This is a genomic window from Ureaplasma diversum (assembly GCF_000941095.1).
Lineage (GTDB): Bacteria > Bacillota_I > Bacilli_A > Mycoplasmatales > Mycoplasmoidaceae > Ureaplasma > Ureaplasma diversum.
The window spans coordinates 273833-331503 of sequence record NZ_CP009770.1; the positions used below are offsets into that span (position 1 = coordinate 273833).

Annotated in this window: 39 protein-coding genes (2 of these 39 running past the window's edge); 8 read left to right on the forward strand and 31 right to left on the reverse strand. The window is 28.3% G+C overall.

Annotated features, from left to right (window positions below; all coding sequences use genetic code 4):
* Positions 1 to 1326: the 3' portion of a type I restriction endonuclease subunit R gene (locus tag JM47_RS01150; RefSeq protein ID WP_208895162.1), read on the forward strand. The gene continues 1710 nt to the left of window position 1, outside the view; only the last 1326 of its 3036 coding nucleotides appear in the window; its start codon lies beyond the left edge, outside the window; it ends in the stop codon at positions 1324 to 1326.
* 81 nt (positions 1327 to 1407) lie between these two features.
* Here the strand turns inward: JM47_RS01150 and JM47_RS01155 are convergent, their stop codons facing one another.
* The 3 genes from JM47_RS01155 to JM47_RS01165 all read right to left on the reverse strand — a co-directional run bounded on the left by JM47_RS01155 (position 1408) and on the right by JM47_RS01165 (position 4643).
* On the reverse strand, positions 1408 to 2826 hold the full coding sequence (locus JM47_RS01155; RefSeq protein WP_318023472.1) for an IS3 family transposase: 1419 nt from the start codon (positions 2824 to 2826) through the stop codon (positions 1408 to 1410).
* Between the two features lie 81 nt (positions 2827 to 2907).
* The gene (locus tag JM47_RS01160) at positions 2908 to 3567 is read right to left on the reverse strand and encodes a LemA family protein (protein ID WP_038101587.1); all 660 of its coding nucleotides are present in this window, start codon (positions 3565 to 3567) and stop codon (positions 2908 to 2910) included.
* Between the two features lie 158 nt (positions 3568 to 3725).
* Positions 3726 to 4643, reverse strand: coding sequence for a hypothetical protein (locus tag JM47_RS01165; RefSeq protein ID WP_208895163.1), 918 nt, complete (start codon positions 4641 to 4643; stop codon positions 3726 to 3728).
* 55 nt (positions 4644 to 4698) lie between these two features.
* Between JM47_RS01165 and JM47_RS01170 the strand changes: the two genes are divergently transcribed.
* A complete protein-coding gene (locus JM47_RS01170) occupies positions 4699 to 4959 on the forward strand; it encodes a hypothetical protein (RefSeq protein ID WP_208895164.1) in 261 nt (86 codons plus the stop codon).
* A gap of 543 nt (positions 4960 to 5502) precedes the next feature.
* Here the strand turns inward: JM47_RS01170 and JM47_RS01175 are convergent.
* The 9 genes from JM47_RS01175 to JM47_RS01215 form a co-directional block, all read right to left on the reverse strand.
* Positions 5503 to 7047 carry a hypothetical protein gene (locus JM47_RS01175; RefSeq protein ID WP_208895165.1) on the reverse strand — a complete coding sequence of 515 codons (1545 nt, stop codon included), beginning with the start codon at positions 7045 to 7047 and terminating at the stop codon, positions 5503 to 5505.
* Positions 7048 to 7211: 164 nt separating this feature from the next.
* On the reverse strand, positions 7212 to 8072 hold the full coding sequence (locus JM47_RS01180; RefSeq protein ID WP_208895166.1) for an urease accessory protein UreD: 861 nt from the start codon (positions 8070 to 8072) through the stop codon (positions 7212 to 7214).
* Between the two features lie 6 nt (positions 8073 to 8078).
* Positions 8079 to 8699, reverse strand: coding sequence for an urease accessory protein UreG (ureG, locus tag JM47_RS01185; protein WP_038103382.1), 621 nt, complete (start codon positions 8697 to 8699; stop codon positions 8079 to 8081).
* Between the two features lie 59 nt (positions 8700 to 8758).
* Positions 8759 to 9523 carry an urease accessory protein UreF gene (locus JM47_RS01190; RefSeq protein ID WP_051749527.1) on the reverse strand — a complete coding sequence of 255 codons (765 nt, stop codon included), beginning with the start codon at positions 9521 to 9523 and terminating at the stop codon, positions 8759 to 8761.
* Positions 9465 to 9914, reverse strand: coding sequence for an urease accessory protein UreE (gene ureE / locus JM47_RS01195; protein ID WP_038103384.1), 450 nt, complete (start codon positions 9912 to 9914; stop codon positions 9465 to 9467). Before ureE ends, JM47_RS01190 begins: the two co-directional genes overlap by 59 nt.
* Positions 9915 to 10000: 86 nt before the next feature.
* Positions 10001 to 11797, reverse strand: coding sequence for an urease subunit alpha (gene ureC, locus JM47_RS01200; RefSeq protein ID WP_208895167.1), 1797 nt, complete (start codon positions 11795 to 11797; stop codon positions 10001 to 10003).
* Between the two features lie 47 nt (positions 11798 to 11844).
* Positions 11845 to 12216 carry an urease subunit beta gene (ureB, locus tag JM47_RS01205; protein ID WP_038103387.1) on the reverse strand — a complete coding sequence of 124 codons (372 nt, stop codon included), beginning with the start codon at positions 12214 to 12216 and terminating at the stop codon, positions 11845 to 11847.
* 90 nt (positions 12217 to 12306) lie between these two features.
* Positions 12307 to 12612 carry an urease subunit gamma gene (locus JM47_RS01210; protein WP_038103389.1) on the reverse strand — a complete coding sequence of 102 codons (306 nt, stop codon included), beginning with the start codon at positions 12610 to 12612 and terminating at the stop codon, positions 12307 to 12309.
* Between the two features lie 811 nt (positions 12613 to 13423).
* Positions 13424 to 22780, reverse strand: coding sequence for an SGNH/GDSL hydrolase family protein (locus JM47_RS01215; RefSeq protein WP_208895168.1), 9357 nt, complete (start codon positions 22778 to 22780; stop codon positions 13424 to 13426).
* Between the two features lie 364 nt (positions 22781 to 23144).
* Between JM47_RS01215 and JM47_RS01220 the strand changes: the two genes are divergently transcribed.
* From JM47_RS01220 to JM47_RS01230, 3 genes are all read left to right on the forward strand, one after another.
* Positions 23145 to 23618, forward strand: coding sequence for a glutathione peroxidase (locus JM47_RS01220; protein ID WP_231428087.1), 474 nt, complete (start codon positions 23145 to 23147; stop codon positions 23616 to 23618).
* Between the two features lie 89 nt (positions 23619 to 23707).
* Entirely contained in the window at positions 23708 to 25126 is a 1419-nt protein-coding gene (locus JM47_RS01225) for an IS3 family transposase (RefSeq protein ID WP_318023472.1), read from the forward strand.
* A 370-nt stretch (positions 25127 to 25496) separates the two neighbouring features.
* The gene (locus tag JM47_RS01230) at positions 25497 to 26627 is read left to right on the forward strand and encodes a GA module-containing protein (protein ID WP_208895169.1); all 1131 of its coding nucleotides are present in this window, start codon (positions 25497 to 25499) and stop codon (positions 26625 to 26627) included.
* Positions 26628 to 26738: 111 nt separating this feature from the next.
* Here JM47_RS01230 and JM47_RS01235 read toward each other — a convergent pair whose 3' ends face one another.
* From JM47_RS01235 to rpmF, 15 genes are all read right to left on the reverse strand, one after another.
* Positions 26739 to 27857, reverse strand: coding sequence for a hypothetical protein (locus JM47_RS01235; RefSeq protein WP_208895170.1), 1119 nt, complete (start codon positions 27855 to 27857; stop codon positions 26739 to 26741).
* 218 nt (positions 27858 to 28075) lie between these two features.
* Complete coding sequence (locus JM47_RS01240) at positions 28076 to 29107, reverse strand: Vmc-like lipoprotein signal peptide domain-containing protein (protein WP_208895171.1); 1032 nt, start codon at positions 29105 to 29107, stop codon at positions 28076 to 28078.
* A 149-nt stretch (positions 29108 to 29256) separates the two neighbouring features.
* Positions 29257 to 32550, reverse strand: coding sequence for an MIP family Ig-specific serine endopeptidase (locus tag JM47_RS01245; RefSeq protein ID WP_208895172.1), 3294 nt, complete (start codon positions 32548 to 32550; stop codon positions 29257 to 29259).
* Between the two features lie 216 nt (positions 32551 to 32766).
* Complete coding sequence (locus JM47_RS01250; RefSeq protein WP_244870387.1) at positions 32767 to 33204, reverse strand: hypothetical protein; 438 nt, start codon at positions 33202 to 33204, stop codon at positions 32767 to 32769.
* A complete protein-coding gene (rbfA, locus tag JM47_RS01255) occupies positions 33182 to 33541 on the reverse strand; it encodes a 30S ribosome-binding factor RbfA (protein WP_208895173.1) in 360 nt (119 codons plus the stop codon). Before rbfA ends, JM47_RS01250 begins: the two co-directional genes overlap by 23 nt.
* Positions 33542 to 33546: 5 nt before the next feature.
* Entirely contained in the window at positions 33547 to 35406 is a 1860-nt protein-coding gene (infB, locus tag JM47_RS01260) for a translation initiation factor IF-2 (protein WP_208895174.1), read from the reverse strand.
* Between the two features lie 28 nt (positions 35407 to 35434).
* Positions 35435 to 35683 carry a DUF448 domain-containing protein gene (locus JM47_RS01265; RefSeq protein ID WP_208895175.1) on the reverse strand — a complete coding sequence of 83 codons (249 nt, stop codon included), beginning with the start codon at positions 35681 to 35683 and terminating at the stop codon, positions 35435 to 35437.
* 3 nt (positions 35684 to 35686) lie between these two features.
* A complete protein-coding gene (nusA, locus tag JM47_RS01270) occupies positions 35687 to 37129 on the reverse strand; it encodes a transcription termination factor NusA (RefSeq protein ID WP_208895176.1) in 1443 nt (480 codons plus the stop codon).
* A gap of 115 nt (positions 37130 to 37244) precedes the next feature.
* Positions 37245 to 38138, reverse strand: coding sequence for a tRNA 2-thiocytidine biosynthesis TtcA family protein (locus tag JM47_RS01275; protein WP_208895177.1), 894 nt, complete (start codon positions 38136 to 38138; stop codon positions 37245 to 37247).
* Between the two features lie 2 nt (positions 38139 to 38140).
* Positions 38141 to 42946, reverse strand: coding sequence for an ABC transporter permease (locus tag JM47_RS01280; protein ID WP_208895178.1), 4806 nt, complete (start codon positions 42944 to 42946; stop codon positions 38141 to 38143).
* A gap of 99 nt (positions 42947 to 43045) precedes the next feature.
* Positions 43046 to 43864: a bifunctional 5,10-methylenetetrahydrofolate dehydrogenase/5,10-methenyltetrahydrofolate cyclohydrolase gene (locus JM47_RS01285; protein WP_208895179.1), complete on the reverse strand. Its 819-nt coding sequence runs from the start codon at positions 43862 to 43864 to the stop codon at positions 43046 to 43048.
* A 67-nt stretch (positions 43865 to 43931) separates the two neighbouring features.
* Positions 43932 to 45272 (reverse strand): hypothetical protein, encoded by a 1341-nt coding sequence (locus JM47_RS01290; RefSeq protein ID WP_208895180.1) that lies wholly within the window; start codon positions 45270 to 45272, stop codon positions 43932 to 43934.
* A gap of 30 nt (positions 45273 to 45302) precedes the next feature.
* Complete coding sequence (locus tag JM47_RS01295) at positions 45303 to 47945, reverse strand: hypothetical protein (protein ID WP_208895181.1); 2643 nt, start codon at positions 47943 to 47945, stop codon at positions 45303 to 45305.
* Positions 47946 to 48185: 240 nt separating this feature from the next.
* A complete protein-coding gene (locus JM47_RS01300; protein WP_323754873.1) occupies positions 48186 to 48386 on the reverse strand; it encodes a hypothetical protein in 201 nt (66 codons plus the stop codon).
* An 83-nt stretch (positions 48387 to 48469) separates the two neighbouring features.
* Positions 48470 to 48640 (reverse strand): 50S ribosomal protein L32, encoded by a 171-nt coding sequence (gene rpmF / locus JM47_RS01305; protein WP_081847796.1) that lies wholly within the window; start codon positions 48638 to 48640, stop codon positions 48470 to 48472.
* Positions 48641 to 48802: 162 nt separating this feature from the next.
* Between rpmF and udk the strand changes: the two genes are divergently transcribed.
* From udk to JM47_RS01320, 3 genes are read left to right on the forward strand one after another with little or no spacing between them, the layout of a single operon-like run.
* Positions 48803 to 49423, forward strand: a complete 621-nt coding sequence (gene udk / locus JM47_RS01310; RefSeq protein WP_208895182.1) for a uridine kinase — start codon at positions 48803 to 48805, stop codon at positions 49421 to 49423.
* Positions 49424 to 49426: 3 nt separating this feature from the next.
* Positions 49427 to 49714, forward strand: a complete 288-nt coding sequence (locus tag JM47_RS01315; protein WP_208895183.1) for a hypothetical protein — start codon at positions 49427 to 49429, stop codon at positions 49712 to 49714.
* Entirely contained in the window at positions 49695 to 49997 is a 303-nt protein-coding gene (locus JM47_RS01320) for a NifU family protein (protein ID WP_208895184.1), read from the forward strand. The genes JM47_RS01315 and JM47_RS01320 overlap by 20 nt, the downstream gene beginning before the upstream one ends.
* 1 nt (position 49998) lies before the next feature.
* Here JM47_RS01320 and JM47_RS01325 read toward each other — a convergent pair whose 3' ends face one another.
* From JM47_RS01325 to JM47_RS01340, 4 genes are all read right to left on the reverse strand, one after another.
* The gene (locus JM47_RS01325) at positions 49999 to 50493 is read right to left on the reverse strand and encodes a GNAT family N-acetyltransferase (RefSeq protein ID WP_208895185.1); all 495 of its coding nucleotides are present in this window, start codon (positions 50491 to 50493) and stop codon (positions 49999 to 50001) included.
* A gap of 207 nt (positions 50494 to 50700) precedes the next feature.
* Positions 50701 to 53184 carry a lipoprotein 17-related variable surface protein gene (locus JM47_RS01330; protein ID WP_222702334.1) on the reverse strand — a complete coding sequence of 828 codons (2484 nt, stop codon included), beginning with the start codon at positions 53182 to 53184 and terminating at the stop codon, positions 50701 to 50703.
* A 179-nt stretch (positions 53185 to 53363) separates the two neighbouring features.
* Complete coding sequence (locus JM47_RS01335; RefSeq protein WP_208895187.1) at positions 53364 to 55004, reverse strand: hypothetical protein; 1641 nt, start codon at positions 55002 to 55004, stop codon at positions 53364 to 53366.
* Between the two features lie 3 nt (positions 55005 to 55007).
* A protein-coding gene (locus JM47_RS01340) for an ABC transporter substrate-binding protein (protein ID WP_208895188.1) crosses the window boundary here: on the reverse strand, positions 55008 to 57671 show its 3' portion. 300 nt of this gene lie beyond the right edge of the window; 2664 of the gene's 2964 nt are visible here — the last part of the coding sequence; its start codon lies beyond the right edge, outside the window — the gene reads right to left on this strand; the stop codon is at positions 55008 to 55010.

The window sequence follows — 57671 nt, forward strand, 5'->3', positions numbered from 1 at the left end:
AATGGATTTAATGCTATTTTTGCAGTTAGTTCAACAGAAGCTGCAATGTTGTATTATGATGAATTTAAAGCTCAAATGCAAAACTTAAATGATGAAGATAAATTAAAAATAGCTACTATCTTTAGTTATGAAGAAAATGAAAGTGTAGAAAACAATCCATTAAGTGTTGATTCTGAACCAAATGAAACGCAAAAAGAGTTTTTAGCACGAGCAATAGCTGATTATAATGAGATGTTTAAAACTAACTTCAATATCCAAGATGCAACTAGTAATTATTATCGAAATGTATCTGAGAAACTAAAGAATAAAGAAATTGATTTATTAATTGTTGTTAAGATGTTCTTAACAGGGTTTGATTCACCAACACTAAACACATTATATGTTGATCAGAACTTACAATATCACGGACTAATCCAAGCGTTCTCAAGAACAAACCGGATTTTAAATGCAGTTAAACAATGTGGTAATATTGTTTGTTTTAGAGATTTATCTGAAAATGTAAAAAATGCAATTATATTATTTGGTAAAAAACATAATGAACAAATCTCAATCGTTGAGCGTACTTATAATGAAATTAAACCTGAATATGATGAAATAGTTAATATTATCCAAAACCAATATTGTACTGGTAGACCAGTTGATGTTAGTGAACTTAGTGATGAAGAGAAAAAAGAGTTTATTAATCATTTCAATAAATTCTTAAGAGTAAGAAACTTATTAATCAACTATAGCGAATTTAAAGAAGAAGATGATATTAAAAATACGCGTCGATTCCAAGACTTACAAAGTATTTATAACAAAATATCAAAAGAGATCAGAGCTAAAGACACAAAACCAATTATCTGAGATGATATTAAGTTTGAAACTGAAATCATTAAATCAGAAGATATTAACTTACATTATATTTATCAAAAAATTATTGAATACTACCGAAAATATGATCGAGTTCAGTTTGTTGAAGAATTAGAAAGTTTAATAAGTTCAAGTTTAAACTTAAGCCCTAAAAAAGATTTATTACTTAGATTCTTAGAAACTGATTACTTTAAAGAAGGTATTGAATCTGAAAACATTGCTGAAGCATTTAATAAGTTTGCTAAATTAGAACAAGAAAAAGAAATAACTTCATTAATTAGTGATAATAACCTAAAAGAAAAAGAAGCTAGAAAATTTATTTTACAATGCATTAAAAATGGATATGTAAAAGAATCAGGGACAGAATTAAGTAGTTGTATAGTTGCTTCACGAATGAACAACCAAAGACAAGCTATTAAAGAAGAAATAACTAAAGCATTGATTACTTTAGTTAATATCTACAAAGAAATCTAATTCAATAAACAAAAAAGAACTTAGGGATTTGGTCCTTTGTAGTGAACCCGATTTTTTGGACAAATTAATTCTTGTCTATTGTTATAAGGATTGATGCCTGTATTGTACAGGAGTCAATCCTTTTAATTTTACTTGTATTCTTTCGTTATTATAGTAATGAATGTAGTTTGTTATAGCTTGGATTAATTCTTCAACCGTTTTAAATTCAGATTCATGACCATAAAACATTTCGTTTTTTAGTTTACCGAAGAAATTTTCCATAGGCGAATTATCAAGACAATTACCTTTTCGCGACATTGATTGAATAATATTTTTCTCAGCTAGCATTTGGCGGTATTGGCGCATTTGATATTGTCAGCCTTGATCTGAATGCAATATTAACCCACTTAAGTCTTCAAACTTTTGAAAAGCTTCACCAATCATCTTAACTGTCTGTTGAAAGTTAGGGCTTGTTGAAATATTAAAAGCAATAATTTCTCTATTGTGCATATCCATAATTGGTGATAAGTATACTTTGCTATTAGTGATGCGAAATTCAGTAACATCAGTTGTTCATTTTTGATTACAAGAAGTGGTTGAAAAATCTCGTTGATAATAAGTTTTATGAGCAACTTGATCTTGAATCTTGATTAATAGATGACTCTTCACTACCCCATTTAAATCGCCTTTGTATGATCGATATTTAGCTTTAGGAGTTAGAGCAAATAATCCCATTAGTTTCATTAAACGTTTCACTTTTTTATGATTAATTAAAATCCCTCTATTTGCTAATTCTAGTGTGATTCTACGGTATCCATAGCGTTTTTTGTGGTGGTAATAAATTTCAGTGATAAGGCTCATTATTTCCTTGTTTTTCAGATCCTTACTTACCTTTTTAAGGTGGTAATAATAATCACTTCTTGAAATGCCTGGACAATTTGGATTGCTATTAATTACTTCTAAAATGAATCTCAAACTACATAACAATTCTTGCCTTAGTTCTGTGATAGCTTGAGCTATTTCTTCTTTTGTTGGTTTTCTCTTTTCTGAACTAAGGCATCTAATTTTTTTAAGTATTCGTTCTCTATGGTAAGGCGTAAATTCTGCTTTCGTAAAAGTTCATTTTCTTGCTTCAATGAGATGTTCGTCTTGTTTTCTTGCTTTTTGTTCATATGGTTTACGGCCCCTCTTTTTCTCTACAACATTATACCCGTTTTCAAGAAAAGATTTAATTCATGAGTGTAATAAACCAACATTAGATAATCCTAATTCTATCGATACCCTTACATAAGTTTCACCGTTAAGCAAAACACGATCAATTGCTGCTTTTTTGAATTCTTTAGAATATTTTTTATTCCTAGAACGATAAACAATCTTAGTTCCATGCCTTTCTATTAACCGAATAATGTATCAAACAACGGTTCTGTTTAAATTGTATTTCTTTGCAATTTTATTAAATGAAAAATCTTTTTCTTTGTACAAAGAGTAGATCTCTAACTTATCTTTGTATGTTAATTTCATGAAAAATGAATCCTTTCGTTGGTTGTCCAACTTTTAGGGTTCATTTCACTTAAGTTCTTTTAATCTTTATAATGGTTATATTTATCAGTTGCTAAGTGAAGACATATCAACATCTTGACGACGTTCTTTACTTGCTGCAAAAATAGGCATTGGCATTGCATTAACTTTTTCAGCAACACAAACTACAGGGAAATTAAAGATTGCTGCGTTGTAGTTAGATGCACGGTTGTTGTATGTTCTTCTTGCTGCTGCAATTTCAGATTCTAAGTAAGTTGATTGGCTCATTAATTCCATTACATGGTTACCAGATTTTAATTCTGGGTAACGTTCAAATTGAACATTAATTAATTGTTGTAAACCATCAAGTGCTTGTTGTTTTTCATTAATGTCGCTTGCTTGAGCAGCTACATTACGGTTTTTAGTAATTTGATCTAATACAGATTGTTCAAATTTGTAGTGGCTTTTTACTTGTTCAACTAATTGTGTTAGAGTACCGAAACGTTTGTCTTGGCTAACTTGAATAGATGATGATGCTTCATTAATTTCATTCTTTTCATTAATGATGTAGTTTTTAGTTCTAAAGTAGTAAACAATCATTGGAATGCATAATAAGAATGCACTCATAATTCAAAAAATGATATATAAAGCTTTTTCTCCACCAGTTGCCTTTGGCAACTTGTTAGGATTATTGCTTACATTAGGACTTAACTCTTGTTCACCTTGGTCTTTTCAAAGATCCATATTGTTCCTCATTTCTTATTAAATATCAATTTATATAATATTATACATTAATTTAATAATTGATTAAATCGCTAAATATAAAACTGATCTCACAACTAAATAAATCATTATTTAGCAAGTTAAGATCAGTTTATATTTTTAGTTGTTAATTAGTGGGGTTAAGCAACAGTTTCTTGGCTCTTGACTTCATATTCTGAAGCTAAAATATTTGTTTGTGGATCATCTTTTACTGAGACTTTAGTAACTATAAAATTAGCTCCTTTTCCTCATGGATAAGCTGGGTAGAATTCGAATAGTACATTATCTCCCTCTTCGCTAAGTTTATAAGGTTTTATTCCTGAACCATCAGTTTCATCTGACTGAACTTTTCCATCACTCTTTCTAAGTTGTAAATCAAAGTGTTTGTCTTTAATTTTATCAAAGAATTCTTTTGAAGTCTTTGCTCTAAAGATGATATATGTGTATTTTGTAGGTTCATTATATTCATATCTAACACTTTGAATAGTTATTTTGTTTGTTTCTGCTTTATTAGCTTCAACTTCGCTTTTTTCAATTGGTTTAACTACATCATTAGTTTTTAATTCTTTAGAAGATAAATCTTTACTTACTTCAACACTAGTAGATGTAGTTGATTTATCTGTATCATAAAGCTTAAGTGAAGATACTTTATATTTAGTTCCTTCTTTTAGACTTTCAAAAGTAACAGTTACTTTATCTGCATGAACTTTTGCTTTTGATGTTACTTTAGAACCATCTTGTCCATCAGCTAGAATTTCAGTTAGTTCAACTTCTAAATATTTTTCATTAGCGTTTGTAACATTTAAAACTAATTCGTATTTATCCTCTTTTTTAGTTAAATTAGCATCAGTATCTAAACTAACTGAAACTGGTTTAGCTGCATCGTCTTTTGAACCAGCATCAGGTGCAGGTTGTGTTTCGCCTGAGTTATCGCTTTGTGTTCCACCACTTTCTTTGCCACTTTCAGTTTTTTGATCTTTTTTATCTTCATTAGCACCAGGAGTATCTTGTTTACCTGCTTCTGCACCATTTCCTGCACCTGGCTCATCGCCTGGCATAACTTCTTTATCTTTTTTAGAAGATGATCCACCATTAGAATCTTGTTTGCCTTTATTGTCAGGATTTTCAGGTGTAGTACTTTCAGTTGAACTTCCTTTATCTTTATCAGCTCCTGTGCCAGGATTAGTTACTTGAGGATTATTCGGAGTTGATGGTTGTGTTGTACCTTTGGTAGTATTATTTGAACCATTTGATGAATCTGTTGTTCCACCAGTTTCTGAACCTTGCCCAGTTGGAGTTGTAGCACTTCCGCTTCCTGGGTTCGAAGATTCATTACCACCTGTTTGTGGTTGTTCTACTTTCTTTTATTTATAAATCCTTTGATAGTAAATTATGTCTAAAATTCCTTTTATCAAAGCTTGGATTTATTTGAAATATGAAGTGATTTTAGAAACTTTTTCTTCTTTTGCAAAAAAAAAAAAAAAAAAGGACTTTTGAGTTGGATGTTCCGGTTAAGTATATTTTGTTTTGTTTTAGTCATCGTATTCGGTTGTATTAATTAAAACATTTAACACAAGCGTTTGGGGGTGCTATAAAAAAACCAAATTATTTTATAAAAACACCTGCAATGAAGATTTGTTCATATAAACAAAAGAGGATTAGTTGTTTTTATGTATCTTAAGGAATCAATTAATTTATAACTAATTTGAAAATATTAAATATATTAATTCTTTGTTTTGGTTGATGATAAAGTTTTAAATCAAAAACCTAAACAAATTACATATATTAGATTAATATAATGGAACTTAATTAATATAATGGTTGAAAAGTATTGATATTATAGAGAGTGTAAGAAAAAAAGAATGCAAAATTTGCATTCTCTGTGAGTAAGCTAAAACTAGTTTATTATTTTAGTTGTTATTTAGTGGGGTTAATTTTATACTCATTTGCAAGAAGATTTTCATTTGGTTTGTCTTTTAAAGTTATTCGAGTAACAGTGAAATCAGCGTTTTTACCTCAAGGGTGTTTAGGGTAAATTTTAAACACAACTTGATCACCTTCGTCTTTTGATATTGTTGGGAACAATCCTGAATCTTCTGTTGTATCAGTTTGATATTTATTTTCACTATTTCTAAATTCAAAATTTAAAAATTTAGTTTTAATCGATTCAAATAAAGTCTTTGGTCCTTTTACTACAAATACAAGATATGTATAACCTAGGGGGTTATTAGAATCATATTCTACACTTTGAATTGTTATTTTCTTTTCATCTTTCTTTTCATCTTTAGAACCTGTTTGTGCATCAGCATTAGGTTTTGCTTGTGTTCCGTCTTGGCTACTTGTTGAACCGCTGCTCATTGATGATTTGATTGCTAACTCTATTTTTGTTAAATCTTCATTTAATTCAACAGTTTGTCCATTTTCAGCATCATCATTTTCTTTGCTGTACAGTTCAGCACCTAATATTTTATACTTTGCACTGTCTTCTAGATTTTCAAAAATAACAACTACCTTACCATTTTCTACTTTTACTTTTTTTGATATTTCAGATTTTCCTGGTTTATCTTCTTCTGACGCTTTTTTTAATTCAACTTCTAAGTATTTATTATCTGCATTTGTTACATTTAATGAAAGTTGATATTTACCATCTTTTTTCATTAACATTGCATTATTTTCTAAAGTAACTGATACAGTTTGTTCTGGTGTAGGAGTAGGTGCTTCAACTTTTGGAGTTTGTGCCGCTTCTGTTTCAAATTCTTTTCCACTTAAAGTTGAACTTAATTCTAAACTAACTCCTTCTTTAGCAGTTTCACTATCATAAAGTTTAAGTGTTGATACTTTATATTTAGTTCCCGCTTTTAAACCATCAAAACTAACTTTTACACTATTAGATTCAACTTTAGCTTTTGCATTGACTTTAGTTGCATTTTCTTGGTTAGTTGAAACTTCAGTTAATTCAACTTCTAAATATTTATTATCAGCATTTGTAACAGATAATGTTAATGAATATTTCGCTTCTTCTTTAATTAATTTAGCATCATCAGCTACACTAATTACAGGTTTAGTTGTTTCTGATGTACTTCCACCATTTTCCTTACCATTAGTTCCAGGATTTTCATTTTTTCCTGTTTCACCACCACTTTGTCCTGTGCCTGGTTGATTTTCTTTCATCTTTTCATCTTCTTGTTTATCTGATGAACCAGGGTTAGATGGATTAGGATTTTCTGGAGTTGATGGTTGTGTTGTACCTTTGGTAGTATTATTTGAACCACCTGATGGATTTGTAGTTCCACCAGTTTCTGAACCTTGTTTAGTACCAGTTGTAGTACTTCCACTTCCTTGTTTTGAAGATTCAGTTCCACTAGTTTGTGGTTGTTCTACTTTCTTTTCAGTGGGTTTGGCTGGTTTCGCCTTTGTTGGTGCACAAGCTGCAACTACTCCAATAACACTAACCCCTGCCATAATAGCACCAACAGATAATGCTAGTGCTTATTTTTAATTTAGTAGAAAAAAGATCAACTGCCATCATTAAATTTTACTTTAATAATGTTGCAGTTGATCTTGCAATCGAGCAACTATTGGGTTTTAAATCCAATAGTTTTTTATTTGCTTTTATTTGATTTTAATTATAGTTTTCGTAATGATAACGGTTTTTTGTTTCATAATTTTTGACGAACATATTTATGAGCAATCGCAGTAACCTTATCAACATTATAAAAAGTATCAGCTAAAACACGAATACCAATTCCTGGAACTTCCATTAATGAAACTCCAAAGCTCATTTTAATATCGTTTAGTGAATGTTTAATTTCATCACGAATTGCTATTACATCTTGTTCAGTAAGTAATGGATTAAGCATTACCATTGTTCCACAGTAGTGGAATCCATCCATAATCCCAAATGCTGATTCATCATGTGTTGATGGTGTGAATTTTAAGTTATCAAATAATACAAGTTTATTATCATAATAAATCTTTGTATTTAGATACATTAAATCATACATATAAGCAGCACCAAGTGGACTTCATCCTGGTCCAAAACACTCAGAATAAATTAGTGTTGAACTGTTTTCTACATGGAATTCGTTATATTGAGCAAAACGCCCGTTTTCATAAACGATCAGGTTATCACTTACATATTCTAAGATGGCATTTTTACCAACTTTAATATTAGTATGTTGAACAGATGTTTTGTTATCAATAGCTTTATATGTTTTTGAGCTTGACTGAGTTGTTAGTATACAACGAGCATTATCACCAACTTCAAAATCTTGGCGATAAACCTCACCTGATACAAATCCCCCACCCATTGTAATTAATTGAAAACAAGGGTTAACTAAATCTTGTTCATCTAAATATAATGGTTTTGATGAACGGTAGAAATTTGTATAGTACACTTCGTGTGCCATTTCGTCGCGGTTTTTATCTTTTGTAACCTTTAAATATAAATATGCCGCATATTCATTTATTTTAGCTTTGCTTATCATTTAGGATTAATCCTCAAGCATAGCAAGTTGTAAACGTTTTTCAATTCAATCAGCAACTTGTTTTAATCCTTCATCAGTCTTTAAATTTGTTGCAAAGAAATCTTTGTCCCCACGTGATTTTAAAGTATCAGCTTTCATCACTTCTACATTAGCACCTACATAAGGAGCTAGGTCAACTTTGTTGATGATGAATAAGTCTGATTTAATCATCCCTTGTCCACCTTTACGTGGAATCTTTTCACCTTGGGCAACGTCGATAATATAAATTGAAAAATCTACTAAATCAGGGCTAAAAGTTGCAGATAAATTATCTCCCCCTGATTCTAAGAATAATAGTTGTAAATCTGGGTGTTTATCACACATTTCTTCGATTGCAGCAAAGTTCATTGAAGCATCTTCACGAATCGCTGTATGTGGACATCCACCAGTTTCAACACCAACAATACGATCAGCATCTAACACTGATGTATTTAATAAAATACGAGCATCTTCTTTTGTATAAATATCATTAGTAATAGCAGCCATGCTGTATCCTTTTGTTGATAAGTAACGTGTTAAACGTTCAATCAACATTGTTTTACCAGCACCAACAGGACCACCAACACCGATAACTAAAGGTTTTTTCATAAGTATTGACTTTCTTTTTGGACTTTTTGTTTTTGAATTTTAACTATTGATAAAAATTACTATGACATGAATAAACGCACTGAAATATCTTCATGTTCCATTTGTGCAATTTCAAGCCCAGGGTTATTCTTGCAAAAATCAGTTTTAAAATCAAGTTTAAAGGCTTTGTTAATAATATCTTCAAAGTACTTGTGTCTTAGTTCATAGATGATCTGTTGTCCAAGTACTTGACCCAACGGAATCGCACGTACACAGTTTTGTGTTAATGCAGCAACTGTTGAGTATAAATGTGTATATAATGAGATTTGTAAATCTAATTCTAAATGAATTGCTAAAATCCCAAAAGCAACAGCAGGATTACCGAAGCATTTCTTTTCTTTAATTAGTTGGGCATATTGAACCATTAGTTCACAATCAAAAATTTCATTATAAATTTTTACCATTTGTTGCCCAACACGACGTTGACCATCTCTAGTTTCTTTTGATAAACCTTGAGTTCCTAGCATATGATCAATCGCTCATATTTTTTTGTGTTTGACTGAATCTGCATTTTTTGATCTAAAGATTTTGTAGATCTCACGAATTGCTAATAAATCACCGAATAACAATTGCTCATTCATGTATAGCAATAACGCTTTCACAAGACTATTCCCATCGTGAACTATATCTTTTCGAATATAAGTTTCAATACCAAACGAATGGCTAAATGATCCGATTGGGAAGTTAGCATTTGTGATTTGCATTAAATCTAATAATTGTAAATAATTATCTTGCTGCTTCGCAGTGTCTAAACGCCTCTTTGAGTTTGATTTTTTTACGTTCATATTGTGCCTTAATTTCTTGAAGGTATTCTTCAACTAAATAGTCATAAGGTACAATCATTTCTTGCTCACTAAATTGTGCTGGCATATGACGATTACCTAAATTATGAGCAATCATTGCCATATTACCAATTGAATGCGAAGTAATGATTAAAACATCCGCTAATTCTAAACGTACTACTAATAACTTGTTATCTTCATTCGCTAAAACATCTCCATCAACAAGACGCTTACCTTCTTCAAGTTTAATAGCATACTCATTGTTTAAGTCTGATTTAGCAATAATCAAACGTTTTAGTACTTCTTCATTAGTTAAGTGAATACTTTCAATTTCGTATTTTTCTACATTAGCCATATCAGCAATATTGGCTAAAATTTCTTTAAAAACAACCAAGCTTCATCCCTCACTTTTGTTCTTATATAAAATATTAATGCTATTTACATAGCATTAATATTATTTTATCCTAAAAATGGGGCGATCTAGTATAAGAAGTATCTTTGAGCTAATGGAGCTTCTGTTAATGGATCACATTCAATAATGTATTTACCATTTGCAGTTTTCTTGAACTTCTTAGCTAATTCAGCAGCAGATGTTTCTACTCAGTTTTCAAGGTCTGCTAAATCTACAGCAGCACTGAATGTTTGAGAGTCAACTTCTACATTTGGAGTAGCATCGTTGTATTTAAGATCTTTTTTACTAATACTACGGCAGTTTTTAACTGGTAATAAATCTTTCTTAAGACCGTATTCTTCTTTAATATTCTTTTCAATAGAAAGTTTTGAAACGAATAATACAGAAGTATCAGCAATTGCACCACCATATGCAGCGAATTGGTCACGCATAATAACTGGTTCACATGTTGGAATAGATGCGTTTGGGTCACCTGCGATACAACGTGCAATAACACCTTTTTTACATACATAGTAAGGTTTTGCACCAAAGAATTTAGGTTCTCAAGCAACTAAGTCAGCAAGTTTACCAACTTCGATTGATCCTACATATGAATCAATACCGTGTGCAATAGCAGGGTTAATTGTGTATTTAGAAACATAACGTTTAATACGGTTGTTGTCGTTAAATTCACTATCACCTTTAAGTGGTCCAAATTGGTTTTTCATCTTGTGAGCTGTTTGTCATGTACGAGTTACAACTTCACCGATACGTCCCATCGCAAGAGTATCTGATGACATAACTGAGATTGCTCCCATGTCATGAAGAATATCTTCTGCAGCAATAGTTTGTGCACGAATACGTGAGTCAGCGAACGCAACGTCTTCAGGAACTTTAGGGTTTAAGTGGTGACATACCATTAACATATCTAAGTGTTCAGCAATTGTGTTAATAGTATATGGCATAGTTGGGTTTGTTGAAGCAGGAAGAATGTGGTTGTATTTAACAGCTTCTAGAATGTCAGGAGCGTGTCCGCCACCAGCACCTTCTGTATGGTAAGCGTGGATTACACGACCCTTCATAGCAGCGATTGTGTGTTCTACGAAACCACTTTCGTTAAGTGTATCTGTATGGATTGCAACAGCAACATCTGTTTGGTCAGCAACTGTTAATGACACATCAATAGCGTGTCCTGTTGCCCCTCAGTCTTCGTGGATCTTAAGACCACAAGCACCAGCTGCAATTTCTTCAAGAATTGGGTCAGCAGTACCTTGTCCTTTTCCTAAGAAACCAACGTTAACTGTCATACCATCAGCAGCTTGTAAACCGTGTCGAATTCAGAATTTACCAGGTGTTACAGTAGTTGCTTTTGTACCATCGTTCATACCAGTACCACCACAGATAAGAGTAGTAATACCACCATCTAAAGCAACAGGTACAATTTCAGGTTCTAATCAGTGAACGTGAGTATCTAAACCACCAGCTGTATAAATTTTACCTTCACCAGCTGAAACTTCAGTTGCAATACCAATAATCATATCTACATTATCAGTTAAGTGAGGGTTACCTGACTTACCAATTGCAGCAATTTTTCCATCACGTACCCCGATGTCAGCTTTATAAACACCAGTGTAGTCTAGAATTAAAGCATTAGTAATAACTAAGTCCATTACTTCTGCGTTTTTGTATTTTTCATCACGTTTGTAAGTTGAGTTCATACCCATACCTTCACGTAATGTTTTACCACCACCGAATACAGATTCTTCACCGTATTGAGTGTAGTCTTTTTCTACTTTAGCTCAAACATCAGTATCACCTAAACGTACACTATCACCTGTAGTAATACCATAAAGCTCTGAGTAGTTTTTTCTTGAAATTTTGAACATATTAATTCTCCTTGGTTACTGTATTAATAAAAAATTAACATAGCTAACTATTTTAATTTTCCATTAATCTTACCGTTTACCCCTCATACTTCACGAGTTCCAGCAAGATCAATTAAAGGCACTTCTTTCATATCACCTGGTTCGAAACGAACAGCAGTTCCTGATGGAATGTCGAAACGACGACCATAAGCTACTTTACGTTCTTTGTCTTCGTTACCTTTTTCATCATAGAAAATTAACGCAGTGTTTGTTTCGTATAAGTGGAAGTGAGAACCAACTTGGATTGGACGGTCTCCTGTGTTCTTAACGTTCACACGAACTTCTTTACGTCCTTCGTTCATTGCGATTTCACCATCGGCTAATTTTAATGCACCTGGTACAAGTTTACCTGGTGTATAAAGGTTTGATCCTCCAGCCATATTTTATCTCCTTAATTTTTCATATTTCTAAATATAGTTATATATAAGTATATTTAGTTATGTTGTTTTTGATTTGATATAAGATGTAAATTATTTGTAGATAGGTTCGTGAATTGACACTAACTTAGTACCATCTGGGAAAGTTACTTCGACTTGGATAATACCAACCATTGAGTCAACACCTTCCATAACTTGGTCTACACGTAATACTTCGCGTGCTGATTGCATAAGGTCTGCAACTAATTTACCATCACGTGCTCCTTCAACAACGTGATCAGTGATTAAAGCAACAGCTTCAGAGTAGTTAAGCTTTAACCCTCTTGCTAGACGTCTACGAGCAAGGTCGGCTGCAACAGTAATCATTAATTTTTGAATTTCTCTAAGTGAAAGATTCATTTTCTACCTCGAATTATTTATTTGAGTTAATAATGCAATTTAATTATATTATTTTTTAAGCTCTTGCAACAAAAAATAAGAAAAAATTATGCTTTTTTGGGTATGTGTTTGATATTTTTTTATATTTTTATGTTAAATAGCTAAAAAGTAGATACTAAAAGTACAAAAAGGGAAAGTGTTTTTTGATCTTTTTATTAAAATAGAAAAAAATAATATTTAGTATGTACAGATTTTAAAAAAATATGCTATACTTTATCTCGTCGTTTCACAAGAAAACGACCATTGATTAATAACCTAATTATTAATTAATGTAAATGTATTTTAAAATCGCTACCAGTCCGCTTATTTTTTTCTTGAATTTTGAAGCGGGTAGCTAATAGGGATTTTAAAGTTAAAAATTTTGAGTTAATGTTAAAAAGTCCTTTATTTTGCCTAGACAACAAAAAAAGGATAAACAAAAAATTTTTCATATAGATATTGATATAAGACATAAGCTTGTACTCTACATATATAGCGAGTACATATCAACAACCACTAGTTTGCTAGACACAAACTAGTGGTTTTATATTGTTTAACTATCTATCTTAAAATAACTATATTATTTTTTTTTATTAAATAAAAGGTTAAAAATATTTTATAATATATTCATGATATATATTGCACCCATCCGCTTTAAATCCAATTGATCATAAAATGAATGGGTTATATCTAAAACAAGGGTCTCCTTGTTTTTCTTTTCCTTTTTTTAACATATAAAATATTAATGAATCAAAAAAGCAAGGAGGTTTCCTTGCTTTTTGTTTGTCTTTTATTATCGCTTCTTAGCTCATTTTCAATTCATTTTTGAAGTTAATACAGGTTTTGCTGGATGACCTTTTTTAAGTGCTAAGAAAATATCATCAACATATTTATTACCAGGAATGTGTTTAGAATCTTGGTTATTATGTCAATTACTTACCATATACAAGAAATCATGTTGAGCATAATTTCAGTGGTGTGGTGGTGGATTGAAGATATCGTTTTGACGTGCACCAAAGATTGAAAGATTTAAGACAGCTTCAGATTGATCGCCCTTACCTGCGTGAATTAATTTATAAAGTTCACGTTCACCAGTTACAACAAATCAACTTGCTCATCAAGTAACAGGAGATGAACCTTTGAAGTATGTTTCGTGAACATATCAAAGCATAGCAATACCAATTCTTACAATCGCACTTGTGAATGGGTTTTCATGAATATAAGTTGTTGGGTGTTTAATTTCATATTCTTTTTGAGCATCTCAAAGCTTAGCTACAATTTTACCAACAACAGCTTTTGGATCTGGAGCACCTTTAATTCCTTTTTGAAGTGAAGTCACTTTTTTAAGGTATGGGTTGTTTGGTTGGCTTACCCCTTTATGTCCACCAATTGATCCAAACACATCACTTCAAATGTTTCTTTGTTCAATCTTAGTTAAACCAAAGAATAATGGATTCTTTTCAGCTGATAGCTGACTATATTTAGTAAATGGAGATTTTTCAAATACTAAATTAATAAACTTAACAAAGTGAAGCGGTTTAATGTCGTGTTCTTTATTACCAATTAATGGTTCAATCTTTAAGAATTGAAGTCGATCTTTAAGCATGAATGCATTCATGAATTCATACACAACTTTAAATCCTTCTTTAGTAAATACACCAGTTTGCATTTCTTTAAAGATCACAAATAATTGGTGAACAAAGACATTAATGAAATCGATTCGATAAAGATTATGTGATAAATCAACTAATAAGTTATGAACAGTTTTGTAGTCTTCTTCAGTAATATTTTCAAGCTTTAAGTTTTTAAACATTAATGCAGCGATGAAACGAGTTGTTGATTCACTACGTAAGAAACTAGCAACTAATTCTTTAAATGTAGTAACTAAATAAGCTGGGTTTAAATCTAGAACTCGTTCTAATAATTGATCAAATGTTTTGTATTGATCTTTACTGTAGAATGTATGGTTGTTAATTAATTCAGCAATTAAGTATTTAACCATCTTTCAAATATTAGGATCTTTTCTTAAGAATCCTCAAGTTCCTACTAAGAAGTCCTTAGCAACTTTTTCTTCAACACCAACTGCTTTAGCAAGTACAGGAGCTAGTTTTGTTTCAAATACAGAATCTAAGTATTCTATAATTCCTGGAGCATTTAATAAGTTAGTGTAAACTTCTTCAACTGTTTTAATTAGTTTAGATCTGATCTTAACATCTTGGAAGCCTTTGTGATCAATGATTGCTTTAATTAAAGTAGTAATCTTATTACCATTTGGAACTAAACCATTGTTTGATTCATTAGTATTTTTAGCATTTGCAAGAGTAGTTGCTTTTGGTTTTGGATTTAAGAAATTATCAAACATTGGATCTAATAATTGCTTAAATGTACTTGCAGGTGCTTTAGATAAAATAACAGATACAAAATCACTAATTTGGTTTGTATACTCTGGTTTATCAAAAATACTTAATAAACTTACAATCATCTTTGGTTCTACAATTTGATTTGGAATAAAGTCTGATTGTAATTTAGCTACAAATTGTTGTGGATTTAACAATAATGCTTCAGTGTTTTCTTCCATAAAGTCTAGTAATTTCCCTGGAATTTCTTTAAAGAAATCAAGTGACGGAAGAAGCGGAGCTACTTCTTTAACTAGAGCTTTAATCTTAGTTTTATCAGTTTCAGTTAAATTACTTAAGTTAAAGTAGTTAATAACTGTTTGTTCAGCTATATTAGCTAATTCATTAACAAATGAACCATCTTTTTTAAGTGCACTAGTTAAGAATTGATTAATTTCACTCTTAACAGTTTGTTTATTATTACTTAAATAAACTTTTAATAAATCAGCGAAGTTATTAATATCTTTATAACTATTAGCATCCTTAACAACACTACTAATTGTTTTATTTAATAAGTTTTTAGCAAAATTAAATAATGATGGATCAGTAAATAATTTTCTAAAGCTTTCTTGATATTGTGATTTTAATACTCTTAGCTCAGGAACATTATTAGCAATTGTCACTGCTAAATGATCAGCTAAGTTATTCATCACATTTTGTGCAAATCCTTCAGTTTTATTAGTATCAAATATTTCGTTAAATAATCTTGTACCAATACTTACTATACGATCATTAACAACTGTTTCTTTTGGAGTAGTAATGAATGCTTTAGCAACTTCAAATCCAAAATTAAGTTTAACATTGTTTGAGTTATCAGCTTGTTCACTAACTGATCTATATGTTGGTGTATCTTTTGATTTAGCTTTTAGATTAATGAATTTGTTGAAGTCAAGTTCATTAACAATAGCTAAAATACCATTTACATAATCATCATTTGTAATTTTTTCATTCTTTAAGATATCAACAATTGAAACAAGTTTCTTTGGATCATTGAAATCAAATAAGTTGTTAATTGCAGCTGTTCTGTTTTCAGTATCTTGTTTAGATTTTTGATCACCTAATAATGAACCAACAAAATCTGAAGATCCTAATTTGTCAACAAGTTGTTCGATAACTTCTTTTACAACTGGTAATTCTTTAGCATTACCTAATATCTTACTTACTAAATTCTTAACAGCAGACTTAGATTTTTCTTCAATTTCATTTGGTGCTTTAGATGAAATTAAATCAAATAAAGAATCTGTAATTACATTTTGTGTTTTTTCACTTGTTGCTATATTTTGAACTAAATTAACAAGTTGAGGTTTTAGTTCATCTTTTACTAAGTTAAATAATGTAGATACAAATTCAAAGAATGATTTGTTTTCTTTAAACTTATCAGCTTCTAAAATGACTTTCTTAGCTAAAGTTTTAATGATTGTTTTAAAATCTGTTGATTCGTATAAGATTGCAACTAAGTTATTGATTACATTTTGATTAGTTGAACTTAATTTACTTAAATCAATGTTGCTAGATAAAGATAATAAGTTCTTAGTAATAAATGTTTTAAGATCATTACTTGCAAATACTTGATCAATTAAGTGTTCAACTAAACCATAAAGTTTAGATGCAACATCATAACCTTTTGCTAAGAACTCAGAAGTTTGTAAAGCATGAATGTAATTGAATACAGTTTCTAAAGTGTTATTCTTAACTGTTGTTTTTTGACTATTTTGTGCTGAAGATACTTCACTTGTTGAATCTTGTAATTTCGCATTATCTTGTGCTTTTGTAGCAATTTTTGGTAAGTATTTAATAACAATGTCAATAAATACTTTTAGTTCATCTGCAGTTATATCGTTGAAGTTAAATAACTCAAGTAATGATGCAACTGAGCTAGGGTTAAATAGTTGATCAATCAACTTAGATCCATCAACTGAACCATTAATCGCATTAGTTGTAAATTTAATTAACTCATCAAGAGAGTATTTTGTAAACTCAAGATTTGGTAAATGTTGAATTAATTTAACTAATAATTTAGAAACAGCTTCTTTTTCACTTGATTGTAAATTAACAGCAATGTAGTTTTCAAGTGTACTTACAACCGCTTTAGTAAAGTTAGATTGAACATTAGGATCATTTACAAGAGCAGTTAATACTTTAATAAAGCTATCTTTTAGAGTTGATAAATTTGATTTAGTAAATTCATTGATAATAGCTTGATTATCAGCTAAATTACGATATTTATCTTTAGCATTACTAATATCTTTAATTAATAAGCCAACTCAATTTTTAACTTCAGATGCAAAAGTTTTATTAGTTGTAATACTTCTAAATAAACTTACATAATCTTCTTTTGTTGTTGGTAAATTATTTGCTTTACTAATCATTGCAGCTAATACATTAGCAAATTCATCTTGAAGTTTTGATGAAGTAAATACTTTGTTTAATAAATGATTAACTATTGTATCAATCTTAGTTTTAACTTCACTATTTGCCACTAAATCATTGTTAATGAAACCAACAATAATTTGTTTGAAGAAATCAAGTGGGTTTGATGTAGTTGTAGATTTAGTAGATGAAACAACTGTAGTTGATCCATTTTGTTTCTGATCATCAGTTTTTATTAATGAACTAAAGTCAAGACTATTAACTGCTGGATCAAATAAAATATCAATTACATCAGTGAAATCTTTAGTTGAAAGTTCACTAATTTTAAAGATTTCAATTACATTAATTAATTGTTCAGGTTTTGATAAGAAGTGATCTTTTAGTTTAGTTAAGAATGAATCTGCTTGAACATTGTTTTGTTCAAATAATGATTTAGCATTTGATTTGATGAAGTCAAATGTACTATCAACAAGTTTTTTGTATACTTCTAAACCTGTAATCTTTTGTAATAAAGTTGATACAAATGATTGAACTTTTTGTTTTTGTTCATCATTTAGAGTAGTTTTGAATTGTTGTTCAAATCAAGTAACTAAACCTTTACCAACTACATCAGTAATTTGTTTATCTTTAAAGATAACATCAAATAATGCAAGTAATTTAGCTTTAATCTTATCAGCATTACGTTTAGCATATGTTTCAAATAAAGCTGCAAAACTATCAGCTTTAGCATATTCTTCTGTATGATCTAAAACATCGCTAATTAAAACTTTAACTAATTCAACTGCAGCATTTTTAACATTTTCATTACTTAATATTTGTTGAATTAAAGTTTTTGTAGTTTGAATTAAATTAATTTGGTTATTAAATGTACTTAATTGAGCTTTTAATAAATTACTAATCCATTTTGTTAATGTGTTACCATGTTCTTTGTTTGTAAACACTTCACTAACAAAAGTTTCAACAACTTCTTTTAATTTATTTTTTGATTTAGAATCAGCTAAACCTGTTTTAAGTAATGATTGAACAATCTTAAAGACAGTATCTGATGGGTTTGAGTTTGTTGCTTTTGGTGTAGGATTTTGTGCTGATACAGCATCAGGTTTTGCTTTTGAATAACTAACTGGTTTAGTTTCGTTCATTAACACTTCAAAGACAAAGATTTGTAAAACATCAACATAATCTCTAACTTTGAATTGATCTTCTACTAAGAAGTTGAATAATTCTTTAACAACTTCTCCATCACTAGTTAAAACATTAAAGGCTTTAACATAATCTTTTGTGTTTAAAATATTTTCAATAATGTTTGGTTGGTTAATTAAACCATTAAAGTTTCTCTTAAATGATTGTATAAATCTTGAATTTGATAATTTATCAAAAATTGCATTAGCAAATGTTGATATTTTCTCTTTAGATTCTTCTTTAAGATCAACTCAATCCATATTAGGATTAATTGCTTTAACTAATAAACCTAATAATACTTGACGAACATTTTTATCTTTTAGAACAAAATCAGTTAAATCATTAATTAATGGAATAATTTGATCTTTGTTTTTTTCAAACACAAAAGCAAGAACTGCTCCCATGCTTTCTTTTTTGTTTAATTCTTTTGCATTACTAATTAAAGTAGATGTAAATGATTGAATTAGTTTTCTAACTTTTTCATTCTTTTCAGGTAATAAGAATTCATTGAAGACAGCATCAACTAATTCAACTTGTTGTTTGTTAGAAAGACCTAATTTATTAATTAATAATGAATTTGATAAAGCACCATTAACTGTATTTTTAATCCCGAATAATAAATCAGAATTTGTAAATATTTTTTCTACTAAATTGTTTAAAACCTTATTTGCAGCACTTTGGTTTGCTTTAGCTTTATCTTGATCTTCACGATTGAAAGCATCTAATTTAATTAAGTTCTTAAATAATCTAAATAAAAGGTTTGGTGTAGTTTGATCTGATGCTTTAGCTGATTCATATTGTGTATTTACAGCTTTTTTAAGCTCTTCACTTTGATTGTTATTTTGAACTAAAGCTGTTGCTTCAGGTTTAAGTTGATCAGTTTTGAAGATCTTTTTAAAGTCTAAATTATCTAAGAATAAGTTAGTAATTGAAATTAATTCAAATTCTTTGATATTTGGATCTTCAACTAATTCAAGTAAAGTCAATAAACTTGCAGTTGCAGAGTTAACTAGATCAGTTTTAAATTTATTAGTGAATGCATTTGGATCATTACTAAATAATAATGGAATATGATTTTGAAGAGATGTTAATAAATCTGCTTGTAAGTTTTTGTATAAAGTTAAATTACTAATCTTTGGAATTAGTTTATTAACAAATGAATCGAATTGTTTCTTTTGTTCTTCAGTAGCTGGTTTTTTAAATGGTAAAGAACTCAATACATATTGAGTTGCTAATTCACTAAGAAGTTTGTTTAATTTTTCATCCTTAGTTAATGTTTCAACGAATGTATCAATTAGTTTTTTAACTTCTGCATTTTTATTAGTTAATAAAACTTGTAATAATTCACCAGGATTAGTTACATTAGCATACTTATCTGGATTATCAACAAAATCAACTAATGCTAATTCTAAGATGCTTTGTAATTTATCAGGTCGAATAAGACGAGCAGCTAAATCACTAATTACATCTCAAACTTGTTTCCCGTTGTTTTTTACAAACGGAAGTTTAGCATCAATTAATAAATCTCCTAATTTGTTTTTTGCATAATCTTCAAGTGTACTAAACACTTTATTAGCAAAAGAACTATTAGCAACTTTACCAATTACTTTTTTAAGAACATCTTTAATTTGTGTTTTTTGACTATCATCTAACTTATTTTCATCTAAAGCAGATAACATCCCCTTAACTGCATCAAAATAGTTAAATTGATTAGCTTTAGTAAATGTTTCAACAACACCAAAAGAACCAACAGCTTCTAATTTAATATCAAAAGCATTTTGTAAACTTACTTCTGTTAATTTTTCTAATTCGGCTGATTCAATATCCTTATTTAAGAACATCTTAATCATACTATCAAAGAATGATTTAGTAGCTGGTTTGAAAACATCAGCTAACTGTTTACTTAAATGTGATTGGTTTAAATCTAATAGACCAAAATAAGTAGCGGGAAGCTTAAGTTGCTTCATAATATCGTTTTTATAGTTCTTTAATAAAGGAAGTGTTGTTCCTTTCATTAAAAGTTTCTTAACGATTGTTTTAACTTCTTCGTTATTAAACACATTATTGTTTGAACTACTTGTTGATGATAAGAATAGTTTATAAACTACATCTAAATTAGATTCATCTTTTGTAATTGTATTAATAAGAGAGTCAATTTCTTGTTCTATTTGAGTTGCTTTTGAGCTAACAACTGATGAAATTAATGCAGAAATTGTTTTGTATTTAAAATGATTATCTTTATTAGTAAAGATTTCATCAACAACTAAATTAATAATCTTATCTAATGCTTTAGTATTAGTTAGAATTTCAATTAATTTTGTTTTAAGTGAATTTAACTCTTCAGATTCAAGACTATTTCTTGAACTTGAAACTAGTCCTTCGATAATTAATGATGGATTAATAAAACTACTAATAAATTTAGCTAAAGTCTTTTTATTAGTTTCTAAATCATTTTCATTACTATGATATACAACATCAGAAATTAAGTTGAAAAGACTTTGATCGTTTAATAAATGTTTATTAAAGACTGTTCTAAAATCTTGTTTATTTATTGTTTGTGTACCAGGCTTATCATTCTTATCATAGTCATTAGAGTCAAAATCATTTTGAATACTTAAAACTGCATCATCTAAGTATCTTGTTTTATTTGTTGATAGAACTAAATTAAACAATGCTTCAAACATTGCTCTTTTATATGCTTTATCAGTTTCAGTTTTACTAGTTAAATTAACTATTAGATCAACTAATAAACCAATTTGTTTACTATCTTTTCTTAATCAAGTATATAAAGCTTTTGCTTTATTAGCATTATTTAATAATCCTTTATTTTCTACATCTTTTTCAAGAAGAGATTGTGTAAATAATAAAGCAGCATTTTCAGTTCCAACTACTTTAATAATTAATTCTGGATTAGTTATGTTTTTAAATGCAATTTGTTGGTTAAAACTATCTTTGTCTTGGTTAAAGTAATTAGCATCTCAACTTGATACTAATTCTTGAGCAAGTTCAGAAGTTTTGTTTTGTGCATATTGTTCACCTAAAGCTAACTTTAAGAAAACATCTTGAGCCATCTTTTTATAACCCAAGTGTGTTGGGTGTAAATTAAAGATATCTTTAGCAAAAACATCGTTGTTTTTTAATCAATCATCTGTATCATTTGTAGCAACAAAATTAACATTAACACTCTTAGCTGTTTCTTTTAAAACACTATTAAGCCCATTTGTAATTAGTTCAAAAACGTTTTTTTCACCTTGTTTAGTTGAGTCATTAATAACACTATTTAAACGTAAAAATGGAAGCGGATAACCAATTACATTAATACTTAAATCAGGATTGATTTCTTTTAGTTTTTTTAATAATTTTTTAAGGTTATTAGCAACAAATCGTTTTGCTTGATCAATATTCTTTTCAAATTGAATCAATAATTGTGAATCAACATTTGGTTGTGAATTAATGATTTGTGATAAAAGCTGTTGGTCAATAACAGCTAAAAAATCATTTAAACCAATTGTAATTGTTAATAGGTTGGCTTGTGTTAATTGGTGAATAAAATTAGTAAATTGACTTTGGTCAACTTCTTTATTATTCTTTAATTTTTGTTTTGTATTTGAGTATCCAAAATTACCAAAATAAGAACTTAATCAATTTTGATATGGATTAGCTATCTCTTGATCATTTTGTTTAACTTTTTCAAAGAATAAATAATCTTTATTTTTGAAGTAAGTTTCATCAGCTTCATTTAATAAATAAAGTCAATCAGAAATGCTAGAGTTTGAAATCCCTAAGTTAGTAAAGCTGCTAACTCGTGCTGGTTGTACAGTATTAATATAATTAGCTAAAAAGGCAGGGAATGAAACTCCTTGCACTTGGTTATTATCTAATTTTCCACGTAAGTCAAATTGAGCTTGGTCTAAATGCCCAGCTGTTAGTTGATCACCAATTGCTACATATTTAACTGGTTGGTGACTTTTAATACTTACGTTGTGTTTTGTTAATACTAAATTATTTGACTGTTCTTTATTATCAGCTAACTTAGAGGTTTCATTATCCTTAACATTAATAATTCGTTCATCATTATGTTGTATAGGATTAGTCTCTTTCTCATTAGCATTCTGACCAAAATAAATGGCAGGAGCTGCAATTGCTGCAGCTGCTATTAAAGTTGCGACACTAATCCCAACAATTTTTTTCTTGCTATTTTTCATAGACTGAACTCCTTAATTTTGATTAGCCCTTTTTATAAAAAAGCTAGAATCCTAGTCATTAAACTATTTATAGTTTAGTGACAAATTGAGTATTGTTAAATTCCTTATAAAAATCTAAATGAAAGTTTTATGAAATATACCGTATAATCTAACCAATGGTAATTGCTACTTAAAAGATTGCATACTTATCGATTATCTCTTTATTATACCTTATTCTATTTAAATATTCAATCTTTATATAGATAAACCCTAAATTAAAGCCATTTATTAATGTAATTACATTATAAAATGATAAAATTAAGCAGTTTAGTTTACGAGCTTAAAACTAATAACAATATTAGAATAAGGATGATTTAAAAATTAAATGATTAATTTAAAAGATTATACTGTATATGATGTGCATGGTAATTTATATGATTGATCTAAAACAGATAACAAGTTGGTTTTAATTGTTAACACTGCTAGTAAGTGTGGTTTTTCTTATCAACTAGATCGTTTTGAATGACTTCATAACAAATACAAAGACCAAGGTCTTGTTATTTTAGCTTTTCCATCACGTCAATTCTTATACCAGGAATTTGCTACTAATCAAGAAGTTGCTCACTTTTGTCGAAGTAAACAATTTAGTTTTGATGTAATGCAAATCACTAATATCTTAGGAAGAGACATCAACCCTTTATTTGAAAAACTAATCAACGAACACCCTTGATCACATCGTGCTAAAGCAATCAAGTGAAACTATGAAAAATTCTTTGTTAAAAATAATGAAGTAATTGCTCGTTTTAAATCTGATGTCTGTGCTTGTGCTTTAGAAGAATTTATCATTAAAAACTTATAATAAATTAATTATTAATAAATAAAACAAACAACCAAACATACTGAAATGAACCCTAAAAGTTGGACAACCAACGAAAGGATTCATTTTTCATGAAATTAACATACAAAGATAAGTTAGAGATCTACTCTTTGTACAAAGAAAAAGATTTTTCATTTAATAAAATTGCAAAGAAATACAATTTAAACAGAACCGTTGTTTGATACATTATTCGGTTAATAGAAAGGCATGGAACTAAGATTGTTTATCGTTCTAGGAATAAAAAATATTCTAAAGAATTCAAAAAAGCAGCAATTGATCGTGTTTTGCTTAACGGTGAAACTTATGTAAGGGTATCGATAGAATTAGGATTATCTAATGTTGGTTTATTACACTCATGAATTAAATCTTTTCTTGAAAACGGGTATAATGTTGTAGAGAAAAAGAGGGGCCGTAAACCATATGAACAAAAAGCAAGAAAACAAGACGAACATCTCATTGAAGCAAGAAAATGAACTTTTACGAAAGCAGAATTTACGCCTTACCATAGAGAACGAATACTTAAAAAAATTAGATGCCTTAGTTCAGAAAAGAGAAAACCAACAAAAGAAGAAATAGCTCAAGCTATCACAGAACTAAGGCAAGAATTGTTATGTAGTTTGAGATTCATTTTAGAAGTAATTAATAGCAATCCAAATTGTCCAGGCATTTCAAGAAGTGATTATTATTACCACCTTAAAAAGGTAAGTAAGGATCTGAAAAACAAGGAAATAATGAGCCTTATCACTGAAATTTATTACCACCACAAAAAACGCTATGGATACCGTAGAATCACACTAGAATTAGCAAATAGAGGGATTTTAATTAATCATAAAAAAGTGAAACGTTTAATGAAACTAATGGGATTATTTGCTCTAACTCCTAAAGCTAAATATCGATCATACAAAGGCGATTTAAATGGGGTAGTGAAGAGTCATCTATTAATCAAGATTCAAGATCAAGTTGCTCATAAAACTTATTATCAACGAGATTTTTCAACCACTTCTTGTAATCAAAAATGAACAACTGATGTTACTGAATTTCGCATCACTAATAGCAAAGTATACTTATCACCAATTATGGATATGCACAATAGAGAAATTATTGCTTTTAATATTTCAACAAGCCCTAACTTTCAACAGACAGTTAAGATGATTGGTGAAGCTTTTCAAAAGTTTGAAGACTTAAGTGGGTTAATATTGCATTCAGATCAAGGCTGACAATATCAAATGCGCCAATACCGCCAAATGCTAGCTGAGAAAAATATTATTCAATCAATGTCGCGAAAAGGTAATTGTCTTGATAATTCGCCTATGGAAAATTTCTTCGGTAAACTAAAAAACGAAATGTTTTATGGTCATGAATCTGAATTTAAAACGGTTGAAGAATTAATCCAAGCTATAACAAACTACATTCATTACTATAATAACGAAAGAATACAAGTAAAATTAAAAGGATTGACTCCTGTACAATACAGGCATCAATCCTTATAACAATAGACAAGAATTAATTTGTCCAAAAAATCGGGTTCACTACAAAATGTTCCGGTTAAAAGTGTTTTAAGAGATATAAAAAATCCTCCTTATTTCTTTGTATTCGCGCTTATAAATCACTTCAATTTCTTACCTTTTAATTTCTTCTCCTACTAATCTATTACCTAACTACCCCTACCAAAAACACTCTTCCAACTAACCCTTTATTAGCTAAAACAGCCTAAGCAACTTATCTAAACAACATTACAAATTAATTTAAACCTATCAATTAATTTAGTTTTAGTTAGCTAATTTGTATTATAATTTTTAGATATTTAAATGGAATCATAGTATTAAAAACTTATTATCGAATTAGAATAAGGATTTAGATATGAGTAAATTAAAAACTAAGAAAGCAGTCATTTGAACTGTTGTTGGTTTATTAGTAGCTTCATCAATTATTGGTTTAACTACTGGTCTTGTAATTAGCAAGCAAAACAATAAAAATAACAAAGACAAAGAACTACAAACTAAACAAACCAACTCAAAAATAGCTATTAATGAATTATCTAGTTTAAGTAAAGAAGAAAAAGCTAATTTCATTGAACAACTTGATAAAACAAAAACTATCAATGAAATAGATACTATTTTAACTATAGCTAAAAAATTAGATCAAGACAAAAAAACTGCTAATAATCAAAAACTAACAGAAATACAAACTAAGAAACAATCTATTTTAGATGCAATTAGTCTATTAAAAAACTTAGAACAAGATCAAATCAAAGAGTATCAAAACCAAGCAATAAACACTGATTCTCTTATAGAATTAGATTCTATTTTACAAACAGCTACAAACAAAGATCAAGAAATTAAATTACAAGCATTTAATGACTTTATCAAAGTTAAAATAGATGCCAATCAATATATTTTAAACAACCTTAATAAACCAATTTATATTGATGCTAAAAATGAACTTGAATCAAAAATCAAAGATTTTGATCAACGTTTTGAAGATGAAAGCAACAAAGTTGCAAATAAATATAACGAAGCTAAATCTATTTTAGAAAATGCTATCTTTCATGCTAGTAGAGATGTTAAAAAAGTTGATACAGCTCAACTTGATGAAAACAAACTAGAAGTTAAAGAATTAAAGTTCCAATATCATAAAGATGATAAGCAAATAGTTAAGAACTTAATTGTAACTATTACTGGTAAAAACCTTGATAAACGATTCAATAATGATCCTAAAGCTGTTTTATTAATTCAAAACTCTAAACAAAATATTAATTATTTCAAAGTTGATTTTCCAATCAATATAGAACGTAAGGTGCTTAATAACACCAATGAACAAATTAACTTTGGTGCTAATCTAGATGATAGAAAAAACACTAAAGGAGATGTTGAAATCGATAAGTTAGTTTTAATTTCAGATAATGAATACCATATGATTGATCTTAAAAACAAATCTTTAAAGTTTAATACAGATACTACAGATAAAGATGTAAGTATCTTTGATAGTTAGATTATTGTTATTTAGTGTCTTTTAAATTAATAATACATAAGAAAAACTAATCCTAATAGTTGGTGCAAAGTCCAATTATAGGATTAGTTTTAATTATTATTTAAACATTAATTAAGATTGAGCTCTTTTAATTCTGTTTTGAAGTAAATCTAAAACTTTCTTACCTTGTTTAGCTATAATCTTTTTAGCAAACTTTTCAACAAATTTTACTCTTAATAAAGGTATTTTAGATTTGATGAAGTTGTATGACTGGTTAGCAATTACTTTAGATAGTTTAGCAGCAACTTGGTTATTATCATCTAATAATAAAATTAAATAAAAAGTTTTAGCAATGTTTTCGATGAATGTGTTGTCTAATCTATCAAGAATTTTTTGAACCATTCTCTTAGCAAATGAAGCTTCTTGGTTTTTAGCATCAATTTCTTGTTCTGATCATTTTTCATCTGGCTTTTTTAAGTCTAATTTAATATTACCGGTAGATGAACCAGTCTTGGTGTTTCTTAGAGTAATATTTAATGATCAACCTTTATTAAGGTCTTGGTTAATCTTTGTAAATTCTAAATCTTCATTAAATGAAACTAAGTATCTAGCTAAGAAATCTTTAATCATTTTAACAACAGCATTATATTCGTTTAATTTATTTGCTTTAGTTGCTTTTTCTTTAGTGATACTTAAACCTAAACTTCTATCAACCTTTTGAATAGCAGCTTTTAAATCTTCATTAAATCATTTAATAGGAACATAGAAATTGTTAAATTCATCTTGTAAAACTTTTTCAACTTCTTTAGCTTCTGTCGATGTTTCAAAAGCAACATTAATATCATCTTTTTCTGGTTTAGTTATTAAATCTTTTTTGAAATCGAAGTTTTGGAATTTCTTTAATTCATTATTAAGGAATTGTTCTCTTTCAAATTGTTTATTGATTTTAACACCTTTAACATTAACATCAAATTTGATGTAGTCATCCTTCTTGTTAGCAAATTCATTTACTTGATCTACAAATGTTTTTGATGATTGAACAAAAGATTGGTCATCATTTAAACCATATGTAACACTATATGTTGTTTTAACAGGAGCTACTTGTTTTTGATGATTTTGTTGTGTATTATTTTTCGAACCTTTTTCCGGTTTACTTTCTGGTTGTGATTTTTTACATGCAACAGCAACTGCTGCTATTGGTACTGCACAGAAAGCAATCAAAGATAAGATTTTGATAGTTTTTGCTTTCATATTTTATTCCTCTAATCTCGAATAGCAAAATTCTAAAAAAAAAGTCAAGTAATATAAACAAAGTTTATAAAGTTTTAGGAATAATTTCTGTAGTTAGTTGAGTTGTCTATTAATATTGGTAAATATTTTAGTAATAAGTGGTTTGATTTTTGGTTGTTGAGAATAAAAAAGCAAACCTATTAGGTTTGCTAAATGGTTTTGCGTAGCCGGGGAATGGTTTATGCAATATTATTCTCTTTTAAGAAATTTGGAATAGTTTTTGTTAGAATAGTATCCGCAATTGCGTTTGAATCTTCTTGAAATACTTCTCTAATAAGTGGTGTTCAATAAGATTTTCATATTGATTTTGTTACTTTTTTAACATTTAATAAATTTCTTGAGTTTTTATAATCGGAAGTAAAGAAACTAGTCATTAATTTATCTGGTTCAGTGGTATTAAATAGTTTTCCAAAATCAACATCATATACATCTTCATCTTTAACAGAACCAGGCTTTCGATAAAACCCTAGTTGTTTTTGTTCTTCTGTAATTAGTTTTTTCTTTTCGTTTTCTAACATTCAATCAAGAATTTTCTTAGTTCCTATAAGTAATTCATCACGTGTAAGTTTTCTTTCTTCTGGAACTTTTTGTTCTTGATCAGCCTGATCACCTTGCATTTTTTCTTCTGGCATCGGATTTGAATTTTCGCCGTTTTGTTGAGTGTTAGATTGCCCCCCCAAACCCATAGAATCTTTTTCGTTCTTTTCTTGCATTCCTTCTTGTTTTACTTCTGGTTTACCATTTTGCTCAGAAGTATTAGGTTCTGGGGTTTTTACTTCTGGAGCTGGTTCTTCTTTTTTAGTCTCAGGATCTTTTGGATTTCCTTGTTCTTTTTGATTTAAGCCAGTTTCAGGTTGTTGATCTTGTTGATCTTGTTGATCTTTTTTATCATCTGGTTTTAGATTAATTTGTGGTTTGATCGGCTCTTCTGAAGAATCCTTCTCAACCTTAGGAGTTGTTTGTTGATTATTCTTTTCTAAGTTTTGGTTATTATCTTGTTTAGGCTGATTAGTTTGATTTTTAGATACATCACTATTTGTTTTCTTATTTGCTTCAACAGTGACATTCTTATTTTTGTTTTCAACCTTTTTAACAGGTGTATTTTTGTTATCATTACAACTAGCTAAAATAGCAGTTGCCCCAATTACAGCAACCATACCTAATGATAATAAAACAACTAGTTTTTTATTTTTAAATTTATGTTTAATCATTTTTATACCTCTTTGTTTATTAACAAGGTAATTCCATATTTATTTAAAACTAATGAGTGTAATTACTCTAAATAATAATGCAATATTATAACAAGAATTTGATTTTAATGTATTTTTGATCAATACAAATTTATAAATCACATTATTTATTAGTAGTTTAAAGATGAACTTTTATTATTAAAGAATGGAAATAAATCATCTAATCCAAATCTATTAAATCTATTAATTCCATTAAATCTATTAATTCTATTAAATGTATTTGGTCTTGGTTTTAATTCAGGAGCTTTATCAAATAACCAAGTCTTTTCATTAGAGAAGTGTTTTCTTAATGCTTGTTTATATGAAGTCAATTGATATGGCATTCCACCATTGATTAAATCAAACGCTGGTAGAATTTGTTCATCATTAATTCTAAGCCCTTCAAAAATTAATGGTTCTGTTAGTCCAGTATCTGTTTCATTAACAATTGCAAAATGGATACCAACAATTTCTTTATTAGCATTTAATACAGCTGATCCTGATGATCCAGGTTTAAGTGAACTATCTGCAATTGAATACATTAAATTAAAGTATTCATTATATCCTTCATATCCAGTAGCATTTTTAAAGTTTAAACTATAGTTAGTTATTGTACCATTGTTAACACCAGGAATGATTTGGTCATATTTATTAAGAAATAAATTGTTATTAATATGATTAGTTTCTAATTTTGCTCCAGTAGTAAAATCAGTGTCTTTAGTTGATTTATTAATTGTTGGTGCTTGAGCAAAAACATCACCTAGTTCTCTTTGTCCTTGATACCCAAAAATATAAAAGTCTTTTCTATTTAATGAAGTATCAATATCATTTGTTAATAAACTACCTTTAGCAAACTTGTGTGGATTATTTTTGTATTTATTATAGAAGTCACGAGTAATAAGTTTGGCTTGTCATTCGTTTTCGAATGTAATTTTAAGAACTGCAAAATCTTTAGCATGATCAGGTAACATTTTTATTGATGGATCTGAACCAGCGTGACGTTTGTACGCAGTCATATAACTTTTATCTAAGAAATTAGTTGCCGTATATAACAAAGCAAAGTCTTTAATTTTATATTCTGTAAGATTTCTACTTAGATTTTCATTTCGACCATATCTTCTTAAACTATTGCCTAAATGCTCACTAAAAGCAACAGATAAACCATCCCTTTGATGTCTGCTTGTTATAATTTGAGCTTTTGGAACTGTAGCAGTGTCATATACTTCATTTTTTAAATAAAAGAATCGCCCTGCAACATGGATATTTGTAGCAATAAAGAAAGTAGTTGGATATTGTTCATCATTTTTAGGGTGAACATAATCTAAAATTCAACCTGTTCCTAATACTTTTTGAGTTTTATAGTTTCCTCTTTGAAGTTGCGTTGTCTTTGTATATCTAAGAGCAAACGTCATATCATAAGCATACTTATAAACATCATTTTCAGGTATGAAATAATTTCAATATTTATTGTATTGACTTGGATCTTTTATCTGAGTATTAAATTTATTATACTTAATTATTTCATCAGTAGATAAAGCCTTAGTTTCATAAGCTTTATTGTATTCAAGTTGTTTGTTATCTTCTAGATCTAATGTTTTGAATTGATGAACAAATCATTTATCTTCATTAACATGATCTTTTGAATAAATTGAATAAGGAACACTACTTTGGATTCTATTTACAAGCACACTCTTTAGTTTATATGAAGTGTTTTTATTTAATCCGGTTAGCTTTGCTCTAATCCATTTTTGGTTTTTATCTAAAGTTATTGAATTATCACTAAACTCTTTTATATTATTATTTTCATCTTCTAAAGTAATAGTTACTTTATCATTTACATTTAATAAATTCTCATTATCAAATACTAATGCTTTAAAATCAACACTATTGTTTTGTGGTTCTATAAATTCAATTTGATTATAAGCTAATAATACATTAAGTGGTTTTTCAATTACTTTAAATTCTGTATTAGCTAAACTATTAACTGCATTAACAAAGAATGATGTTTTATTTTGATTTTGATCAATAATCCAAGCATTCTTAAAAGTGTATTTTAAGTTTTGGATTGGTTCTGATCCAATCTTAAGATTAAATTGTTTAACTACTGTTTTATTTAATTCAGTAGCTTCTATTTGAACTGGTTCACTATAAACAGGATTATTATTTTGATCAACAAATTCTAATATAACATTAACTGGTTGATTTTTATTATTAAAGTTTGATAAAGTAGTATCAAACACTAGTTGATGATCTTTAGTGTAATATGGTCTAAGTTCAATGCTTTGAATATAACTTAAAGGTTGATAGTTATTAAATTCAATTTTAAAATCAGCTTTAGCTACATCATAAATACTATTATTTAAATCATCATTAACATTTTTAATTAAATTAGCTGGTTTGTTTTTAAAACTAATAGCTTTAGTAATATATTTCTTATTTTTAGTTAAATTAGCTAAATCAAAAATAACAGAAGCAGCTGAATTAGAATGTTGACCAATTTTTGATTCAATTGTTTGATCATTATCTAATGTTAATAAAACAATTTGATCATTAGTAAATAATTGATCTTTAGTTTCTACATCAACTTTTAGTTGATGTTTATTACCATCATATTCATATTTAGATACAAATGTTTTAGATGGTTCTAAAGTAATTGGTTTTAGTTTAAATTTAGTTAAATCAAAGGTTTTGGTTTGATTAATATCATCTTTATTTTTAATTAATACTTTATTAAGTGATCAGTTTCGATTAAAAACTAGATCATTAAATGATACATTAACTTTAACTTCTTGTTTATTATCATTAACTTTAATTAATTGATTAGTTTTAATAGATAAATGATCGTTTGAAACATATTCTAGTTCAACTAATTGGTTATTAAGTTGATGATTTAAATCATCAAAAACAAGTTCAGTATTAATAGCATTATTTAAATATTGATGTTTAACTTCTTTTAAACTAATTGTTTGTTCTAAAGTTTTAAAATCTAATGATTGTTTAAAAACTAGATCATTAAGTTTGAAATTAGTTAATTGATAAGTAGTGTTTTGTTGTAATGAAGTTAATAAGAGCTTAAAGCTATTGTTTGTTGGTTTTAATGTTAGTTTTTTAGTTTGTTTAGTTTTAAGATTAATTAAATCAACAAATAAGTTAGCTTTTGGATCCAAGGTATTATTATTATTATTATTATTATTATTATTATTAAGATTAATTAATAGTTGAGCTGAATTAGTAGTTATATCTTTAATTGTTGCTTGTAATGAATAATTAGTTTTAGGTTTAGTTGTTTGATCTTGTTTATTTAACTTAGATGGATCAGATGTTTGATCTTGGTTAACACAAGCAACTGCTACTAAACTAGTTGCAGCTAATAATCCAGCTGTTGGAATTATTAGCTTTTTAAATTTATTTCAAAACGCTTTCATACATCAATCTTTTAATAACCTTTAATAACACTAATTTCTAAAACAAAATAATATAACAATGTTCTTATTCTAGTAGTAAACTACTAAATATATTAACAAAACATATTATTTGTTAATTTAATTATAAAACCTTTAGCACATTTAAACAAACTAAAACAATAACAATCCCCTTTGTAGAAGCTACAAAGGGGGTATTTTATTTACTTACTTATTTATTTAGTAATAAATATGAACACTAATATTCAAACATAAACATATGATGAATAATAAAAAAGCTAATGAATAGAAAAACCAGACAAATGCATGAAATAAAACAGAAGCATGCAAACCATTAATTCCTGTAATCCAACATCCTAACAAAAACAATAAAGGAACAAAAAGAAGAGCAAAACCAGTATAAACCATTATTTTAATTGGTTTAACTAAATCATCATTTTGAGCAATAATAAATTGTTCTTGTAAATTTAAATGTATTGGATTTAAAAAGTGTAAACATAAACCAAAACCAATACTTAATAATAAAAGAACTACAAAAATAGTGCTTCAAGATCAAACTAAGCCCTTTTTAGTTCTTAAGTGTTTATCAAGTACATAAACATTTTGTTTTGGTTTATGTTTTTTAGTAACTTGATTATTTATTTTGCTCTTCATCATCTTTTATCTTTTTAAATAAAGCATCAATTTTTTGAGCATAATCAATTGTTTCATCTGAAACAAATCTTAGTTCAGGAAGTTTGTGAGCAGATCAAACTTGTGAAAGTTTTGATCTTAAAAGTCCACTTACCTTATTAATAGCAACTAATACATCTGGCATTGTTGATCTAATTCTAGTATCAAAAAAGATTTTAGCAACTGATAAATCATTACTTAATCGTACTGCAGTTACCCTAGCATTTTTAGCAATTGGATCACGCACTTCTTTAAGAATAGTTTCATTTAAAGTTTGTAAAATTAATGATTCCAACCGACCTATTTTTACTTCACTAGCCATAGTTTTTAATTTACCTCATCATGTTTCTTTTCTATTTTAGCATAACATTCGATGATGTCATTTTCTTTGATATCATTGAAGTTTTCGATTGTTAAACCACAATCTCTTCCCTTAGTTACTTCAGATGCTTGGTCTTTGTTTTGTTGTAAACTTGCAATCTTTGAAGAATAAATAACAACACCATCACGAATTACTCTAGCTAAAGCATTTCGTTTAATTTTACCATTTAAAACATTACATCCACAAATTGTTCCAACTTGTGAGTGATGTCAAATTTTAAGAACAACTGCTTCACCTAATACTTCTTCAACAATAATTGGGTCAAGACTACCCTTAAGTCATGATTCAAGGTCTTCTTTGAACTTGTAGATAACTTCATAAGAAACAATCTTAATACCAACACTATCAGCTAATTCCTTTATTAACCGACTTGGTCGAATATTAAAACCAACAATAACAGCATTTGATGTTTGAGCTAAACGGATATCTGATTCACTAATTTGTCCAATTGCTGAACGAATTAATGAACTTGTTGCTCCGTTGATTTCAATACCACTTACTATCCCTTTAAGTGCTTCTAAACTTCCTTGTACATCAGCTTTAATAATTAAGTTGATGTTTTTAAGTTCACCATCTGCAATCTTTTGTTTAAGTTCAAGGTTATTAACCATTGCACGTTCAATTCGAATATTTTTTTGACGAACATCATTAGCAATTTGTCTTGCTTGTTTTTCATCATCTAAAGCTAAGAATTTATCACCTGCAGTTGGTACACTATCAAATCCAGTTACTTTAACAGGTTTAGAAGGTAAAGCAGCAGTTAGTTCATTGTTGTTTTCATCAAACATATTACGGATTTTACCATATGTTGCTCCAACAACTAAATAATCCCCTTTTTTAAGTGTTCCATTTTGTACTAATAAAGTAGCAATTGGACCATGACCTTTATCTAAGTTAGCTTCAATTGTAGTTCCATAAGCTAAACGGTTAGGGTTTGCTTTATATTCATTAAGTTCAGCTACTAATAAAATTGAATCTAATAGTTCAGCAATTCCTTCATTCTTAAGAGCAGAACCTTTAATAAAAACAGTATCTCCACCTAATTCTTCAGCTACTAATTCTTTACCAGCTAACTGTTGAATAACTTTATTTGGATCAGCTTCATATTTATCCATTTTATTAACAAAAACAATGATTGGAACATTAGCAGCTTTAGCATGGTCAATTGCTTCTTCAGTTTGCATTTTAATTCCATCATCCGCAGCTACAACTAAAATAACAATATCAGTTAAATTAGCTCCCCGAGCACGCATTTCAGTAAAAGCTTCATGTCCTGGAGTATCAATAAATGTAATTGGTTGATTATTTTTAACTACTTGATAAGCACCAATGTGTTGCGTAATCCCACCAGCTTCATTACTTGTGACTGATGTTTTACGGATTGTATCTAATAATGTTGTTTTACCATGGTCAACATGCCCCATGATTGTAACAATTGGCGCTCTTGTTTTAAGATCTTTAGGATCATCATCAAAGGAAATATTATCTAATAGGTTTTCAGTGTTAATATTTTTTTCAATCTTAAAGTCTAAATCATACTCTAAACAAAGTTCACCAATTTGTTCTTCATTTAAAATTGTGTTTAGATTGTATGCGATTCCTTTTTTGAAATAACGCATAATGATTTCATTAACACTTTTGTTTAATTTAGGTGCAAGTTCAGCAATTGTAAGAGGTGATGTAAATACAAATGTACCATTAACAACTCCAACATCTACTTGCCTCATTTGCTTTTTAATATCCAACCCTATCCGGTTATCCTTTGGTTTGGAATTAACTTGTTTTTTAATATTCTTCTTTGCCATATTTCCTCCTGATAATTATTAACTCAACTTAATTAACTTTTATTAATTGTTCTAATACTGCTAATGTTGATTCAAAACTTTTAAGATGAAAGTAATTAGTAATCTTTTTAGCAACATTATTTAAGTTCATATCTTTATCTAGTTTTAAATAATATCCCCGCCCAGTTGATGAATTAAAATCGATTTCATCTTGTTTTATTATAAAACGAACCATTTGGTTTGGTGGGTATTTTTTTCTTGTATAAAAACAAGTTCTTAAATTGATGATTTGTCCCATTGTTTATTTTTGTTCTAAATCAATTAAATCTTCAAAACCTTCTAATACTTCAATATCTTCATCATCAGCTTCACTATCATTGTTTTCAACTACAACTGGTTCACTTTTTTGTTCTACAACAGGTTGTTGGATTGGTTTAGTTTCAGCTTCTTGATGATTAGTTGATAGATTTTCTAAACTCTCTTCTTCTTGTGTTTGAGCATTGATTTCGTTTCGATAGTTTTCAACAATTGCTAACACATCATCATTACTCATTGTGTTCTTATGAAGGTTTTGCATTCGAAGACGACGGAATTGCTCTTGGTCAAAGACAGTATAGCTAATATTTTCTTTATGAGCTTGCTTATCACTTTTAACATCAATACTATAACCAACTAATTTACTAATTAATCGGATATTAACCCCACCCCGTCCAACAATTGAAGGAATATGTTGTTCTTTAGTAATTAATGTAACAGCTCTATTTTGTTCATTAGGATCAAAAATTAAACTAACAATTTTATCAACCCCAATTGCATTAGCTAAAAAAGTAACTATATCATCAGAATATTGAACAATATCAATTCGTTCATTATTTAATTGTTTAGAAATACTATTAATAGTACTTCCACGAATTCCTAAAATAGTTGTTACTGGATTAATGTTTGGATTATAACAACTTACAGCTACTTTAGATTTAATCCCAGCTGATCGAACAATTTTTTCGATCTTAATAACCCCTTCACGCACATCTAAGATTTCTCTTTTAATAATTGCTTCTAATAAATCAGGATCATTTCTTGTTAAAAGCACAGGTCAAAGTCTTGATTGTTCTTTAACATCTTTGATCACAAAGTGATAAAGATGGTTTAGTTTTAATTCTTCATCACCAATTTTTTCTTTAACAGATAAAAACCCTTGTGTGTTTCATTTATCTTCTAAAAGGATATGATAACCATAGATTTGATTAGTGTTATTGATTCTACGTTCATTTTGTTCTACAACTTTTGCATAAATTACTTTTCCAATTTGGGGTCTTCAATAATCAGCTACTTTAGCATTATGTAATTCAGTAATTCGTTGTTTAAATAGTTGAGAAATTTGTAAAACTTGTGAAGGTTTCATCTCTTCAATTGGATATGTTTTATAAACTAAATCGCCAACTTTAGCATCTGGATTGATTTTCTTAGCTTCACTTAATAGGATTTCAACGATATCATCAAACCCTGTCTCAAGAGTTTCATCATTGCTTTTTTCATCTTCAACAACAGTGAAAATTTCATAGCAATCAATTGTCCCTTTTTCTAAATCGATTTTAACTTCAAATCGTCCATCTGGTGAATTCTTATGATATGCTTTTTCAAACGCTTCTTTAAGAACTTGGGCTACATCTTCAACTGGAAGGTCTTTATCATTAGCAACTAAAGGGATTAAATCTGCTAATTCTTTTGAGTTTATTTTTGCCATTGAAAACCTTTCATATATCGTAATTAAACAAGAAACGACAACCCTATAAGAGGGATGTCGTCTCAAAAATCACTTGTTTTGTTTGTTTGACTAATTAAATTATAACATATTTAGATTAATCTTCTGATTCAAAGTCGCTTAAATCATCATAATACTTCTTATCATCTTCTTTTGTATCATTACTATTATTAGCTTTATTAGTACTCGTATAAGTACCATCATTAATTCCAAGATCTCGTAAATCAATTGGATTAATACTATTATCTTCATTTTTAAATCAAAGATCAAATTCTTTACCATTTAATAAAGCTACTAAGAAGTTAGTATAAGCAATTTTTGTTTTTCTTTGATTATAAATTGCTTCAGCTAAAAAGTCTTTCATAGCATCTCTACTTGTAAATCCTTCCATTGGACAACCACAAGGTACAGTTGGCATATTACTTACTTGTTTAACTGCTTTAATAATATCTTTTTCACGACATAAAATTAAAGGACGAATAAAATCCATTTGTTCTTTATCTAAATACATTTGTGGTTTAAATGTAGCAATTCGTCCTTCATTAATCATATTCATAAAGAAGGTTTCAATGGCATCATCAGCATGATGTCCCATTGCTACTTTATTACAATTAAATCGTTTAGCACATCCTATTAAAATAGCTTTTTTAAGTTTTGAACAAAGTGAACACTGGATCTTACCTTTACGCATATTAGCACGTAAAATATCACCCATATCAGTTTCTTCGATATGAAAAACTATTCCTTGTTCTTTTCAGAAGTTAATAATTGGTTCATAGTCAATGTGACATAAATTCATTTTTAAATGAATCCCAACGACTTCAATATCTCAATTTAATTCTCTTTTATAAATCTTTTTAATTAATCCTAAACTGTATAGTAATAACATTGAATCCTTACCACCAGATACACCAACACAGATTCTGTCATTGTTATTGATTAATTTAAAGATTTTGTTTGCTTTTAAAATATTTCCAATAATTGTTCGCATAATTAAGCCCGCTTACTTGCATTAACCACATTTGTTCGTTTAAGTAAATAAAGTGCAATCAACCAAATACTTAACAATCCCCCTAAAACAACTAAAGTAATTACTAAGAAGTGTCATCATACAAAACCAGTTGTAATTAATACTCCAATCGCACTAAAGATTGCTTTTGTAAATAAATCAATAATTAAAGTAGTTAAAGGAATTGATAATAATAACCCTAAAGTAAATGGAGTAATAAATGTAGTAACAAACAAGACTGCATTCTTAAGATCTGAATAACCCATATTCTTAAGTAAAGCTACAACTTTAGCAATATCAAACACAGAGTTAGCAGTCATTAAAATTACTAATAATAAAATAATTAATAAGAAAATACTAATTACAACAATTTGTACACTTGTAATTGTATTTGATGCTGTTCTTAATACTTCAAACATCACATCCACTGCTTCTACATTTTGTACCATTGATAAATAAGTATCATAACCAAATTTATTGATTAACTGATCAATGATTCATTCAGCTTGTTGGGTTAATGTTCTTTTAGAGACAATGTTTTTGTTTTGATCATAAACATTAATAGCATCGTTTTGGAGTTGCTCTAAACTACTATAACCAAGTGCACGCACTAAGCGTTTTTGAGATTCTAAAATTGGGTGTAAAACTGATTTAGGATTATTTAAATCAGCTTCTTTAAATTTATTATTAGTGTTTAGTACATTTTCAATTAACTTAAGAGTAAATGCATCTTTTTTCCATCTTTCATCTGTTGGATATAGACCAGATGGTGAGTAAATTGGGACCATTCTTGTTAAGATTTCAGGAGCTAGTTTATTAGTTAAAATCCCATTAAATGCCCCTTTATAACCAATGAAATTAAATTTCTCTGAATATGGTGATTCTTTTAGATTTAAGATCTTTCTTGCTGTTTCAATACTTGTATACATCCGTTGATCTTGATATGTATCATTAATTCCAACAACAGTTAGTGTAACTGATTTCTTAGTAAAGTTAAATTGGTATCGATCTGCTGAATTATGAATTTTAAAAGTAATTTGATCACCAATCTTTAGATTATGAGCTTTAGCTGTATTTTGATTAATAATTAAAGCATCATCTCTTTGGGTTAATAAACTATTAATCTTTTGATTATTACTATATAAATCAACTAATCTAGTATTATCAATTAAACCCATAATTTTATTATTTTTAATACTTGTATAATCTAAATTATTGATTTTAGTAATTGTTGAATCAACTCAGATATATGGTTCATCATGTTCAATTACTTTTCTTTGTTTGTTTTCACGTCTATAATCTAAACCAATACTATTAAACATAACCCCACTTCAAGTATGATAATACTTCTCATTAATTGATGGGTGGGTTAATAATACTAAGTTAATAAACTCATCAGCTAGTTTTGTAGCTGTAATTGAATCTAATGAGTTAGTAGCTGCTTGTGAGTTAACACTATAGTAGATTTTCTTTGGTTTTCTTATGATTGTAATTGTTTGATTAGTGTTCTTGTTTGTGATCTTAAACTCATAAGCTTGAGCTCCATTTGAGATCTCTAGATCGGTAAATGAATTAAAACTTAATGAGACAGTTTTAGGATTAGCTGCATCTGGATCAATTACAATTTTAATTACATTGTTATCAATGTTTTCAAACAATTCCTTTTTAATTAAGATTGGATCATAGTTGTAGATGTATTCAAACTCGCCATTAGGATCTTGTTTTAAGAATTTAGATCTAAAATAAGAACTTAAACTAATTTTGTTAATTTCAGTTTTTTGTTGATTATTAATATTAGTTAAAAAGAATAGTTCATCATATACTAAATCATCATGTTTGATGATGTATTTAGTATCTAGTTTATTATCTTTATTTTGTACTTGATAACTTAATGAACTAATAAACATTTTATTATTAGCAATTCTGTTAAGATTAATAAATTTCTCTAATTGATCTTTATTATTAATAACAAGTCGTCAGAATTTATTTTCATAAACCATTGAACCATTAAAAGCAAAAAGATTCATATTTTGATCAAAAATAATTCCTTTAAAAGAATAGGTTTTGTTTTGTTTTAAACTATCATCTTTAAGTTTAGCTGTTTGAGTTGATACTAAAGTATTAAATTGGTTAACATTGTTGAATTCAAACTCATCAACAACATCATTAATGTTTAATATTTCATGTGCAATCTTAGCTACTTTATCAGAACTTTTAGCATCTAAAATCAAGTGATCATTAACTAGTGAAGTTCCTCAAAGTTTGTAGTGTTTTTCAATTTCTTGTAGTGTGTTTTCAGGAATTAATGATTTAGTAATTGATCAAGGATTAGTGCTTGATCCAGCCCCACTAATTCCAAAGTTAAAGTCTAAGAATTGTTTTGCTTGAAAAGCATTAGCTATATATAATAAATCATAAGATTTACGTTCAGCATCTTTTGCTCCAATTAATTTTAGATTACTTAGATCTTTAATTAAATTAAGACCATTTAGTTTGGTTTTTAATTTAATGAATTGATCATAATCACTACTTTCATATTTTTGATCAATGATGTTATCAGTTTTTTGAGTAGGATCATTGCTTTTAACAGTAATCGTAGAACCAAATCGTTCAATGTCTGCAGAATGGTATTGTCCCCCTTCAATTGTTGGGGTTGATAGTTCGATCGCATACTTATATTTATTTGATAATAAAGTACTTTGGGTTGTATTCTCAATTTTGTCTTTTGTTGCACTTAAGAACATAATTAAACTAAATGAGAAAGCAATCATTGATCCTAAAATAAAGATTTGAGATAACGATTTAAACGAAAGTGTAATTGTATATCGACCAAATGCAGAACCATATGCAAATGGTTTTTTAATATATTTAACAATTCAAGAAATTTTATGAGTTTCACTTCCCCTCATTAAATCAATTGGATTCTTCTTTAACGATCATCAAGACAATGAAGCAATTAATCCAAATAAGAATAAGAAAGGAAGAATTACTACTAAGAATAGATTTAAGAAATTAAATGATTCAAACTCAGTTGGTAATAATCAATAATTACTAATTAAAGTAATTCCTAAAGGTTGAGCAAAGTGTGAACCTACTAATCCAATAATTCCACCTAATAAAGAAGGGATTAAACCAATTAAACCAAAACTTGTAATTAGTTTTCACTTCTCTACCCCGTTAGCAAGTGAAATTCCAATATTGATCTTATTTTGAGCAATAAATCTTCTTACAATGATTGCTACTACAAAAATAGCAAAGATCATAATAAATAAAGTAATGATTAAACTAAAGGTTTTAATATATGTTGTAATTTGACTAACAAATACAATTCTTAATGGACTTGGTGTAATTTTATTATTTGTATCATCTTTAATATAAGCAGCAGGAATACTACTTGGTCAGTTCATATAAGCTTTAGTTTGGATCATTTTATTTAAATCAGAAACTAAAGCTTTATATTCTTCACTTTTTAAACTACTACCATCTTTGTTTTTAAGAACAATGTGTAACATTCTTTCAATTGGATTTGATCTAAAAGCATCATAGATTCGATAAAATCCATTTTTGTTAACATACACTAACCCCTCTTTAACTGGGTTAGGAATAACTGATGCAAATGATACAATCGGATACATAAAATCAGGAGTGATCCCTGTATCTAATAGTACAAACTCAGTTGAATCAACTTTAAGTTTATATTTATCATCAATACTTGCAAACCAAGCTTCAAACACGCTTTGTCTTTGATATTTCTTAATTGCTTCATTTCAAGTATTAAGATCAAATAATTGTTTCTTTTGATTATCAATAAATGGTTTAAAACCAACTATTGCATAAGCACTTTTCACATCAAAATAAACAGGAATGGGAATTCCTGCTCTTATAAAACTAAAAGCGATTCGGTGTTCTTTAACAACAGTTGATGCTTCTGTATTGATCTCTATTCCTTTTTTAGAAGGATATAAGATAGCAATAAATTGTTTTTGGACAGCATTTGCATCTGCTGCACTAAACTTTGAAAAATCAGCTACATTAGCTAATAATGGATCATAGTTTTGATCTGATTGAGCATATTCATAAGCTTTGATGAATAGTTTACGATAATCGTCATCATCAAATTCTCAAGCACCATTAACAATATTCTTTAATAAATAGATCCTAGCTTTAGCAGCACTACTTAAATCCATTTGATCAACATCTAAAATATTAGATAAAGGTTTAAGATCTTTTTTACTTTCTAAAAGTTCTGTTTCATTAGTAATTTTATATAAATTATGATTTGGATTAGTTTTATTGTTATTAATTAAAAAATCAACAACATCAGAACTTGCATTATTAAAAATCTTTCTTAAATCAATACTATCAAATCCAGCACTCTCTAATCGTTTATTAGTTTCTGCACTAAAAGTATTAATTTTTTGTTTTGTTGAGTACTCAACAATTTTATAAGTAATATTATTACTTGCTGAGTTAACTAGTAATGATTGATGGGGATTATAATCAAACAGCTGATCTTTAGATGCATAAAAAGTTTTTAGTTGATCTAAATCTTTATAAAAAGCTGCTTTTTTAGCTTCTCCGCCCTCTTCTGAATACGACTCATTAACAACCACATCATGTAGTTTTTGTTCAGTTACTAGTTTGTTGTATGATCTAGTAATTGTTTGTGAAACATTATTTAATAATAAGAATGAGAAGATTGTAATAAAAAGTAAAATACAAAGCCCAAAAAAACTGGCTTTGCTTTTGTTTAAATACCGATAGACATTTTTAATTAGTTTTTTAAACATAAAATCATCCTTAAAAAAGAAAGTTAAGGATTGTTTATGAACCTTTATAACAATCTATATTATAAGATTATACCCCTAAATTATCTTTTTATTACTATTTTATTTAGTAGTTAGAAAGTAATTACTAAATAAAAATAAGGTTGTTAATTTACCAATCCCTCCAGGGGTTGGTGTGTATTTAATATTATGCTCATTAGCATAAGTTTGATCAATAATAAACGATCCTTTTAGTTTATTGTTAACATACTCGGTTGTTACATCAATTAAATAAGTATTATCAGCTAATCAATCAATAGGATAAACTAAAGCTTTATTAATACAAGAAATTACTAAAGTAGATCCTTTAATTAATTCTTGTTTATTAACTGTTGTTGAATTAATTTGTACAATTGATTTTGGTTTGTTTTTTAAAATAAGTTGATATAAATAATTCCCTAAATAAATTGATCGACCTAATATACAAACATCTTCTTGTTTTAAATCTAGTTTTAAATAGTTAATTAATTCAAGTACTGCACTAACAGTGGCTGGATGATATTTAATCAAATTAAAATCATCTTCAATATAACTAGGTGCTACTATCCCATCAATATCATTATCTAAACTTAAATATGAAAAATAGTTTTGATCTAAAATAGGTTTAGAAATAGGAAATTCAAACATCATAAAATGATGATCTTTAATTTCTTTTAATAATCTATGATTAGTATCTAGATCATTAGTATATAAATCATGAACATAAACCTTAACATCAAAGATATTACCATACTTAACTTTTGATTTAATATAAGCACTATTAACATCAACTAATGAGCTATCATAAAAAACATAAATAGCTTTTTGTTTCTTGTTTTTTTGACTTAGTTCTTTTAGTTGATTAAGTTTCATTTCATATATTAGATCAATGTATTTTTTCATACTGAATTATATAAAAGACAAAAAAGCAAGAAAGCTTGCTTTTTTAATCTAACTTATTTCTATTTTTTTATTTATTGTTAAGTGTTGTTTTTAATGGTACTTTTTGATTGTTAATGTATGCTTTAAGATCAATGTTAGAGTTGTTAACTGTTGCATTAACTGAATAGTTTGGTTGATAAACTGTTTTATATGCTTTATGAGTAACTACTTCATTTTTAGAAGCATTAATCTTTTGTAAGAATTCATAATCTGATAGATTACTATCAGCAACACCAGCATCAATTAAATCATATAAGTTATCAAACTCATCATCAAAATCAAGAGCTTTTTTATTTTTAGCGGCTCAACGTACACTTGCTTTAATTCGTTTAATTGCTTCATAATAAGTTGCATAATTAGCAAGTGGATGGTTTTTAGTAGTTAGTTTTGTTTTTAGATCAATAAATAAAGTGTATCAGTCAACTAAGAATTTTAAAACTGAGATCTCTAAACCAAGAGCTGATAAGAAATTAATTCGTTTTTCATATAAAGCTGCTAAGTATTGGTTTTCATTACCATAGTAGTTATTAAGCTTTAATCGGTTAATTTTAACGATTTGTAGCATGTGATAAACTCTGTTTTGTTCTTGGACTTCAAGAATTTCTTCAAGCTCAGAGATAACACCAATTTGTGTTGATAAAGCAAGTGTTAGTTTAATGAAGTTTTCTTTAGATGAAGAAGAATTAAATAAACTATCATCTTTTAATATTTTTTGTTTAATTTCATTGATTCGACTATAAACACTATCAAAATAATCACGTTCAATTTTTTCTAAATTATCTTGGTGTTCTTTATTTAATTTTTTAAGATCTTCACCATTTTTAAGCTTATTAGCTTTTTGAGAATAAACTTGATGTTCTTTAGCTGTTTGTTGATCTTTATTAATAATTAAATCTTTAATATCTTTAAAGTATCAATCAGCAAAAAGGTTATAACAAATTCTCTCCCCTTCATTGATGAATGAATTTAATCAATTTTCATTATCTTGGACAATTTCAACAGCATTCTCTTTAATGTTATTATCCATAAAGTTCTTTGAAATTGTTTCATAGTATTGATCTACTAAAGTTTCTAATTTATCAGCATAATCTTTAACTTTAGCTGGATCAATATCATTGTTTAAGATAACAATGCTATCATCTTGAAAACCATAATCTAAATCATAATATGAGATGTTTTCAGCATCATAGTTATTATATAAAACACCACTAGTATGAACATTCCCACCATTTGGACAAACATGTGGATGATCTTGTTCAAATAATAAACCATCAGTTCTTCTAATTAAAACATTTTCAGGATTTCCTGTTCAACCTTGTTCTAAAAGTTGTTCTGTTTCTAAGTGAATCGTTGTTTTTGTTTTATTCATCGCTTTAGTTTCCTTATCATCCCTTAAATATTATTTTTTCTTTCAGAACCATTTTTTAGCTTTTTTAGGTTGTTGGTTAGATTCATCTTCTAAATGGATACTACTATCTAAATCATTGATTAAGTGAGTAATATCATCGTTTGTTTCTGTTTTATTAGATACAGTGTTTTCTTCTACTTGAACATCTTCTTGCTTGTCAATTGCATAGAATTCAGTTTTTAAGCTGTTGATTTGTTCTTGGTTAAGATCAGTGTCATTGTATGGTTTTAGATCGATATCATCTGGTTGATAATCAACATTGCTTTGTGTTTGTTCTTCAATTTCATGAGCTTGGTGACGAAGTTCTACTTTTTGATGCCCTTGTTCATAGTGTTCAATATCTTCAAATGCTTCTTCATAATCTTCATGTTGATATTTTTCAGTGTAATTAATATCACCTACTGAATAGAATTCTTGTTCTAAGTTATTGATTTCACTTTCTGATAGTAATGTATCATCTGTTGGCATTAATTTAGAAATTGTTGGCTCATTATCTGAACTTGGTTCTTGTTTTTCATCTTCTTGTTTTGAAGAACATGAAGATTGAGTTTGACAAGTTGATTCAGATTGTGAAGCCATATCACAAGACATATCGCAAGTTTCAGCTTGTTTAGATTCACAAGTTGTTTCTGATTCACAAGACATTTGACAAGATTGAGTTTCAGAATTCATTTCACAAACTTGAGGTTGTTTAGATTCACAACTACTCATCTCACAAGTCTTAGGTTGTGAAGAGTCACATGATTTTTCAGTGTCACAACTCATTTCACATGATGATTGAGTTTCTGAGTTCATTTCACAAGTTTGAACTTGTTCAGTTGCACAAGACATTTCGCAAACTTCTGGCTGTTTAGATTCACAAGATGATTGAGTTTCTGAACTCATTTCACAAGTCTTAGCTTGTTTAGAATCACACATCATTTCACAAGAAGAGTTAGCTACTAATACTTCGTTTGTATGAGTTTGTTCGTGTTCACTATGTTCATCATCTTCGTGATCATCAACATAACAAAGTGGAATTTTATCATCTCGATTAATTCAAGCTTGGTGTTCTTGTTGAGTAGGAATTGGGTGAAGAATAGAAGCGTAATATAAACCTTTCTTTTCTTCTTTAGTTAGATCATCTTCTTTTTTAGATGGACAAACTTTATAAGCTTTAAGTTTAAGAAGTTGAGCAACTATTGGATCAATATCTGATTCAGAATGTAATGAACATGAACCAGTTCTATTAGCTTTTTTAATTAGTGTAGATGGGTGAATAAATTCAAACTCAACTTCATCACTAATTACTTCATCAACTGGTTTATCTTGAATTTCTTCAACTAAATCAAAATTAGTTTCTTTAGTAGAGTGTTGTTTATAGATTGCATTTAATTCATCAATAATTGGATTAAGTGTTGGATCAACTACTTTGTTTTTAGTTTCAACTACTTCAAATTTAGATATTGGTTGAATTTCATATTCTTGGTTTAAATTGTTTTGTGTTTGTTCTGTATGAAGTTCTAATTCTTGGTGAGTGTGTTCGTGTTCGTGTTCATGAGCTTGGTGACGGTTTAATACTTTTAAATGTCCTTGTTCGTAGTGTTCAATATCTTCAATTGCTTCTTCATAGTCTTCATTATCATATTGTTCTACATAGTTAATAGGACCAGCTGAGTAGAATTCTTTTTCTAAATTAGCTATTTCTTCAGCAGTTAATAATGTATCATCAGTTGGTTTAAGTTCAGAAATAATTGTTCTAGAAATAGAACTATTATTAGCTACATTAAGTAATGATTCATCTAATTCTTCATTACTGTATGATGATATTGAATCACGGTATTGAATATTTGTCTTATAACATTCAGGACAAGAATCTCAAAGTAGTTTGTCTAGATCACATTGTGGTGAATTAGAAAGCATTGATCGACGAAGTTTGTAATCAGTTCTTTCAAAACTAAATGGTAAGAATTCTTCGTATTTAAGATTAATACTATTGAAATCAAATGTTTCATTACTCTTAGCTAATTCTTGTCTATAATCAGCTTCAGTTAGTAATGATTTTAAATATACAAGGATACTAATAACATCAAGTCTTGATAATAAAGAAGACTTAATATCATTAAATCTTTGTTCACTAAACATTAAATTTTCATTATCAAGTCTAAATTTATTGATTTCACCATTAAACTTATCAAAATCAAAAGCAGCTTCAGCTAATCATTCTGAACATTGTTGATCTAAGGTTTTAATTTGTTCTTCAGTTCAATTTTGTTCTTTAGGATTACCTAAAAATCAAGCTAAAATATCTTGAGTTCAAATCCCTTTTGAAATCAAATATTCTCTTGTTTTGTTAAATGCATCTTTTAAGTATGGTTTATCAATAACATTAAAAGCAAAAAGTGAACTATCTTTAGCAGCTTTGTTTGAAATAAAGCTGATTGTTTTTAGTTCATCATCTTTAATTGATGGATCACTTAGATAAAAATGCCCTTTAGTAGAGCCTTTAGGAAGAAAGATTTCATCTTTATATGTATCAATGCTATGTAATTTTACTTTTTCATTTTTTAAATAAACGTCTTGATTTTGTGGATCATTAATCCCTAAAAGAGCAGCTTCTTGTTTAGTTAAAAAAATTGTATTAGATCGTTTCATTTAATATCCTTCCTACTACTTTTCCATCTTTTATTCTCTACTTATCTATATTATTTTATGTGTTTTAGATAAATTTATTTGATATTGTTATTTTATAGCTATATTACCTTATGTAATTATACTATTTTTTAATCTTATTTCTTTTGATAATATTTCCATAACGATTAAATCAAAACATCAACAAGACTTAAAGTTTTAATAAAAGAACAAAAAAGAAGTGCGATGCACTTCTTCATATTTTTAAGCTAAACGAATTCCAATCGCAATCGCAATCGTGATAATAACCCCTAACAAAATAAACATTGTTGTTACTGTTAAAAGGATATTAATAATAAAGTTTTTACCTTGTTTCTTAAGTTTCTTTTCTGTAAAATGAATCACGCTTGGGATGTTTAAAACCTTAGTTAGTTGGTTTTCTCTTTTTAGATCATCCTGATTCATTGCAAGCGGATTAGTGTTTTGTTCTAATACTTGATTAGGAACTAAATCTTTACTTTTTTGTTTCATACTTAAGTAAATAATAACTAAATTGCTAATTTCACGTTACGGTATGTTTTACATTGCTTGCAAGCTCGATGAGGTAGTAATGGTTTCCCACAGTCACTGCAAGATGTTGTGATTGGTGCAGTTAAATGGTCGTGGCTACGACGCATTCCCTTACGTGATTTGCTTACTCGTCTTTGTTGTACAGCCATATGATCGCCTCATTTCTTTCTTGCATTTTAATAACCTTATTATTATACATTAATTTAACTAGTAATAAAATAGTTTTTTATATATTTACTTTTTTAAAGTTAAATAAGTGTGTTTGTAAATATTATAATTTATACATACAAGATTATAGGTTTAAATAGAAGATGACTAAACAAGTTATTATGATAGCAATCGCTGGAGCTTCAGGATCTGGCAAAAGTACTTTAGCTAAACTGATTATTTCAAAAATGCCCCCATCTTTAAAAACAATTGTTGTTTGTCAAGATTCATACTATTTTTCAAACAATCAATTAACCGCTGAACAACGAAGATCAATTAATTATGATCACCCTAAAAGTTTTGATTGAGACTTAATCAAAGAACAACTAACTAAAGTCAAACAAGAACATAAGATTAATGTTCCTAGATATGATTATATTAATGAAATCAGACTAGAACAAGGTGATTCATATAGTGATGTTGATGTAGTGATCTTTGAAGGAATTTATGCTATTTATGATCAAAGTATCAATGACTATTTTGATATTAAGATCTTTGTTGATACTCCAAAGGATGAATGTTTAACTAGACGTTTATTAAGAGATATTAATGATCGAAAAAGAAGTTTAGAATCTGTAATCAAACAATGAAGAGATGATGTTTCACCAATGTATGATAAGTTCATAGAACCTTCTAAAAAGAATGCTGATTTAGTAATTATGACAATTCGTGAAAACAGCGTAGCTGTACAAACAATCATGAATTGAATCTTAAAGAAGGTATAAGGTATGAGCTATTATGGAATTATTAAATATAAATTAACAGATCATGCTATTAGTCGTCTTAAACAACGAGAACCTAAATTTAAAGATATGAGCAACATTATGATCAGTGCTCATATCAACCAACGTTTAAATAACATTAGACCAGCTTATACAGATACTAATGGATATTTAGTATACATTGACCCATATAACCATGGTTATAGCTTTTTAATTAACCAAGATAATATCGTAATAACTTATACAAAACGATCAATTAATAAAGGGGACTTTTATGCAAAAAGAAGATGATAGACTTAATTGGGATTATGATCAACAATTAAGTAAGATTAAAGAAGTATTAGAGATGTTAAGAGAATATGTAAGAATGGATGGGGGAGATTTTGAATTTGTTAAATATGAAGATCAATGTGTTTATATTAAGATCTTAGGAGCTTGTGTTGGTTGTATGTTATTAGATGTTACTTATAAAGAAGGATTAGAAAGAATCCTTAAAAAAGAAGTACCACAAATTAAAGAAGTAGAACTAATCGTTCCTAAGTTTGATACTTCTCGATTCTTCCCATTTAATTTTTAGCTTAAGCTAATTCTAAAACCATATGAACAGTAGCTCAGTTACTGTCATTTTTTTTAATAACACTAAAACCACATTTCTCTCATAGTTTTTGAGCACCAGTTAAGAAATCATGGGTGTGTAAATAAAGGATTTGTATTGATCGTTCTTTTGCTATCTTTTTTAGTTCATTAAATAATAAAGTAGCAATCCCTTGTCTTCGATATAGTGGATCTACATATAGTTTTAAAACTTCAACTGTTCGTTTGTTTACATCTAGATCTAGATCTTTAAATCTAAAATCAAACTCTACAAAAGCAATAGTAGCTATTAGTTTATCTTCATCATAATAGTTGATTCAACAACCATTATCACTTTCTATATAAGATTGTTCAAAATTAGCTAGATCCTTTGGTAAAGTACTATGATCTAGCATTGGAAAAAGGATTTTCCGTGCTTGCATTATGAATTTGATACTTATATCTTTATCATCTTTGGTAGCTATTTTTAAATGAAACATAATCTAATCCTTATCAATGATGTTTCTATATTATAAAGCTTTTAGATACCTATTGGTGTTATTGAATAGTTAGAATCATGAATAAAGTAAGTGGTTTTGGGGGGGTTAATAGTAGGTTAAGGGAATGAAAAAATCAACACGTGAGATGATCGGGTGTTGATTTTTATATTGTTTTGTAAATGTTAATAAATTGATCTTAATTAATGATTAAGAAGATTTACCTGAACCACCATTTGATGAACCAGATGCTGTTCCTGCAGGTGATGTAGCTGCTGGAGCTGGCGAACCACTACTTGATGCAGAACCGCCAGAAGATGATGAACCTGGAGCTGCTTCTGTGGTTGGTGAACTTGATGATGATGATGATGATTGATCAGTACTTGAATTAGTAATAACTTTAGTTAAATCATAAGTTGGTTTGTTTCCAAAGTCTACTTCATCAAATACATAAAGTCATTTTTTATCATCGCTGCCCTTATCAACTTTTTTATCATAGCTAACACTTGCAATTTGAACTTTCTTAATCTTATCTTTTTGTTGTGCTGCGTTGTCTAAAGTTAAAGTAAATTCAAATTTTCTAGTTTTAAGATTATTTTCATCAATAACTTTTTCATATGAAATAATGCTATTATTGTTAATCTTTACTGTTTTATTTTTTTCATCTTTAAAGCTTGCTCTCAATACAATCTTATCACCAGCTTTAAGAGAATATTTATCATTAATTGAAACTACAACAGTTAGTTGTTTTTGTGCATCAACAGATTTTTGTTCAATTTCATAAACATTATCTACTGGTAAACGGAATGGCATTGCATATTTAAGCATTGGAGTTGTCGCTGCAAAAGTCGTGAACTTACCTATGAATGCTTTAACATTAGTGTTAAAACGCCCCATTGAGTTATAAATTAACACAGGTTTTTTGTTTTCGTTTCATTTATTAATAACAGCAGATTTTAATACTAATCTTGGTTTTCGTTGATTTTCGCCAAGAGCTTTATTGAATTTATAATAACCTTTAAGATATTCTTCACCGTCTTTAAAAGTGAATGTTTCAGGATCAATTGATAAGAACTTTTGTACTTCTTCTAAAGCTGCATCGTATCTAGCTTTGATATCAGTATCATCTTTCTTTTGATCATAAGCTTTCTTAGCTTCAACAAATGCTTTAAGTTTTTCTGTTTCTTCTTTTTTTAGTTCGTCATATCTAGGAACATAAATAACGTGGTTGTCTCTATATAATTCAGGACCTTCCTTATTTCTCATTCCTTTAATTTTTGAAACATCTTCTTTTCCATCAGGATTTTTGTCATAACGAACAGAGTTTTTATTAGTTGGGTCTTTTTCTCACCCCACAACTAATGGCATAACTTTTGTTATATGAGATAATCAAGCATCTTGCCCGTTTGCATATTCAGGATTAGATGATTGTGCTCTAAAAAATGGATTTTGAGCTGACTCAGGGATATTTCTAAAAATTCCCTCGTAGTTTTTAATTGCTTGAGTTCAAGCTAAATTAGCAAACTGGTCTCAATAAAGTTTTGCATACATTTCAATCATACGATTTGCAAACTTATTATCATTTGTGTTTTTGCTCTCATTTAAATTTTCAAATGATCTAAAATCATTAAAATGTAGTGCTTTTAAATTTTCATCTAAAAACGTAGTAGCGTTTGGTTCATAAGCATAATCAAAAGCAAGATCAGCTGGATCTACTCTATTATCATGTTTAGCTTCAGCACTAGTTTTTAGTCCTGATAAAATAACATCGAATTTTTGTGTTCTACCTTCAACAGTTGGGTTTTCTTTGAATGAAATCACAACTTCTTTAGCTAATGTTCCTTTAGCATCATCTTCGATTTTAATATTTGTAAATGTTCATTTATATAATGTAGCATCAATTGGAGCTCAAACTGTTTCAGGCTTGCCGTCTTTAGTTTGAGTTTTTCCAACTTCTAAATCTAACATATCGTTAGTAATTTCACTAGGAAGAACTTGTTTAAGATCTTTGCTCTTGTCCTTGAAAACAAATCTTAAATGTTCAAATTCTTTACGATCAATTGGCTTGTTAAGCGGATCGCTTGCATCAAGCGTTTTCATTCTAGTTATAAAAATTTCTTGAGATTTGTTCTTTTGTTGATCTAATGGATCTGAATCCTTAAAAGATACAGTGGCTTTGAACATCAATGTTCCATCATTATCATTAGCCTTAATTTCACTAACTTTAACAGTAAATTTATCAGCAGATGGTTTTTGTCCATCTACAAGAACTGATGCTTCTAAATCTTGTTCACTTAATGAAGATGGGAAAGTATTTGAATTATCTTTATCTGATAAATTTGAGCTAACTTCTGTATCTGGTTCAAAAATAGTAATATCAGATAATGGTTTAATCTTTTTAAATCCTTCGATTTTAAAAATCTTAGTATTATCATTTGATTTTAGTGTTACTGTTAATGTCCCATTAGTTCGATCAGACACAACTTTTCCTTCAACTGTAACTAAATTACCTTCTACATCAAAGCCATTTTTATCGTTTTCAAAACTAAATTCCTTACTGCCATAAGTTAAAACTAGATTCGCTTTTTCAAATTGATTTGCATAAGTTTGCTCTTTAGGTTTTGATGTTCTTTTAACATCTAAAGTAACATTATTTAAATCAAAATTTGAAGTTTTTGGCTTCTCTGTTTTCACACAAGAAGCTGCAATCATTGGGACAATTAGTAAGCTACTTGTAAGAAGCGAGGCTAGTATTATTTTGTTTCTTTTGAGTTTCATTCTTTCTCACCCTTTTCTTTTTCTAAATATATTTAATTAATTAGTTAATTAGTTAATTAATAAAATTATTTACTCTTTTTCCTTGTTTATTAAAACTAATAAACTAGGATTTGTTCTATACCTGTTCTTAGTGTTAATGTTTTTATTATAACTAATTTGAATGTTTTTTCTTTTAAAAATGCTGGTAGCTCTAAAATGTTACTTTTTGACGCATTTACTAAATAGTTAATAATATATTCATTATTATCTTGATCAACTAACTTGATTTCATAAGATAAACCAGCATTAGCTAAAATGAACCGTTGGTTGTCTTGATTAATGTCTCTATGGTTTCTAAGAATTGTAATATTATTAATTTTAGTGAACTGATCTAGTTCTACTTTTGTTTCTTTAACACTATCAATATATTTAATAGTTTGATCTTTAGATTGTGTTGTTAAGTAGTTAATGTTAGCTTTTTTAGGTTGTTTGTAAACTTGTAAATAATTAACAACTGGACTAACATTTTGATCTTGGTCTTTAAAACTAATTGCTATTTTAGCTGTATTAGTTGGGATATTTAATAAGTAATGATAAGCAAATCAACCAGTTTTAATTATTGTTTCATTAATTGGTCAACTTGAATTAAAGTTGTACTCATGAACTTGTTTAATATACTCCCCTATTGTTTTTTTAGCATTAGGTTCATTTTTAAGTAGTTGATCAACTAGTTGGTTTGAATCAATTTTTAGTTCTTTATTAAGATTATGTTTAATAGTTGATGATTCTTTATAAGTAATTAATGATCGATTAATTTGATCTTTAGTTAGAAGTTCACTTTTAATAACTTCATTGTTTTCATTCATAAAATCAACTTTGATTTTAGTATGATCATCACTTCTAATTGATAAATCTAATTCTAAGAATGAAGCATTAAATACTTTACTGTTTTTAGGTGTGATCTCTAGTGGTTCACTATCTTTTTTAAGACTTAATCCTCTATTTAGTGATCAATCAAACATATCAAGTACACTAAACCCGTTTCATTGTTCTAAACGAGTATTATTAGCTCCATTTATTGCATAATTATCTGCAATTGGTTCAGCTTTAATATTTAATTCATTTAATAAATATGTATTAAAAGTATTATTGACATTAGCTTGGGCATCTAAATCAATTTTATTTAGATTTAAACTAAATTCTTTAATCGTACTTTGGTTTGTTTTAGGATCTTTGATTTTAACTTTAAACTTATGGTTGGTTTGGTTTAGATCAAAACCATTATAAGCACTATGTTTTAGATGTAAAATCTGTTTGTTTTCAATACTAAAAACATTAGTATTATCAACAAGTTCATACTCATAAAAGTATTGGGGATTAAGTGATGAAAGTGGGGCTATTAAGATATCTTTATTAACATTAAAGTTATCTTTAATTAATTTAATATCTTTAATAATATCATCAACCATTGAATTGATTCTTCTAGATTCAAGAGATGCTGTTTTATCATTAATGTTTCTTCTTCTTAATTGATCATTAATGAATTGATAATTAATAGTTAGATTACTTAATGAATAAGGACTTAGTGCTTCTTTGTTAAATGAGATGTTAGTTTTAAAATCTGCATCTAATTTTAATTCACTACTTGATTTATCTTTATTACAACTAACAGCAACTAGTGTTGTTATTGAAGCTAATGTAACTAAACCAAAAGCTAATGCTATTGTTGATCGTTTTTTGTTATATAACTTAGCCATATTTTAATTACGATTAATCCTTCGTGGTAATTCAGCTCTTGGTGGTTTAGTAATATCATAAGCATATTGTAAAGAGAATGAGTGTAGTGAACTAACTCCAGCAACTCTTGATATTTCTCATTTTGTATCAACTTCAATTAATGGGATAATTGGTACACCATCACGAACTATTTTCTCAAGTGATGCAATTGTTTTAAAGATTAAATTTTCATTTCATTTATCTTTAATTTCTTGATCAGTTAAGATGTTAGCAAAGTATGATGTAATTCGTTTATTATAAGCAACTAGATCTTCATTTGGTTTTTGATAAGATAGTTCAACTATTTTTCTAAAAATAAAACCATCTTGTTCATTATTAGGAATTTGTAATCTAATTCCTGTTTCTTTTGTTAGTTCAACGATTTGATCAACACTTAATTGATTAAAACTTTGATACATTAATTCTTTTTGTAAATTTAAATTAGTTGGATCATTTAAGTATTTAATTAATAATTTAATAAATGTATTATTAACTAAACCTAAGTTGTTTTGAATTAGTTGTTGATTAATTGCAACAAATCGTTTATTTAACTCTTCTTCTTTTTGAGAATAAGATAAATTAGTATCTTTAGCAATATTAATTAATTCATTAAAAGCAGGAATACTATTTAATAAATTAATTCTTGTTTGGATCTTTTCATTAAACCATTGGTTATGGTTGATTTTTTGGTAGATGATATCATTAAAGAATCGGTTATAAGTTCAAGAACCAGCTGGGTTTAATCTAAATCCTGAGATTTTTTCAGATTCTTTACTGATTTCATCGGTTTGAAAGAAAGCAGCAACATATGATTCTGGATTAGTTCCAAACCGATCAAAGTTACCATATGCTAAATCAAATTTACCCGTATCAATATAGTCTGTAAAAGTATTAGCTGGTAAACCTTTAATTTCAATTTGAATATAGTTATCAAAAGCGTTTTTAATTAAGTTTTGAATCCCAATTGAAGCTTGGATTTGTTCATCAGTTGAGTTATTTAAAAATCTTAGTGTAACTTGTTTTTGTTCAGGATGTTTTTGTTTATAACGTTCTAAATAAAAACGAGCTGTTTCTAGATCAAAGACTTGATCTTTTCGATTAACATGTTCAAAAGTATAAGATTTAGCTAAATGGTCAATGAACTTGTGGTTTTGAAGTGGATACTTTTTATTGTTTTTTGCAGTTGTAGTTTCATGTTCAAAAAACATTTCAAGTGGGTTTCCAGTTGAATTTCTTGCTTGTCCAAATGCACTTCAAGTATTAACTACAAATGAAGCATCTCATCCAACGATCTTTAAAACTTCAGATCGGTTGATTGCATAATAAAGAGCATTTCTTAAATCTTCATCCTGAAGTGGAGAATCCCCATTTGTTTCTTTATCTAAATTAAGTTGTAAAGCAATTGTTCCATACCCAACCCCTTTATTCATTAATGGTTTAAAGTTAGGGTTTGATCAGAAATCAATTTGTCTGATCGCTGGAATATCAGTTGCTGATAGCTGATTATCTTCAAATAAAGTAAATGCAATATTTAAATCAGTAATAAATTGAATCTTAATTAAATTAGAGATGGTTTTGTCAGATGAATAGTATGTATCATCTTTTTTAAGTACTAAATACCCTTGTGGTCCTAAGATTCCACTTTCAATAGCAAATGGTCCATTCTTCATAAACTTGTTTAATGAAGTACCAAAGTTAGCAATTCCACCAATTGATTCAACGAATTTTCGGTTGATTGGTAAAATTACTTCACGCATATCACGGAATAAATCAAAAACTGCACGTGGTGAGTGATCTTCAAATTCAAAACGTAGTTTGTATTTATCAGATGCAAACAATCTAAATTGAGCACGGTTGTTATGATCTAAATTTTGATCTTTTAAATCAAATTTTTGACGTGGATCTCGATATGGATTTTTAATTAATTTAGTTTGAATAATCTTAGGGATTGTTTTAAGTTCAGCTGCAGTTTTTTTAAGCGTATCATACTCTGGATTTTTAATAAAGAAGTCTTGTTCTTCGGCATCAATATCAAAATCAGTATTTGTACGTTTTCACATTAATTGGTTTTGGGGTAAACTAAGTGAATCAAAAACATTAGCATTTGAAAAGTTTAAGAATAATTGACCTGTATAAATTCCAATACTTGTTGCTGTTTGCTTAATTTTTTTAACATATTCTTCATCCCCAGGAACTTGTGATTCTCAAACCTTTTGGTTTGGATCTTCTATCAAGATCCTACTATCTCAATCAGCTTTGATAAATCTACGTTTCCCAAATGGGTTTTCATAAGTCTTTTTAAACTTAGATAAATATTCTGTTTGAGCATCAATAAAGGCTTTAGCCCCTTTAAAGTTCATCCGCTCAATATCAATTTGTTTTTGTGAACCTGTGTTAAAGTCTAAGATGTAATGTAGTGCATCCGCAAAATCCATTGCTGTTACTGGTTCTTTATTTTCTCAAACACTTTTTCCTTTATTTAAATCAAATAAAGCTGAATAAGCACGTCTAGAACCATTTAATACAGCACGAACATTATATTGTTGACCTACTAATCCATCTAATACCCCAGGTGCAAACCCAATATCACTTAGTTCATAATAACTACTTGTTTCAAGTGGATTTGATCCATTCTTATCTAAGTATTC